The sequence below is a fragment of the Arsenicibacter rosenii genome, from assembly GCF_001870735.1.
Classification (GTDB): Bacteria; Bacteroidota; Bacteroidia; order Cytophagales; family Spirosomataceae; genus Arsenicibacter; species Arsenicibacter rosenii.
This window is the reverse complement of sequence record NZ_MORL01000011.1, coordinates 1-57,671: the sequence shown is the minus strand read 5'-3', so window position 1 is coordinate 57,671 and position 57,671 is coordinate 1. Positions and strand designations below refer to the sequence as shown.

The following is a 57,671-nucleotide window of genomic DNA, read 5'->3' as shown; positions in this document are numbered from 1 at the left end:
TCGGCCGCAAAGCTCAGTATCAGAACCACAACGTAAACGTGAACGGCGGAAACGCGAACACAAACTACAACCTCAGTTTAACGGCCAATAAGGAAGACGGCGTGTTGCTGGAGTCTGGTTTTGAACGGTACCTGGCTACGTTTAAAATGGACCACAAAGCCAATGACAAGCTGCGTCTGGGCTTCAACGTCCGTTATCTGAACCAAACTATCCGCGGGGCCGGAACAACCAACTCGGGCACAAAAAGCACCAACCGGCTGCGTCACTCGATTCAGTACCGTCCGTTGCTGACAGCGGCTCAGCCCGATGTCGACGACTTTGACGAAGACCTGTACATCTCGTCGGGGAACCTCGTGAACCCAATCCTGATGACGCAGGCTGAATACCGCCGCGCCTATACTAAAGCGCTGAACATGAGCGGATATGCCAGCTATAACATCACGAAGAACCTGACGTTTAAAACAACCGTCGGGCTCGATAATAACGATCAGCAGATCAATGCGTTCTGGAGCAAAATTACCTCAACGGCCCGTAACTATGCGTCGTTGCCGGTCGCGTCGATCAACCAGATCGGAACAGTGACGATCAATAACTCGAACGTACTGCAGTATTCGCAGAAATTCGGTAAGAAACACGACTTTACGGCCCTTGTCGGTCAGGAGATCTACGACAACAGCTCGAAAAGTACCGGTATCGAGACCCGTTATTTCCCGGCCGATATCTCGGCCGATCAGGCACTGGCCAATATGGGGCTTGGGTCACCGCCGAGCGGTGCCGCTCAGCCACGACCCACGTCGAACATTGTACCGCCAAACCGGCTGTTCTCGCTGTTTGGCCGTGTGACCTACGGCTACGACGACAAATACCTGGCAACGGTGTCGCTGCGTTCCGACCGTTCGTCGAAATTCAACTATGCGAATGGGGCGCTGGTGTTCCCGTCGGGAACGCTGGCGTGGCGCTTCTCCAAAGAAGAGTTCTTCAAGAAGCAGACCGTGCTCAGCGATGGTAAAATCCGCTTTGGCTACGGGGTGGCCGGTAACAACCGGATTGGCGACCTGCTGTATCAGCAACTCTATGGCGTAACGGGTGAATACGCGCTGAACCACGCCGTATTGCCGGGTTACGCACCGATTGCCCTGGCAAACCCTGACCTGAAATGGGAGTCGAACGTATCGCAGAACCTCGGCATTGACCTGTCATTCCTGAATAACCGGTTCCAGGTGTCGCTGGATGCCTATAAGAATCAGGGCCGTAACCTGTTGTTAGCCGTGGCGATTCCGCCAACGTCGGGCTACTCGTCACAAATCAAGAACCTGGGTTCGACGATGAACAAAGGGCTGGAGCTGCAAATGACCGCTTACGTCGTACAACGCAAAAACGTAAGCTGGACGTCGAACTTCAACATCTCAGCCAACCGCAATAAGGTCACCAGCCTCGGCACGGTATCTCAGCTGACCCGTAACTCCGGCTGGCAGGGGTCGGATGGCGCCGACGATTATCTGGTAAAAGTCGGTGAATCCGTTGGTCTGATGTATGGCTTCGTAACGGATGGCTTCTATACGGTAGACGATTTTACTTACAATGAGACAACGAAAGCCTACACGATCAAGCCGGGAATCGCCTACAACTCGGTGTATGGGGTACCACAGCCGGGTATGCTGAAATGGAAGGATATTGACGGCGACGGCCAGATTACGGCCGATAAAGACCGGACGGTCATCGGAAATGCCAACCCTAAATTCATCGGTGGCTGGAACAACCAGGTGACGTACAAAAACTTTGATTTCAGTGTGTTTGTAAACTGGGTGGTCGGCAACGACATTTACAACGCCAACAAAATCGAATTTACCGACGGCGCGTTCCCGAACCTGAACATGCTGTCGATGATGAAAAACCGCTGGACCAACCTCAACGATGCGGGTCAGATCGTAACGGATCCGGCGGAGCTGAAGGCACTGAATGCCAATGCTACCATCTGGACACCGGTGCGGGTACAACGCTACTGGCTGCACTCATGGGCGGTTGAAGACGGGTCGTTCCTGCGGTTGAACAACATCACACTGGGCTATACCCTGCCGGCAACTATTTCGAAAAAAGTGGGGATGTCACGCTTCCGGGCCTATGCTACGGTAAACAACCTGGCGACCCTGACCAAGTACTCGGGGTTCGATCCTGAGGTAAGTACACGTCGTTCGGATCCGCTGACACAAGGCGTTGATTACGCGGGTTATCCGCGTGCGAAAACATGGGTATTTGGTGTAAACGTGACTTTTTAATCAGACAATGAATTCGATCATAAAACGAGTGTCAAGTGTAGGCATCGCGCTGACTGTTACCCTGTTGTCGGTAGTGGGTTGTCGGGATTACCTGGAGGTGCAGCCTCAATCACAAATCAGTATTTCGGATGCCTTTTCGAACGTAGCCAACGCCACGAACGCGGTCATCGGGGTGTATGATGAGCTGATGGGCGATAACGGCTACGGTATCCGGATCAACATGTATTACCCCTATGACTCCGACGAAATAATTGTGTCGGGGAACATTGATAACGGTCGCCGGGGGATTGGCCGTTACCAGCTTTTGCTGACCAATACCGAAATCCGTAACCCGTTCCTGCAGTTATATCGCGGGGTGGAAAAGGCGAACCTCTGTATTGAACAGATTCCGCTGATGCCGCAGTACAGCAACGGGACCGATGCCGAGAAAAAAGAACTGCGCCGCCTGCACGGCGAGGTACTGACGCTGCGGGCGCAGTTCCTGTTCGAACTGATCCGGAACTGGGGCGATGTACCGGCACCGATGCAACCGGCCTATAAGCAGACCGATTTGTTTATTGCACAAGCTGACCGCGATGTCACATACGCAAAGCTGATCGAAGACCTGCGCCTCGCGACAGATCTGGTGCCGTGGCGTACCGAAGCCGGCACCCGGAACGAGCGGGTTACCAAAGGGGCCGTGAAGGCGCTTCGTGCTAAACTGGCCTTGTTCCGGGGCGGCTATGCCCTGCGCAGCAGCGGTAAAATGGAGCGCAACGCCGACTATCTGACCTATTACAAAATCGCCCGCGACGAGTGTGCCGATCTGCTGGCGAAACGGGGCGAACACACGCTGAACCCCAGCTTCGAAGATATCTGGCGTAAGCTGACCTCGTTCCAGTACGATCCGAATGGTGAGATTATTTTCGAAGCCGGTGCGGGCGGGTCTAACTCCACCTCCGATAGCCGGATGGGGAACTACAACGGTCCGTCGGTGAACGCGTCGTCGCGTTACGGAGTCGGTGGCGGTGGGTTGCTGGTACTGCCAAACTACTTCTATGCGTTTGACTCGACCGATACCCGCCGTGATGTGACAGTAACCATGTATGCCGTCGGCGCAACAAATATCAAAACACCGCGCCGTCTGGGAGAACTGACCGATGGTAAATTCCGGAAAGACTGGCGGAACCCGCTGTTGCCGGGCACGGCCCTGAACGTAGGCTATAACTGGCCGTTTATCCGCTTCGCTGATGTATTGCTGATGTTTGCCGAGGCCGAAAACGAACTGAACGGCGCTCCGACAGCCGCAGCGATCTCAGCGTTCGAAGAAGTCCGTAAGCGGGCTTATGCCGGTAATACGGCCCGGATCGGTACTACCCCGACTACGAAAGCTGCGTTCTTTGATGCCATCGTAAACGAGCGGTATCTGGAATTTGGCAGCGAAGGGATCCGGAAATTTGACCTGATCCGCTGGAACCTGCTGGCTCAGAAAATTCAGGAAACCCGCGATAAGATTCAGGCCATCCGCGACTCAAAAGCACCTTACAACATACCTCGCTATCTGTTCTGGCGCAACAACGGCGAAGAAATTCAGTGGCTGAACTCGTTCTATAAAACGACTGCCCTGACAACAGCGCCAACCGGCTGGAACCGGCTTGACTGGACCCAGCACCTGACCGGTAACCTGATCGATGGTCTGCCGCTGCATCAGGGTATTGCCCGCTTCTTCGTGACGGGCAAGAGTGAGCTGTTCCCGTATGATCAGGCAACGGTAGATGCCTATCAGGGTAAGCTGAAGCAAAATCCCGGCTATTAAGTCAATTACGCGATAATTCTGGTTGTTTGATTACAGCAAAAGTCCTCATTTTGGGGACTTTTGCGTTTTATGAAAAATTGACCCATGACCTTAGTAAAAACCTGCCTCAGTATACTCGCCGTCCTGTCGGGTATAGAGCTGGCCGTGGCCCAAAAGCCGGTAAATGGCCTGACGGGTGTCCGGGATACATCCTTTACAAATTACAGCGCCCTGAAAAATGCGCAGAAGAAACATCCTGATATCAGGCTGGTAACCCCGTTTACGTTGCCGGATGTACGGGAAAAACGGAACCTGACTTATGCGCAGTACGGCGACCGTGCGATGCAGCTGGATGTCTTTGCGCCGGCGAAACCGAAAAAAGGCGGCTACCCGGCCGTATTGGTCATTCACGGGGGGGGCTGGCGTTCCGGCGACCGGTCGCAGCACATTCCGCTGGCGCAGCAACTGGCCGCACATGGCTATGTGGCCGTAACGGTCGAATACCGGTTATCGACGGAGGCGCTGTATCCGGCGGCAGTTTATGATCTCAAGGCGGCTATCCGCTGGATGCGGGCCAACGCCAAGGGCGAACAGATTGACCCGAAGCGGATTGCGGTACTGGGCTTTTCGGCAGGCGGGCAACTGGCTACGCTGGTCGGGACGACCAATGGTGACCCGGCATTCGAAGGCAACGGCCCGAATCCGTCGGTGTCAAGCGCCGTACAGGCGATTGTCGATATTGACGGAACGCTGGCGTTCATTCACCCCGAATCCGGCGAAGGCGACGACAGCCGCTCGGTCTCGGCGGCGACCTATTGGTTTGGGGTCAACAAGGAAACCCGTCCGGAGTTGTGGCACGAAGCCGGGGCGCTGAATCACGTTGACAGCCAAACGCCCCCTGTTCTGTTTATCAATAGTTCGGTCGACCGGATGCATGCGGGCCGCGATGATATGCGCCGGAAACTGGATGCACTGGGTATTTACTCAGAAGTCAAATCGTTTCCGGACGCCCCGCATACCTTCTGCCTGTTTCATCCGTGGTTTGAGCCGACGGTTGAGGCAATTGTCGCCTTTCTGAAGAAGCAACTGTAACCACGAAGGCAGAAAGGCGGGAAGCGGCACGAAGTTTTTATTATTCTTTGTGCTCCTTCGATTCTTTCTGCCTTTGTGGTTTATTCCAGTACCTCGTAAACGAGCACAGTATTCGCCTTGTTCTTCAGACTGACCTCGCCAACCTCGCGGCAGTTGAACGATTCTTTTACCTCGTCGTAAGCTTTTTTGCTGATGATGATCTGGCCTGCTTTGGCGACTGATTGCAGCCGTTGGGCGGTGTTGACCACATCGCCGATAACCGTAAAGTCGAGGCGGCGCAGGGTTTCAGAGCCAATGTTTCCCGAAATCATTTCGCCCGTGTTGATACCAATCGATACCTGCGGCGAGAACGTTTCACCGTTGTTGACCGTCGGTTCCATATCGCCGATGCTGTGGCGTACGGCCAGGGCGGTTTCAATGGCGCGGTCGAGGTGATAGTCGCCACGGAAGACTGCCATGACGGCATCACCCATAAACTTGTCGACGTAACCACCCTGCGCAATAATCTCTTTCACCATAACGTCGAAGTACTTGTTGATCAGGTGAACCACCGTATCCGCAGGCTGCCGTTCGGTGATGGCTGTAAAGCCGCAGATGTCCATAAAGACAATGGTGCCTTCAACGGTTTCATTGGCCAGCAGCGTGCTTTCAAACTCCGACCGGTTCATAAACTTCAGTACCGATTCATCGACGTACATCCGCAGGATATTGTTCTCCTTGACCGCTTTCAGGGTTTCGTGGAGCTGGTGCACATGGTCAATCGTTTTCTGCATCGTCACCTCCAGATCGCTGAAATTGACCGGCTTACAGATAAAGTCAAAGGCCCCTCGGTTCATGGCGATACGGATGTTGTCCATATCGCCGTAAGCCGACACAATAATGGCTTTAACCAGCGGGCTTACTTCGTTTAATTTAACCAACAGCGTCAGCCCGTCCATTTCGGGCATGTTGATGTCGCTCAGGACAATGTCGATATCAGGATGCCGCTGCAGTTCCTGCAAGGCTTCAACGCCGTTGTGGGCAAAAACAAATTCGTATTTCTGTTCGCGAATCTGCCGTCTGAATTTCTGCTTGATCAGGAGTTCGAGGTCGGTTTCATCGTCTACGACGAGGATTTTGGCCTTCATAGCGTTTGTTTAAGTTTTTCTTTCAATAGGGAGAAGTCCAGCGGCTTCGTCAGGAAATCGTTGGCTCCGTATTGCATGGCCTGGTTATAGTTTTCGTCATCCCCGTAAGCGGTCAGCATCATCACTTTCGGCGGGGCAACGGGGTAGGTTGACCGAATACGCCGGAGAAGTTCGAGTCCGCTCATGCCGGGCATGTTAATATCGGATAAAATCAGGACAAATTCAGAAACATGGTCCTGTAAAACCTCCAGCGCAGCCTCTCCCGAGTGGGCAAAGGCAAACGAAATATCGCCGTTGCGGATCTCGCGCCGGAATCGTTGTTCGAATAGAGCTTTTACATCGGTTTCGTCGTCAACGACCAGAATTTTCATAGGAGTCAGGGGCGTACTAAAGAATGGCAAGTTACATATTTAAACGGGCAACCGGATAATAAACTGCGTAAAGCTGTTGTCTTCGGTTTCAACCAAAAGGGAACCTCCGTGGCCTTTACTGATAATTTCATAACTGAGCGACAAGCCTAAGCCCGTGCCCTGTCCGGTTGGTTTGGTCGTAAAAAACGGCTGAAAAATCTTGTCAATCACCTCATTCGGGATACCGGTGCCATTATCGCGGATACAGATTTCGATGTCATTCGGGCCAAGGCGTTTGGTGTGCACCCATACCGTCGGCCGGTATTGTTCGGGATTTGCCGTTTGCTTCTGTTTTTGCTGCGTGGCATAAAAGGCGTTGGTATAGAGGTTCAGCAGTACCCGGCCGATATCCTGCCCGAAGACGGTCACCTTGCCGACGGCCGCGTCGAAATCGGTCACCAGCTGCGCATTAAAGGTTTTGTCTTTTGCCCGTAGCCCGTGGTAGGCCAGGCGCAGGTATTCGTCGGCCAGTTCATTCAGGTCGGTGGGCTCTTTCTGCGTCACGTTTGTCCGCGAATGCTGCAACATGCTCTTGACAATCGAATCGGCCCGTTTGCCGTGGTAGACAATCTTTTCAAGATTAGTCGCCAGATCATCCAGAATGGCATTGGCTTCTTCCTGATCTCCTTCCGGCAGGTTAGGCACCGCAAATTCGCGGAGCTCGCCGACCAGCTCGGCCGAAACCTCTCCGAAGTTATTGACAAAGTTGAGCGGATTCTGAATCTCATGGGCGATGCCGGCGGTCAGCTCCCCGAGCGAGGCCATTTTTTCGCGGAGCAACAATTGCTCCTGCAGACCGGTCAGTTTTTCCTGCAACAGCTCAATATCAATCTGTTGCTGTTGAAGCTGATCGGCCTGACGGGCAATCAGCTCTTCCAACTGGTCATGCTGGGCCTTCAGTGCCGCTTCATCATGTGGTGGCATGGTCGCCATAATGTTAATTAAATCAAGGTTTACAGGATCGGTTCGGTAAAGAAATAAATATACGATTTTATCGTTTCCCGTCGTCAAGCGGGAGCTGAATGGTAAATTCTGTAAAATTTCCGGGCTCACTGATTACCGAAAGCTGTCCGCCGTGGCCTTTGGTAATGATGTCGTAGCTCAGCGAAAGGCCCATGCCGGTACCATGGCCGGTTGGTTTGGTCGTAAAAAACGGCTGAAATACCTTACCGATAATCTTGCTGTCAATACCGGTTCCGTTGTCGCGGATACGGATAAACAACCACTGATCAACGGCTTCGGTGCTGATCCTGATCTGTGGCTCATAGCCGGCCATCGGCCCGACAGTGGCGGCTTTTTCATGCATAGCATAAAAGGCATTGGTAAACAGGTTGACCAGCGTCCGGCTGATATCCTGCGCCACCAGCGTCAGACGCGGAAGCGACCGGTCGGTATTGGTCACCAGACGGGCCCGGAAGTGGCTGTCTTTGGTGCGAATGTCGTGATAGGCTTGTTTTAAACTTTCGCTGACCAGCTCATTGATATTGACTTCCGTTTTCGCCCCTGGCTGTGTCCGGCTGTGGTCGAGCATGCCGCTGACGATGGCCGCCGCCCGTTGCCCGTGCTGCTGAATTTTGGCAAGGATCTGCGCCAGATCATCGGAAACCGACAATACTCCATCATAATGGCCGTCCTGCAGATCGAGTTTCAGGTCGTCAATCAGCTCGACGCTTACCTCGGCAAAGTTATTGACGAAATTGAGCGGGTTCTGAATTTCGTGGGCAATACCGGCGGTCAGTTCTCCGAGCGAGGCCATTTTTTCGGCCTGAATCAGCTGCGCCTGGGTTGCCTTTAGTTCGGTCAGGGAAGCTTCCAGCTGAGCGGTCCGTTCTTTTACCTGCTGTTCCAGCCGTTCGTTCTGGCTGGCAATGATGCGGTTGCGCTCCATTTCGCGCTCCTTTTCCAGCTGCTCCCGTTCGAGCGCCTGTCTGGCAACCAGCTGCCGTGCCTGATTATACCGGTTGATCAGCGCCCCCGAAAACAGAATAATCAGCCAGGCGAAGCAAAAGCTTTCCAGATAATCAATCATTATTCTCAGGGACTGCGGAATGGTGATATTGGCATACTGTCCCAGAATCCGGGTGATAAGTGTATATACCCACAAGGTCAGCAGAGGCGTGGTCGCAATCAGGGCCAGCCGTGCGTCAACGGCTCGTTGATGCCGGTGTTTCCAGACCGTCAGCGCCCAGAGCAGCAGAATAACCCGTACCAGAATCTCCTCCAGCAGCAGAATCTCGTCGGCCGGTACACCCGGCATGCCGAACGAGAAAAAGAAAATAAGGTTAACGAATGCCGTGAAGGCCAGCAGGTAGGTTATGAGCCGGTTATTACGCGTCCTGTTCAGTAGTGAGCCGGTAAACCTGCGTAACGATTGCAGAAAGAACAGGAAAAAGGCGATAAAGAAAAAGTTGGCTGCGAGCCGGAACGAATACGGGTATTCCTCAAACAGGAATGCCTGAATGCGGTAGGTATTCCGGTCTAATGTGAAAAAAAACAGGGCAATGCCAAAATACAGGTAAGTTCTGTCGCGGATCGACAAAAACAGGAAAACATTATAGGCAATGGCCAGCATCAGAATACCCAGCATGATCCCGTCCACGAAAATATCTACCCAGCCGCGTTCGGCACGGTAATATGCAAACAACGTATCCTTGCGGTTGAACAGGGACTGGATCTGCGGCGACAGATAAACCAGCGGCGGTTGCCAGAATGGATTTTCGAGGCGCTGGTAGAAGACATAGGTTTGTCCGGCCGCCATTGTGACCAGAATGCGGTTGTTTTCGCGGTTCCCCTCGTGAGGAGGAATCTGGCTGATCGGCACCAGCGGCCCCGTTCGCTGATGTTGCCAGCGGCCCGGGCGGTTTTGCCAGTACAGGTCAAAATAGCTGCCGCTGAAGTGGCAGAGGTACAGGCTCAGCGGGTGATCGAGCGTATTCCGGAGTTGCAGCCGGATCCAGTAGACGTGCGACCGCCGGTTCCGGTTAAAGTAACTGTCATGATGAAACGCCGGATTGTTGACGACCTGCTCAATCCGCAACATGCCCTGACGGTCTTCTAAAATCTGAAACTGTGTGGTATCCAGTGCCTGGTTAACCGAATCGGACTGTATGTCTACGGTAGGGATCGCCGGCTGAGCCTTACCGGAAAACGCGCCTAAACAACAAACAAAACCCAGCAGGATAAACAAAAAAGACTTCATGTCACGTTTTCGGTAAACTAATCTCAAAGGTGGTGCCCATGCCTTCGACGCTTTCCACTTTGATATCGCCCCCGTGGCCTTTTGTAATGATGTCATAGCTCAGCGATAAACCAAGCCCGGTTCCCTGTCCGGTTGGCTTGGTAGTAAAAAAGGGTTGGTAGATCTTGTTGATAATTTCCTGCGGGATGCCGGTGCCGTTGTCTTTTATACGCAATACTACTTTCCCGTTTTCGAGTTGGGTGCTTACTTTCAGCGAGGGCTGAAATACCACCGGTCCATTGGCATTGCGCTGTTTTTCCTGAAGTGCATAGAACGCATTACTGAACAGGTTAATCAGTACCCGCCCGATTTCCTGCGGGGCCAGATAGATCTCGCCGATATTTTCTGCGTATTTGGTAAATAGCTGCGCATTAAACGATTTGTCTTTGGCCCGCAGCCCGTGATAGGCCAGTTTCATGTATTCGTCGGTGAGCGCGTTGAGGTCGGTCGGGCGTTTTTCCCCGTTTGAGGTGCGGGAGTGCTCCATCATGCCTCTGACAATCGAATCGGCACGGTGGCCGTGGTGGCTGATCTTTTCCAGATTCTGCCGCAGGTCCGACAGAATCTCGTCTTCCAGCCCTTCATCGCGCGATGAGGTATCTTTCCGGCGTTCTTCTTCCAGTTCGTCGAGTAGTTCAACGGATACCTCCGAAAAGTTATTGACAAAATTGAGCGGGTTCTGAATTTCGTGGGCAATACCGGCGGTCAGTTCCCCGAGTGAGGCCATTTTTTCGCGCTGAATCAGCTGCGCCTGGGTTGTTTTGAGTTCATTGAGCGCGCGCTCCAGTTCTTCCTTCTGTTTGGTCAGCTCGGCCGTCCGTTCCGAAACCAGGTACTCCAGTTCATCGCGCTGGGCCGAAATCAGGCGGTTATTTTCCTGTTCGGCTTCCCGTTTTTTCCGTTCTTCTTCCAGCGCCTTCTGCTGTTTCCGCATAGACGACCAGTTGGCCCAGCCCCAGACAAACGTGATGAGGATAAATCCCTCAACAAACATATCAATCGACTTATAAAAGTCGGGCGCAATAAATCGGATGAGCTGTGCCAGTAGGGAAACGCCCAGATAGGGTCCCGCGATACCGATGATATACCGGTATGGCTGAAACGCCGCCGTAGTATGAATCTGATACATCGCAGCAAACGAGATCAGCATCATACCAATGGTCGCGGCTTGCTCAATGTTAAAAATATAGCCTCCGGCAATCAGGCCGATGGTCGCATACCAGCCGATATGTAGATAAAGATCTACCTCCGGGAAGTCAGGATTATCTTTGGTGGTTTTCCGGAGTTGTTGAATCGTAAAAAAAGCAATCAGAAAATGCGTAGGAAGACCCATACGGAAACGTGTTAATGAGTAGGGGTGATAGTGCAATATACGCTAAAACCACCAGGAAATTCGGCTTAGCCAGGAAAATACCCCGTTTGGAGCGCTTTCCTGCCCGATGCGTTTCAGATTCCTGCCCGATTCTGTTTTCTTTGTAGTTATGATGAATACCGCGTCGGCCCAGCGCCTGAATCGCTCGCTGGGTGTACGGTCAGAAGAGGCACGCACAGTACGGCTGTTTTTTCTGCACCACTTCTTTTTAGGATTAGGGACCATTCTGGTATACGTGTCGGCCAACGTGATTTTGCTGGAAAATCACCCCGAAACGAGTCTTCCCGTTGCGTATGTGATGGCCGCCCTCGGCATGATGGGAGTCGGGAAACTATACGCCTATTTTGAGCACCGGCTCCCGCTCTCCAGTCTCGTTTTCAGGGTGGTGTGGTCGGTAATTATCCTGACGGCGTTAATCGTCGGCCTCGTGGCCATCGGGCATTCGGTGGCGATGGCGGTGGCTATTATGGTGGGTTATCGCGCTATTTACCTGCTTACCAACCTCGAATTCTGGGGCATTTCGGCCCTGGTATTTGATGTGCGGCAGGGTAAACGTCTTTTCAGTGTGATCAGCTCCGGCGATATGCCTGCCAAGGCCATGGGCGCTATCCTGGCCGCACTGGTGCACAACCATACCGAACTGATCTACCTGCTGCTGATTGCCTTCGTGTTTTTCGGATCGGCCCTCATTACGGTCTGGAAAACCATTCAGTCACACGAGGTACATGCGGCCCATGGCACAGCCCGCCCGGTTCGCCGGCCACAGGGTAAACTGGTGACGCAGCTCTTCGGAGGCAGTGAACTGATTTTTGCCATGTGCCTGAGTGTGCTGAGCATCGCGTCTATTGCCACGGGGATTGAATATGCCTTTTTTATCAATGTAAAATACCGGTTCCATGATCAGGCGCTGGTCATGCGGTCGCTGGGTATTGTGCTGGCCATTACGTATTTACTGGCCATGATTGTTAAGCTGCTGGCTTCCCGCCGCGCCCTCGACCGTTTCGGCATTCTGAATACGATGCGTCTGCTGCCGGTTGCTGCCCTGCTCTGGATTACCGGCTACCTGGTTGTTGAATGGCAAACGCCCGACGAAACCAGTCTGATGGTGTATTACTGCGGGCTGTATCTGGTGTTTGAGGTGGTGCGCCGGTCGCTGTTCGATCCGGTCTTTCTGGTTTTGTTTCAGCCGTTGCCCCCGCATCAGCGCCTCAAGGGCCACACGCTGGCCAAGGGCTTTTACGAACCGCTGGGCATGGGTCTGGCCGGTGGTATGATTTTCCTGCTGCGCAACGGCCACGAAAACCTGAATGCCATGCTGCTGACGGGGATGGCCGTTGTCGGTGTGATAACCATTGGCTTTATCCAGCGCACATACCGGCAATATCTGGCCACGCTGCACGACGCACTGGGGCGCCGGTTTATTGCCGCCGACGAGCTGCCGCTGACGGATGATGCAACGAAACTTGTATTGCAACACCTCCAGAGCGAACGCCCCGAAGAAGTGCTGACCGCTATTGACTGGCTGCGGGTAAATAAGCCCGATGTACTGGCGAAACAGGCATCGGTTCTGATGCGGCACCCGGCAGCGTCGATCCGCCTCCGCTTATTGACCGACTATAAAACGCTGGCGGTTTCGGACGATGAGTTGTTTCTGCTGACCCAGCAGGATGCCGACGCCGATGTGCGCCGGGAAGCGGCTGTCATCCTGTGTAGCCGCAGCCAACGTCCGCAGGATCTGGCGCTGCTGGAGTCGGCCGATGCGGCCGTACGGCAAGGAGCTATTCTTGGTTTTCTACAGGCTAATCCGACATTCGGACCGGCGCGAAAGAGCCTCGACGGATGGTGTGCCGATCCGGACGTAACCAACAGGCTGTTTGCCCTGACCTGTATCCGGACGCTGCGCCTGATGGATTATGTACCGTTTGTCGAAGGCTGTCTGACCGCCCGTGAGAGCTTATTGATGGCAGCACTCGACACCGCTGCCGAACTGGCTGATAAACGGCTGTTACCGGCGCAGCTTGACCTGCTGGCCGACAAACACGTTGGCCGTATTGCGGCCCGCAGCATTGCCGGGATGCATGGGGATGTGTTATCGGGTCTGCAAACGTATTACAGCCTGCAAACCGATACGGCCATTCTGACCCGCATCATTTCGGTAGCCGAACGGATGCGGACGTCGGAATCGCACCAATGGCTGATTACGCTCATGGACAGTCCGTTGGTGGCGGTTCGGACAGCCGTTCTGAAGGCGCTCAAAAACTTCCCGCACATTGAGCGCTACAATGTGGTTTTTCAACGCGCCCTCGACGGGGAGGTACAACTGGCGCAGCGGTTGCTGAATGCGGTTGCCGATGTAAAGGACGAAGCCCTGGTCAGTAGTCTGTTATATGAGCAGGAGCGGCTGACCCAGCGGATGTTGCTGACGCTTTCGCAGCTGTACGACAAGGAAATTATTGAAAATGTACGGGCCAATCTCGCCCATGAGTCGTCGGAGCGGCAGGCCAATTCACTGGAAGTGCTCGAAAACCTTGTGCCACGGCCTGTATATAACTGCCTGCAGATTCTGGCGGAAGACCTGCCGGTGTCCGAAAAAATCCGGCAATTTGATGAGCAGGTGGGTGTCTATCAGCAGGATGGCAGTATCCAGCTGTTTATTCTGGATCAGGGCGACAGGCTCTTTACCGACTGGACCATTGCCTGTGCGCTCCGTAACCTGCCAACCGCCGATCAGGAATATTTACTGACCGCCCCCGTTTATTTTCACCATGGTAATCCGGTTATCCGGGAAGGGGCGCTGGATGCCCTGACCCGTCTGGCCCGTCAGAAAAGTGCCGTTTATCAGGAATTAATTACCCAGTACCCCGAATTAACAAAAGCTATGAGCCACGACCTGGCAACCGCATCCACCGTTTCGGCCACCGAGCGCGTGTTTATCCTGAAGAATAATGCCTTGTTTGCGGGCACGCCGGATAATGTTTTGAGTAGTGTGGTGCCCATCATGAAAGAGGTGACACTCGGCGAAGGCGAAGAGATTGTCCGGAAAGGGGAGCTGGGTACCTGCATGTTCATTATCTACAGCGGGCAGGTAGGTATCTACGACGGCCCTAAGGAACTCGCCGTGCTGGAGCGTGGTAATTTCTTCGGTGAACTGGCCTTGCTGGATACCGAGCCACGTTCGGCAACAGCCCTCGCCCATACACCGGTTACGCTGTTCCGGATTGATCAGGACGATTTCTTTGACCTCATGACAGAGCGCGAAGAAGTATTGCGGAACATGATCCGGGTGCTTTGCCAGCGTATCCGCCAGCAGAATATCAAGCTGCGCGGCATGCCCGTTGACGCATAAAGAACCCACAAAGACAGGAGCACGAAGCCCCAAAAGTGGTGGCACGACTCATAGTCGTGCCACCACTAACCAGCATCTACAGTATCCAGCATCCGTAAACCACCCTACAGTGCAGGACGGTCAGGTAAGGCGATTGCCTTATTTTAGGATCAAATTAGGATTTACCAATTAACCTGTCCATTTCATGCACTACCGTTTCACACGCTATCGGTTCTGGATTGCCTGTTTCCTGACCGCTTCTTCTCTGATGGCGTCTGCTCAGAAACTCCCTGGTAAGAAAGAAATTCTCCGGCAAATGACCCTGGCCAATGCTTATTTTATGCAGGCATGGCCTGATCCCGGTAAAGAAATCGTTACTAACAAAACCCGTCCGGGCAATATCTGGACGCGTGCGGTGTATTACGAAGGGCTCATGGCGCTCTATGCGCTCGACAAGCAGAAAAAATACTACGACTACGCCGTTGAATGGGGCGAAAAACACAGGTGGGGGCTCCGCAGCGGCGTAAAAACCCGTAACGCCGATGACCAGTGCTGCGGTCAGACGTATATTGACCTGTACCTGATCGACAAAGCGGCCGGTCATGACCATCCGGAACGTATCCGCGACATCAAGGCCAGCATCGACAATATGGTGGCCAGCGATAAAATCGACGACTGGAACTGGATTGATGCCTTGCAGATGGCGATGCCGGTCTTTGCCCGTTTCGGGGTGATGTATAAGGACAACGCCTATTTCGAGAAAATGTATCAGATATATACTTACTCGAAAACCGTCCACGGTGGCAAAGGGCTGTATAATCCGGAAGACAAACTGTGGTGGCGCGATAAAGATTTTGTACCACCTTACAAAGAGCCCAACGGACAGGATTGTTACTGGTCGCGCGGAAACGGCTGGGTAGTGGCGGCGCTGGTACGGGTGCTCGACATTATGCCGGAAGACGCACCGCACCGTACGGAATACCAAAAAATGTATCTGGACATGATTCAGGCCCTGCCGGCCTTGCAGCGTGAGGATGGTTACTGGAACGTCAGTCTGCACGACCCGACCAATTTCGGGGGGAAAGAGCTGTCGGGCACGAGCCTGTTTATCTATGGCATGGCGTGGGGTATCAACCACGGCTTGCTCGATGCGAAAACATATAAGCCGGTGATTGCCAAAGCCTGGCAGGCAATGGCCAGAGAGTCGCTGCATCCGAACGGTTTTCTGGGCTTTGTGCAGGGTACGGGTAAGGAGCCGAAAGACGGGCAACCGGTAACCTACACCAGCAAGCCTGACTTTGAAGACTATGGCCTGGGGTGCTACCTGCTGGCCGGCTGCGAAATCAGTAAACTGAAATAACCGGATTTCCCGGCTTGTGAAAACGCCTTTTACCGGAGCGACTGCCTCAGAAACAGACTTCGGTAAAAGGCGTTCACCGTTTCGGATGTGGTAATAAGTTTAGAGAGTCCAGTCTGTAATATCTATACATTTTCATGTATCAAAAATATTTATCACACTAAAGGTTTATTTGGTTACAACCTTTGCTTAAATTGTGCGGTCTTTATTGAAATAATGCAACGAATGGGCAGATAAAATCGTAACTGACAGAAAGTCAACACACATTTGTTGGTAAACAACAGCATGCAAAAATTTATACCCTTCCTCTTACTGTGTTTTGTCATTAACCGGGGCATCGCTCAGTCGCTTCCGGCCGATTCGGTTTTCCGGGAACAGGCGCGTTCAGCCGTTGTCACACAGTACAACAAGGTCATGAACCAGCAATCGGCCATTTACAACGGCAACGAGTACATCCAGCACGACTTCCGGATCAAGGTTCATCCTTATTTTCAGGTAGACAGCCTGCAAAAAGGTTCGGTCACCTACTATTCTGTCGACTATAATGACATACCGATGGGGTACGACATTGTGCGGGATGAACTCTTTATCCGCCACCTGGACGGTGGTTACCGGATGCGGCTGAACAGCGAAAAAGTTGACCGCTTCACCATCAACGGTCATCAGTTCGTCCGGCTGACGGGCGATAGCCTGGTCGGCGTACGAACCGGTTTTTACGACCTGCTTTACAGCGGCCGGACCCAGTTGCTGTCCCGTCGGGTGAAGGTAGTTCTGGAAGATATCTCGACCGGTGTTTACAAAGCCGAGTATCTGTCTAAAGATGAGTACTGGATTCGCCGTGATCAGCGGTATTTTCCGGTTAAAACGCTGGGCGGCGCACTGAGCGTCTATGGCGACAAAAAGAAGGAACTCCGGAAACTTCTGCGTGCCGAACGTATTAAGTTTAAGGAGAATAAAGAAAAAACGCTGGTGCTGTTAGCCCGGGAATATGACGCCCTAACCCGTTAGTTATGAGCTATTTTTACCGTCTTACCCTGTTTTCTTTTTTTGTGTTTGCGTTGAGCCTGACAGGATTCGGTCAATCGGGACAGGATCTCGTCAGCGGGAATTTTACCAACGTGAAGTTTGAGCAGTTTGCCCGCACCGTTGAACAGGCAACCCCTTATCGGTTCTACTACCGGCCGGGGGAGCTGGACAGTGTGGTGGTAAACCTGAATGTCGACCGCAAGCCGCTGAGCAATGTACTGCAGCAGCTCTTTAACGGCACGCTGTTTCAGTACGCGATTGATGCCCGGAAACGTGTATACATTACCGTAAACCGGCCGATCCGAACCAATCTGCCAATCGACTTTTTTGACCGTGGCAATAACGCCGGTAAGGACGATTCGACGGCCAACGCCTATCTGACCGAAAGCCGGAAGCAGATCGTAGCCCCCGAAACCAAAATCTACGAGGTTGGCAAGCGGACCAATCCGATCCGGCCCGGCCGCGCCACGGTGGCAGGCTATATCCGGAACCAGGCATCGGGCGAACCGATTGTCGGGGCAGCGGTCTATATCGACAACCCGCGTATCGGGACCTCAACAGACCAGTTCGGCTATTACTCGTTTACGCTGCCCCGCGGGCGACATGCGCTGAAACTCCGCAGCGTCGGGATGAAAGATACCCAGCGGCAGATTATTCTGTACGGCGACGGGTCACTGGATGTGAACATGGAAGACGACGTAATTCCGCTGAAAGAGGTGGTGATCGCCGCCGAAAAAGACGTGAACGTGTCGGGGCTTCAGATGGGGCAGGAGCGGGTCGACATCCGGACGATGAAGCAGGTGCCGACGGCTCTGGGCGAAACCGATCTGTTGCGGGTGGTCATGACGCTGCCGGGTGTGAAATCGGTGGGCGAAAGTTCGACCGGCCTGAACGTACGGGGGGGCGCCACCGACCAGAACCTGATTCTGTACAACGATGCGACCATCTATAACTCATCGCACCTGTTCGGCTTTTTCTCGGCCTTCAACCCGGATGTGATCAAGAGCGTCGAACTCTACAAAAGCGGGATTCCGTCGCGCTACGGCGGCCGGTTGTCGTCGGTGCTGGAGGTGATGACGCGTGATGGCAACAAGAAGAAATTCGGCGGGTCGGGTGGTCTGGGGCTGCTGACAGGCCGTCTGACGCTCGAAGGACCGATTCTGAAAGACAAGACCTCGTTTATCATCGGCGGCCGGTCTTCGTATTCAAGCTGGTTGCTGAAGCAGGTGCCGGTCAGTACGTTCCGCAACAGCCGCGCCAACTTCTACGACGTCAACGTGCACATTACGCACGACTACAACAACAAAAATACGATTTATCTGACCGGTTACCTGAGTCAGGATTATTTCCGGCTCAACAGCGATACAGCCTATAACTACCGCAACCAGAACCTGACGCTGAAGTGGAAGCACCTGTTCAACAACAAGTTGTACAGTGTCTTTACGGGCGGAGTAAGCCAGTACAAATACAACGTGTCGGCTGACCGTAATCCGGTAAATGCCTATGACCTTGATTTCGGCATTAACCAGACGATGGCCAAAGCAGATTTCAACTATTTCCCGAATCCGAAGCATACGGTCGATTTCGGGATCAGCTCGACCTACTACAAACTGCAGCCGGGCACCTACCTGCCGCGAGGTACCGAATCGCTGGTGGCGTCGGACCGTGTGCCGGCCGAGCAGGGCATTGAAAGTGCCGTTTATGTCGGCGACCGTTACGATATCAACCAGCGGTTGTCGCTTAGTTTCGGACTCCGGTATTCGCTCTACAGCTACCTCGGGCCGAAAGACGTCTTTGCCTATGCGCCGGGCCTGCCGGTGACGACCAATAACATCGTTGATACCGTTTCGTATGCCGCCAATAAACCGATACAGACCTACCACGGACCTGAATACCGGTTCTCGGCGCGCTATGTACTGAGCGAAAACGCGTCGGTTAAGGCCAGCTTTAACCGGATGCGGCAGTACATTCAGATGCTGTCGAATACCACCGTTATTGCCCCGACCGACATCTGGAAGCTGAGCGACAGCCACATCCGCCCGCAGGTGGGCGATCAGTACTCACTGGGTATCTATAAAAACCTGAAAGCCAATACAGTCGAACTGTCGGTTGAGGGGTATTATAAAACCATGCAGAACCTGATTGATTACCGGAGCGGGGCCGTTCTGATTCTGAACCACCATATCGAAACCGATGTGGTAAATGCGGAAGGGAAAGCCTACGGGATCGAACTGATGGCGAAAAAACTGACGGGTAAACTGAACGGCTGGATCAGCTATACCTACGCCCGGACTTTCCTGCGGACAACGGGTACACAGGTCGGGGAAGTGATTAATCAGGGTAAATATTACCCGAGCAACTACGACAAACCGCACGACGTGACGATGATCGGCAACTACCGGTTCAGCCGCCGGTTCAGCGTATCGATCAACATGACCTACAGCACCGGGCGTCCGATTACGTTGCCGCTGGCCAAATATACCCTTGGTGAGGCGCAGCGCCTGCTCTACTCGGAGCGCAACCAGTACCGGATTCCGGACTATTTCCGGACCGACTTTGCGATGAACATCGAAGGCAACCACAAGGTGAAGAAACTGGCCCATAGCTCATGGACGATTTCGGTCTATAACCTGACCGGCCGCCGGAACGCATACTCTATTTATTTCAAGTCAGAAAACGGGGGGATCCGCGGATATAAGCTGTCGATCTTCGGCCAGCCCATTCCGTCATTGACCTACAACTTTAAATTCTAAGGCCAGTCCTGTTCGATATTATGAAACGTAAGCATACACAACAATTAATTGGCTGGCTGTTTATTCTCATCATGGGCGGGTGCGTTGATCCCTACCGTCCGCCCGAAATTACGGCTCCGGCCACCTATCTGGTTGTTGATGGGTTTCTGGACATTGCCCCCGGGGCAGTGACCACATTTAAGCTGTCACGGTCGCAGAACCTGACCGATGCCAAGGCTCCCACCATGGAGACGAAGGCAACCGTAACCATCGAAAGCAGCCGGAATCTGAAATACAGCCTCAAAGAGGTAACCAGCGGGGTTTACTCGTATACCAGTGTGCCAAGCCAGACAGGAGAAACCTTCCGGCTCCGGATCAAAACGAGCCGGGGGGTGGAGTACCTTTCGGATATGGTGGCGTTTAAAAACAGCCCTGTGATCGATCAGGTCAACTGGAAAGTAGAAAATGACGGGGTCCGGATCTACGCAGATGCTCACGATCCGACCGGCAATACCCGTTACTACCGCTGGGAATATGAAGAAACGTGGGAGTTTACCTCAGCGTTTTATTCGTCGTATGAGGTGAAAAATAAACAGATTGTGCAGCGGCAACAGGATATTTTTACCTGCTGGAACAGTGCAAAATCGAAAAATATTCTGATTAATTCATCCGCAAAACTTAACCAGGATGTGATCAGTCAGATGCCCATTACGTATGTGCCGGGCTATTCAACCAAAATCGGTGTTCGTTACAGTATTCTGGTGAAACAGTATGCGCTGACGCAGGATGCCTACCTGTACTGGGAACAGCTGAGTAAAACAACGGAAAACATTGGCTCACTTTTCGACCCGCAGCCAACCCAGGTAACCGGCAATATCCAGAACCTGACCAATCCGGCAGAGCCGGCACTCGGCTATTTCAGCGCCGGTACTGTAACTTCGAAACGGATGTTTATCCGGCGGATGGAACTGCCGTATTGGGTAACCAAAACCGGCTATGATGGCTGTGTAAAAGATACGCTGACCCCTAAGGAGTTGATTGACAATAAGTACCCGGGGCAGATTCCGATTACGGACCTGCCGGACGGGACATATGAGACCGGTCAGGAGGTATGTGTCGATTGCCGCCTGCAAGGCACTAATGTTAAACCATCGTTCTGGAATCAGTAGCCCATGAGATATTTATTCGTTATTCTGTCTACCGTTATTGGGTTACGGGCGTCGGCGCAACAGGACGGGCTGACCTCGATCAAGCAGCAGTTTGACCAGTATAACCGGCAACACATTCAGGAGAAACTGTTTGTCCACGTTGACCGGCCGGTTTACATGGTAGGAGAAACCATGTGGTTTAAACTGTATTATGTCGACGGTACGTTTCACCGGCCGTTTGACCTCAGCAAGGTCGCTTATTTTGAAGTTCTCGACGGTGAGCAACGCTCTGTGCTTCAGGCTAAAGTCGGGCTTACGTCGGGCAAAGGTGATGGCGCGCTGTTTCTGCCGGCCTCCCTGGCTTCAGGAAATTACGTGGTAAGGGCCTATACCAACTGGATGAAAAATGCCGGAGCCGGGTATTTCTTTGAAAAGCCGGTAACCATCATCAACCCGTTCCGTAAACTTGGTCTGCCTGTGCTGGCTAAAAACGCCGGATACGATGTCCAGCTGTTTCCGGAAGGCGGCAATCTGGTGCAGGGACTGCCCTCGCGGGTGGGGTTCCGGGTGACTGATGCATCCGGTCGGGGCATCGCGTTTCAGGGGGCTGTTGTAAACGGGTCAGATACCGTTGCCCGTTTTCAGCCCGATCGGTTTGGCATCGGCAGTTTCGGCTTTACACCGGCAGCGGGTAGCAGCTACCGGGTTGTGGTGAAAGATGCGCAGGGCCGGACAAGCAGCCATGCCTTTCCCGCCGTGTATCCGCAGGGATATGCGATGCAGGTAGAGGAAACGGGCTCCGGTCAGCTGACCGTGCGGGTCAGAACCAACGCGGCTGATGCTTCTGTGGTGTATCTGCTGGGCCATACGCGCCAGCAGGCCAAACTGGCTGAAATGCGTCCGATTCAGCAGGAGGCAACGTTTGTGATCAGTAAGGAGGCATTAGGTGAAGGGGTTTCGCACCTGACCATTTTTGATGCTGCGCGGAAACCGGTCTGCGAACGTCTGTATTTCCGTCGTCCGTCAACGGCACTCGCTATCCAGACCAAAACCGATAAGGAGCAGTATGCGGCCCGGACCAAAGTAGCTCTGAGTCTGGGAACGCCACAGGCCGCCGACTTATCGGTAGCCGTTTACCGTGTCGACTCCATTCCTGCCCTGTCGTCGGCCGATATGCAGGCCTACCTCGCGATGGTGTCGGACCTGCACGGAGCCGTTGAAGAACCATCGTATTACCTGCAACCCGAAAGCCCGGCTGTTAATAAAGCCGTTGATAACCTGATGCTGACACACGGTTGGCGGCGGTTTAAGTGGGAGGAGGTCTTGTCCGGCAAACAGACCGGTGCCTATTTACCGGAAATCCACGGACTGATTGTGGAAGGTAAACTAACCGACCCGCGCACAAACAAACCGGTCGCCGGCCACGGCGCTTTCCTGTCGACGCCGGGTAAGCCAATCCGGCTGTTTACGTCACGCAGCGATTCAACGGGCCGGTTAGTATTTGAAACAAAGGACTTTTACGGGCCGCGTACCATCATGGCACAACCGGCCGAAGCGGCAGACAGCCTGCTGAAAGTAACCATCGACAGTCCGTTTCCTGCCTGGCCTGCCCTGACCAGACTACCGGTGGCGGCGATTGACCAGTCGCATACGGGTGCGCTGGAAAACCGGAGTGTCGCCATGCAGGTGCAGGCAACTTACTGGAATGAGCGGATGATCCGCTACCGGTTACCGCAGGTCGATAGTACGGCGTTTTACGGAAAGCCGACGGAGAGTTATTTGCTCGATGCCTATACCCGCTTTCCGGCGATGGAAGAGGTGCTGCGGGAGTATGTGCCGGGCGTAGCGCCGCGCAAGCGGCAGGGTAAGTTCCGGCTTATGGTGCTGAACCTGCCCTATAAGGAATTTTTCGAGGAACCGTCGCTGGTGATGGTCGACGGGGTGCCGGTACAGGATATGGATAAGCTGATGGCGTATAGTCCACTGAAAGTAAAGCAGCTGGATGTGGTGACCAACCGCTATTTTCTGGGGCCGAATATGTTTTCGGGCATCGTGAGCTTTATTACCTACAAGGGCGATTTATCGGGTTATCCGCTGGATGAACGCCTGCTGAAACAGGAGTATGACGGGTTGCAGATTCCGCGCGAGTTTTATGCGCCGCGATACGAAACGCAGGCGCAGCAGACAACCCGCATGCCGGATGCCCGCACACTGCTTTACTGGAATCCGTCGGTAACGGTAAACCGCGAAGGGCAGATTGATTTCTTTACCTCTGACCAGGATGGCCGCTACCTGATCGAAGTCCATGGCCTGTCTGCCAACGGCCAGGCCGGTACGCAACGGGCGTGGTTTGAGGTGAAGGGGCTGGTAAAGTAACGAAAGGTCAGGATATAATTTCCTGCCACTCCATAGGGAGGCCAGGGGCAGGAACAGTAGAGTGAATGGCTACCTCCCCGAGGGTTCAAAACCTTCGGGGAGTTTTAGTTTACCGTCTTCCCTTCCCCAGCCACAGCAAACTATCCATAATCAGCTTATTCTGCGTCGGGTTGTCGAAGGTAAACGACAACTCCTTGTTTGTTTTTCCTTCGTAATCAATGTCGTTATGGCCCATGTTGACGTAGATCATCCGGTAGTTGCGGTTGGTCCAGACAACGGGATAATAGCCACTATGCCAGATTTCGTGCTGTTTCGGGCCGGTTCCCAGCGGAAAACTGGCCGGATCGATGGCCAGCAGAATGTCGATGTCCGGATTTTGGGTCAGGTCGTTCTCCCAGCGATACCATTCATTCGGCGATGATTTGAAGGTTTGGGGCAGCTTTTTTACTGCCGGATGTTTCGGGTCTTCCACGCGGAGGATGGCAGAGGTCGGCCGCCAGGTATTGCTTTTATACTGTCCTGAGCCCAGAAACCGGTTGTGGTACCAGTCCCAGTCCTGCGCATAGGCCGACGGTGTCAGCGCGAAGGCCGCAAAGTGGAAGCCCATCCATGCCCCGCCCTTGTCCATATACTCCTGAAAGGCCTGTCGCTGAGCCGGTGCTTCCGGACGTGTATCCAGAAACAGAACGACCTGATAAGTAGCCAGAAACTGCGGGTTCAGGTTGTTCCAGTTGCTGGTGGTATCATATTGGAAATGATATTTCTCCGCCATCTGCGGAAACCAGCGGTTGGCCTCCCGCACATAGCTGACATGTGCCCGGTCATTTTTACCCGTAAAAAAGGCAATCACCCGGAATTTGGGTTTGGGAGCAGCGGCGGCGAAAAGGGACAGACCCAGCAGGAGGGCGGTCAGGGTTAATCGTGGCATTATTCGGGATTGAGTGATTTGCGATTGGGTGAACCTGTCAGCTATGTAAAACGGAACGGCTTTCCGTTCTACTGTTCCTGCCGCAGACGCGCCACTACCTCCGTCACATGCTGAATTGCGGGCGTAATATCGGCCTCCGTCGTGAAACGACCCAGGCTGAACCGAACCGAACTGTAGGCCAGATCGTCGGAAAGATGCAGGGCTTTCAGGACATACGATGGCTCTGTCGAGGCTGAGTTGCAGGCCGAACCGTTGGATACGGCAATCCGGTTGAGGCTCATCAGCAACACCTCTCCATCGACTCCCGCGAAACTGATGTTCGTCGTATTCGCCAGCCGTTGCGTCCGGCTGCCGTTCACGTGGGTATCCGGTACCTGTTGCAGAATGCCCGTTTCAAGTTGATCGCGCAAACCGGCCAGCCGCTGTGCTTCGTCGGTCATCAGGTCATCGCACAGGGCAGCGGCCTTACCCAGACCGACAATCCCCGGCACGTTCAGCGTCCCTGACCGGCGGTTGCGCTCGTGGCGGCCACCGTCCTGCTGGGCCGTAAGCGGGATATTTTTGCGGATATACAGCGCACCAACGCCTTTGGGACCGTATAGCTTGTGTCCCGACAAGCTCAGCAGATCGACCGGCAGTTTCCGCAGGTTGACGGGTAGTTTGCCGATGGCCTGGGTCGCGTCGGTATGAAAGGCGATCCCGCGTTCCTGTGCCAGTGCGGCCAGTTCCTGAATGGGCTGGATGACCCCGATCTCGTTGTTCGCCAGCATGACCGAAATGAGAATCGTTGTGGGTTTAATGGCCGCTTCGAGCTGGTCACGGCTGATCAGGCCATCACCGTCGGGGAGGAGGTAGGTGACTTCCGCACCCAGTTGTTCGAGGTGATGGCAGGTATCCAGTACGGCTTTATGTTCGGTAACGACCGTTATCAGGTGATTGCCCCGATGCTGGGCCGCTTCGTAAAAACCCTTTATTGCCAGATTGATCGACTCAGTGGCCCCGCTCGTAAAAACGATTTCTTTTGGCATGGCTCCGATTAGCTCAGCCACTTGTTCGCGGGCAGCCTCTACGGCGTCTTCGGCTTTAAGGCCATAGACATGCGTACGGGAAGCCGCATTGCCGAAATGGGTGGTAAAATAAGGCAGCATCGTGTCGAGCACCTGCGGATCGACAGGGGTCGTTGCGTTGTAATCGAGATAAACCGGATAATCCATAGCACGAAAATATAGCTCTATAACAAAATAACCGTGCAGGGAAATCCCCGCACGGTTAAACACGTCTCTAGATTAGGAAATTTACAGGCCACATGCCTCCACAAGCGCCCGTTTCGCGTATACTTTCGCCAGATGTTTCCGGTAAGCCTGAGACGCAAAATGATCTTCGTTAATGTGTATGTCGCCCTCGGCAGCAGCGTTGGCCGCCGCTTCGATGGTTTCCGGAATAGCCGGCTGACCGATGAGTGCCGCCGCTACGGCTTCGTCCAGAAAGGCAGCATCCGACACACCGGTAAAGGCAACCTTGGCATCGGTGATTGTACCACCATCGGCAACAATGGCTACCGCACAGCCGACAATGGCAAAGCGCGAGGCGGGTTGCATAAATTTCTTGTACGCCGACTGGTGCGCCGCCGACGGAGCAGGCAACGTGATGGCTGTTACAATTTCACCTTCTTCCAGGGCCGTACTGAAAAAGCCCGTAAAGAACTCCGACGCGGGTATATCGTGTGCACCGGCTGGTCCTTCGACGTTGATCGTTGCCCCGAGTGCCAGCAACACCGCCGGCCAGTCGGCCGAGGGGTCGGCGTGGGCGATGCTGCCGCCGATGGTGCCCACGTTCCGCACCTGGGTGTCGCCGATCAGTTCACCGGCTTCGGCCATGGCCGGATACAGCTCGCGGATGGTCGCATTGCTCACGATGTCGTGGTGCGTACTGGCCGCCCCGATTTTGACGCCCCCGTCCTGTTCGTGAATAAACCGCAGTTCCGAAATGCGGGCAATATCGATCAGCAGCGAAGGACTGTTGAGGCGTAATTTCATGGCCGGAATCAGGCTATGGCCCCCCGCCAGAATTTTGGCGTCCGGATTGGCGCTCAGCAGACTTAATGCCTCCGCTACCGACCCCGCCCGTTTATAGTCAACTTTTTGAGGTATCATGAGGTATTGAGTGATTTCGTGATTGAGTGATTTCGTGGTTGTGTGGCTGCTGCGTGGTGCCTGAGCGAAGAAGCAGTACCTTCACTCAATCACACAATTGCCGCGCAGCGGCCGCTCAATCACAAATTAATTCATCGCTCTCCAGACGCGTTCGGAGGTGAGGGGCATTTTGATGTCCTTGACCTTGAAACCGCCTGACCAGAGGGCGTCGATAACGGCGTTGACCGCAGCCGGCGTTGAGCCGATACAGCCGGCCTCACCAGCCCCCTTGACCCCCAGCGGGTTGTGCGGACACGGCGTTTCCTGCCGATCCAGCTCAAACATCGGGAAATCGTCGGCGCGCGGCATGGTATAGTCCATGTAGCTACCGTTGATCAGCTGCCCGGTTTCGTCGTATTCAACGCCTTCCATCAGCGCCTGCCCGATCCCCTGGGCCAGGCCGCCGTGAATCTGTCCGTCAACAATCATCGGGTTAATCACCGTGCCGACGTCGTCCACCGCAATGAAGCGTTTCACTTTTGTTTCACCGGTTTCCTTGTCTACCTCAACCACGCAGATATGGCATCCGTATGGGTACGTAAAGTTTTTCGGATCGTAGAAGCTGCTGAAATCCAGACCAGGTTCGAGGTTTTGCGGGTATACGTGCGGTACATAGGCCGTCAGCGCAATATCGCCGAAGCCCAGGCTACGGTCGGTACCGGTCACGGTAAACTTGCCGTCGGCAAACACGATATCTTCTTCCGAGCATTCGAGTTTGTGGGCGGCAATTTTAGCGCCCTTCTCAATGATTTTGTCCAGCGACTTCATGATGGCACTACCACCGACGGCCAGCGAACGGGAACCGTAGGTACCCATACCAAACGCCACCGTATCGGAGTCGCCGTGGATAATGTCAACGTCTTCCATCGGAATGCCTAACCGGTCGGCCACCACCTGTGCAAAGGTCGTTTCGTGGCCCTGTCCGTGGGAATGCGCACCCGTAAAGACACTGACTTTACCGGTTGGCTGTACCCGAACCTGACCGACTTCATAAAGACCCGCGCGGGCCCCCAGCGACCCGACCACTGCCGACGGAGCAATGCCGCAGGCTTCGATGTAGGTTGAGAAACCGACGCCCAGCAGCTTACCGGTTTGGGCGGCTTCCTGCTGTGCCTTCCGGAAATCTTCGTAGCCCAGCATTTGCAGACCGCGTTCCAGTACACCATGGTAGTTGCCCGAGTCGTATTGCAGTGCCACGTTGGTCTGATAGCCGGGTTGCTCTACCCCGTCGAACGGCGGAATAAAGTTTTTCAGCCGCAGTTCGGCCGGATCCATGTCCATTTCGTGGGCTGCCAGGTCCATCAGCCGTTCCAGCAGATAGGTGGCTTCCGGACGACCGGCACCCCGATAGGCATCGACCGCCGTAGTATGCGTAAACGCACAGGTCATGTCGAGGTGAATTTTTGGTGTCGTATACAGACCCTGCAGGAGCGTACCATGCAGATAAGTCGGTACGGCCGTCGAGAATGTCGACAGGTAGGCACCGAGGTTGGCAAAGGTCTTGATGCGCAGGCCAACAATTTTACCCGCTGCATCGAAACCCATTTCGGCATGCGTCACGTGGTCGCGGCCGTGGGCGTCGGTCTGGAAGGCCTCCGACCGGGTTTCGGTCCACTTCACCGGCCGGTTGATTTTTTTAGCCGCTACCGTCACCAGCGCCTCCTCGGTATAGTGGTAGATTTTGCTGCCGAAACCACCGCCTACATCCGGTCCGACCACCCTGACCTTATGCTCAGGCAGGCCCAGTACGAAGGCGCACATCAGCAGCCGGATCAGGTGCGGGTTCTGCGTTGAGGTATACAGGGTATATTTATCGTAAACGCTGTCGTAATGCCCGATATAGCTGCGGGGCTCCATGGCATTCGGTGACAGGCGCTGATTCACAAACTCCAGGGATGTAATGTGGTGGGCTCCGTCCATCGCCTCGTCGACTTCGGCTTTCGGGTTCCCGATTTCCCAGTCGAAACAGATGTTGTTCGGCACATCGTCGTGCACAAGGGGGGCACCGTCCTTAACGGCTTCGGCAGCGTTGACAACCGCCGGCAGTACCTCATAATCGACAATAATGGCTTCGGCGGCATCCTGTGCCTGCTCGCGGGTTTCGGCAATGACCATCGCCACGGCGTCGCCCACGTGCCGTACCTTGTCCTTGACCAGCAGCGGGTGCGGCGGTTCCTTCATGGTATCGCCGTTTTTGAAGTTCACCTGCCAGCCGCAGGGTACGCTGTAATGGCTTACTTCCTCGCCTGTAATGATGGCGACCACCCCTTCCATCGTTTCGGCCTCCGAGGTGTCGATGCGGTTGATGCGGGCGTGCGCATAGGGGCTGCGAAGCATGTAGGCATGCGTCATGCCCGGCAGCACGATATCGTCTGTATAACGGCCTTTGCCGGTTGTAAAGCGCTTATCTTCAATGCGCTTTATGGATTTGCCAATGAATTTGTTGCTCATGGTTGACTGATTGAAGGCTTGAGGGTTTGAACAAGGGCGGGAAACCGCGCCTTATTCCTCAACAGGTTTAGGCAGGTACCCCGGCGGTGCGTTCGGCGGCCAGCTGAATGGCGCGTACGATGTTGTGGTAGCCCGTGCAGCGGCAGATGTTTCCTTCGAGCCCTTCGCGGATTTCGCGCTCGGTCGGATTCGGATTCTGGCTCAGTAAATCGGCAGCGGTCATGATCATGCCCGGCGTACAAAAACCACATTGCAAACCATGCTCGTCATTAAAAGCGACCTGAAGCGGATGCAGCTCACCCCCGGGCGCAAGGCCCTCAATGGTTGTCAGGATGCTGCCATCAGCCTGCGCCGCCAGCATGCTGCACGATTTTACGGCTCTTCCATCGAGGTGGATGGTGCAGGCCCCGCAACTGCTGGTGTCGCAGCCCACGTGGGTACCCGTCAGGCCGAGGGTATCACGCAGAAAGTGGACAAGCAGGGTACGGCCCTCAACCTCTTTCGTGTAGGATTTTCCGTTAACGGTTACTGTTATTGTTGACATAACTAGCTAAGGATTAGACGTGTTAGGATTATGGATGGAGGCAAAAACAAAACAGGGCGCCTGTATCCGGTCCGGATATCAGGCGCCCTGTGCGGCAAGTTCTTTCTCAAAGTTGCTGAAAAACTGTTTGGTAAGCGTGTTGGCAACCCCGCTCATCACGCGGTTGCCGGTGCGGGCCAGCAGCCCGGACATATCGGCTTTCCCGTCGAACGAAAGCTCGGTTTCGCTGTCGGAAACCGGTTTAAGATGCATCCGGATGTCGGCCGAAACGTTGCCGATCTTGCTGTTCTGCACCACCTTCAGCGTAAAGCTCTCCGGCGCTACCGGATCGGCAACTTCGGCACGACCCTCAAATTTGCCATTGACGGGGCCGATTTTGACTTCGGCAATGGCTTTATAAACACCTTCACGTTCGAGTTCAAGGCGGGAAATGCCCGGAGTCACTTTGGCCAGTGTATCCGGATTCATAAGCATAGCCCAAATATGGGTTGCGGAGGCAGGTAATGTATGGGTTCCTGATAAATCCATCGGTACGCGTCGATTAATGATCGAAATAGTCGTCCGATAAATTTAAACGAAAAGACCAGTATTTGTAATTATTTAAGGATTAAATTTTCTTATTCTGGTTTAAAATGATAGGATCGTTCAACTTTCCGATAGAATCGTTTAGTCCCGCTCGTGAATGGTTGACGGCCGCAGGCGTAAAAAGGTACCGTCCCTGCCTGACAAATCGGCCCGGATTTCGGCAATGATGGATAATGAAATTTCTTCCGGCGACACGGCTCCTATGTCGAGACCAACCGGCGCGTGGATGCGGTCGTTCAGCGCAACCGGCCGTCCTTCGGCAGCCAGCTCCTTCAGCATTTTTTCCGTCCGGACACGCGGCCCCAGGATACCGATAAACGACGCACGGGTGGCTAATGCCTTCGGTAGGTTGTTTTTATCGGTTTTGAAATCGTGAGCCATCAGAATAATGGCCGTATGGTCGTCAATAGTCAGCTGATCAAACTCGTCAGGGGCTACAATGGCATCGGCGGCGGCAAACAGGGTTTGGGTGACTTTCTGTTTGTTGGCGACAACGGTAGCCTGCCAGCCCAGTTCTTTAATGATCCGGACCATCGGGTATACATCATATTGCTGGCCCATCAGCACCACGTGCGTCAGGGGAGGCATGCTCTCAATAAACAGTTCCAGCTCACGGCCGTCAGGCAGGTCAAACGAGGCCGGACCGGATTTTTTCTTATCGATAGACGCCCGGATGCCCGTCTGAATGGCTTCCTGAACATCGGCATTCCCGAACACCGCCAGACTGTCAGCGCCTTGATATGGCACCATGGCACCCAGTTTCAGGCCGTTTACCGTCCCTTTCAGGCGGGTGATCGTCAGCAGAATATGGGCTTGCCGGGGCTGTTCTACACAGGTCCGCAGGAGGTCAACCGCATTGGGTGCATCAGCCTGGAGGGGCGTAATCAGTACGTCGATGATGCCGTTGCAGCCCAGCCCGACGCCAATCTGGTGGGCATCGTCTTCGGTGGTGTCATAAGTGACCAGGCTCGGGGCCGATTGCGCCATGGCCAGCCGCGCCCGTTTCAGGGCATCGCCTTCCAGACAGCCGCCACTGATGCCACCAACCCAGACACCATTGTCCAGGATGAGCATCCGGGCACCGGCACGCCGGTAAGAAGACCCTTCTACCCGCACAACGGTTGCCAGCGCCGATCGGGTGGTTGCATGATCAATCGCATCGTACGCGTCAATGATGGCTTTAATCTCTTTCATACAAGCAAAAGTATACTTTATCGTGATTTTGTTCAATGAGTTGGCGCACATGGTCATCCGGCCGTGAGCAAGGTCAGACCTGCGCCAGGATACCCTCCAGCTCCAGCAGGCTGTCTAAGCTGTGGGCCGACCGGAAGGTGGTGACCGATGGCAGGGCCGCTTTCATGCCCCGCGCCAGTGGCTGATAAACCGGTGACCCTTTAAGCGGGTTCAGCCAAATGACTTTGCGTGAACGCCGGCGGATTTTTTCCAGTTCCGTAGCCAGTAATTCGGGTGGGCCGGTATCGAGGCCGTCGCTCAGAATAACCACGGTCGGAGAGCCGTTGAGGGTACGTTTGCCGAACTGCTCGTTAAACGTTTGCAGACACTCCCCGATCTTTGTCCCGCCTGACCAGTTATCGACCTGTTGCGACAGGGTAACAAGCAACTGATCAAGGTACTGATGCTGAATCGCGGGGGTTATCCGCAGCAGGGTCGTACTGAAAATAAACGCTTCGAGCTGACGGAAGTTTTCGCGCAGTGCCACGATAAACCGCAGCAGAAAAAAACTGTATTTGTCCATGGAGCCGCTGACATCCAGCAACACAATCAGCCGTTGCCGGCGCGGTCTGGGCGATTTCCGGAACAGATTGATCATATCGCCGCCCGAACCAAGCCCTTTACGGATAATCCGGCGCAGGTGCAGCGGACCGGTGCGGCGGCCTTCCTTATACCGCCGGCGGAGGCGTAAGGTCATCTGGCTGAAGAGCTTACGGGCGAGTTCTTCCAGCAGAGCCGCTTCTACATCGGTTAGTCTGGCAAAGTCCATTTTCCGGAGCCGCTCCTCCGCATTGGCTCCCGATACATGTTGCCCATCTTCCTCTTCATCGGCGCCGGGCTGGCGGTTTCTGCCCATAAAAACAACAGAGCCGGTCCCTTTTTTCGTCACCTGTGCGGGTTCGGTAACCGGCTTTTTGTCTTCAATAGGCCGCGTGACACCCAATTGCCAGAACTGTGCATAGAGCTCATCGAACCGGCGGCGCTCTTCGGGCGACTGGCAGAACAGCAGGCGTAAGGCGTGCTGAAAGTCAATCCGCTCCGCCAGCAGCCCGATCCGGGCAGCGTGCAGGGCTTCCTGCGTTTCCTGAATACCGACATTCAGGCCGTTTTGCCGGGCAAACTGCGTAAAGCCGACAATCGCTTCGGTGATGTTGGCGGCATCTGATTTCATGGATTTCCGGCTTTTACCAGATTAATATCATCAATGGATTTGAGAATACAGCCCAGCGTCTGGTCAATGGCTTCGTCGGTAAGCTGGCTGAATCCCAGAGCGAGCAATGACTCCGCCCAGTCGATGGTTTCCGACACGCCGGGCATTTTCACCAGTTTCCGTTTCCGAAGCTTCTGCACAAAACCCACTACCTGACCCAGCAGGTCGATTTCAATGTCAGGAAGGCGTTTTTTGACGATCGTCATTTCCTTGACCAGATCCGGATAGTCGATCCAGTGGTAAAGGCAACGGCGTTTGAGGGCATCGCTCAGTTCGCGGGTCCGGTTCGAGGTCAGAATCACAAAGGGTTTGTGGGTGGCCCTGATGGTGCCCAGTTCCGGAATGCTGATCTGGAAAGCGGAAAGCAATTCGAGGAGGTAGGCTTCGAATTCTTCGTCGGCCCGGTCGATTTCATCAATCAGCAATACCGGTCGTTTAGGGTGAGTAATTGACTGAAGAAGCGGGCGCTTCAGCAGGTAGTCAGGTCCGAAAATATGTGCTTCCTTTTCGGAGAGCGACAACTGTTCGCTTTCCTGAAGTTTGATCCCAAGGAGTTGTTTCTGGTAGTTCCATTCGTAAACGGCAGCGTTCACATCCAGTCCTTCGTAGCATTGCAACCGGATGAGGTCAGTATCCAGCAGATGCGCCAGGGCGAGGGCTATTTCGGTTTTCCCGACGCCGGGCGGGCCTTCAAGCAGACAGGGTTTACCGAGTCTGATAAGCAGAAATAGGGCAGTAGCCAGTTCATCGTCAGTAATATAGCCTTGTTTTTCGAGGCTCGACACAATGTCTTTGGGTGAATCAGGCAGAAACGGTTGCACGTCAGAAACAGGGTTATGAAGTGAGTGTTGATATGCAAGTTACAATTTGAGCTGATTTCCGGACATGGTCACCGGATTTACAACAGGGGAGCAGAATTTCAGAAATAGGATAATTTGAATAATGACGATCATGTCTTCTCCGGTGCCTGACACAGGGAAATCCTGAAAATACGCTTATTCTGTCGCCCGAAACGCTCAAAATCCGTATGTTTACACTGTTGATTAAGCGACTTCTCCTCACATATGCCTTTTTGGGCTAAGCCGTTCGTCGGCGCTTAGCACCGGCAGTCATCCGGCTGCCCGGCTTTTTATTGCTCAATAAATACAGATCCTCTACCGCTGATCGATGATTGGTCGGCCAAAACCCGTGTGCCGGTACAGGTACACACAACCAGTATGTCTTCTATCGAAGCCAATAAATCGCTTGTCCGGGCTTTCTACCGGCGGGCTATCGGACAGGGCGATCTCGCTTTTGCCCGCGAAATTATCGCCGACACCTACCAACATCATCCCCGTTTGGGCGCCCCCACGTGGTCGCCCAAACGGGGCCAACCGCCGCGCTCCGGCAAAGAAACACTGCTGGCCATGATTGCCGCCATGCCGCGAATGCCTGAACCGGCCGCGCCGCCCACACCACCCTTTATGCGGTTGATTGCCGAAGGCGAATGGGTGGTGACCAACATGGCCTTTCAGTGGGGCGGGCAGCAACAGGTAGTGGTTGATCTGTTCCGGATCGCTGACGGGCAACTGGCGGAGCACCGCGACGTAACGGTCCGTCCACCGGCAACCTCCCTGAACGGCCGCATGCTGATGGATGGTCCTTTGCCCGTTACCGGTGATGACGCGCTGACCCGTCGCAACAAACAACGGGTGATGGATTTTTACACCCATGTCGTTCTGACTGGCCAGAATGATGTGCTTGATCGCTATGTTGCCGTTGATCTGACCCAGCATGCTCCCGACATCGCCGATGGCAGGGCAGGGCTGGCCGATTATCTGCGCCGGTTGCCGGCAACGCCGGTTATTAAAACCGTCGTTGCGGAAGGTGATTTTGTTGTTGTCTTTGCCACAATTGACGATCGGGAACTGGTTACGGTCTATCGTCTGGCGGGAGACAGGATTGTGGAGCAGTGGCAGGTGTAATGTAAACAAGCTTCCAGGAAGTTTTTCTACTTCCTGGAAGCTAAAAGGCAATTGCTTACAATTCAAATTTCCGCCGCGCAATGAGCCATTCGGCGAAAAGCAGGTTGGGAACCCAGCACAGCCAGGCAACGGTCTGGTAGGCTGTTGCAAACGAGAGATGGAAACCGGCCATTTCGAGCGGTAACCAGAGCCGTAGGGTGATGGCGGCCGCCGTACAGGCATAACTCCGGACCATCCATCGCTTGTGGGCCAGTACGTTTTTCGCCCGAATGGTCGTGTAGGCCCGGAGCGTGGTTATAAACCAGGCAATGGCCAGTCCGGCGAATCCAATCCGGGCAATCCAGCCTTCATTGGCGTATAAGGCGGCGTACAAAGCGCAGGGAGCCGCCAGCAAAATGGCCCCGACATATACCATGCCCAGCTGCCGGTGCAGGCGGAGGTTGCGTTTCCGGAGACGGCGTAAAAACTGAAATGGTCCGGTGGTCAGGGCAAGAATGCCGCCGAAAATATGGCCGTAAAACGCAAATTGCCACGCCGGTTGTGTAAAAACAGCCGGCGTTTTGGCCGAAATAACCGGAAAATCAGTCCGGAACGAGAAATAAATGCAAGCATACAGGGCGACCCCGAAGGCCAGCAGAAACAGGAGCGAACGGCGCAGAAACGTCAACAAGTGAGCCATGGCGGATCGCTTAGTTCCAGATGCCGTTCATTTCAGTCAGTATAATCGGAGCCCCGTCGGTGATGACGATGGTGTGCTCGTGCTGCGCGACAAAGCCGCCCCGGTCACCGGTTAGTGTCCAGCCGTCGGCTTCGGTGTTGGCTATGGTCGATGCGGTAGAAATAAACGTCTCTACGGCAACGACCGAGTTTTTCCGGAATCGTTCGCGGTTATACGGATCGTAGTAGTTGGCAATTTCGTGGGGTGTTTCGTGTAGCCCGCGCCCGATGCCGTGGCCGGTCAGGTTGCGGATCACGCGGTAGCCCGACCGTTTCGCTTCCTTCTCGATCAGCCGGCCGATGTCGGCAATGCGTACCCCGCCTCTGATCTGGCTGATGGCCCGTTGCAGAATCCGTTTCGACGTATCAACTAACTTCTGATGCTTGTGTACGTCGGCACCAAGCACAAATGAACCGCCGTTGTCTGACCAGAAACCGTTCAGCTCGGCCGAGACATCAATGTTAATCAGATCGCCTTCCTGTAACATTTTGTTGGCCGACGGAATACCGTGGGCGACTTCGTTGTTGACGCTGATGCAGGTCCAGCCGGGAAAGCCGTAGGTCAGGCGGGGGGCAGAGCGGGCGCCGAGATCCTGCAGTATTTGCCCGCCAAAGTCATCGAGTTCTTTGGTGCTCATGCCGGGGCTTGCGTGTTCCCGCATGGCTTTCAGGGTGGTGGCAACTACCTCGCTGATGATTTGCATCCCGATGAGTTCCGATTCCAGAGAGATTGACATAATGTTACGTAAGGCTGTGAACCGGCAAGTTTAGCATTTGCCGGAACGTTTGCAAGCCTGTTTTCGGTGTATGGCGGGTTTTCCGGGGTGTTTTACTGAGCGAGGTAGTTACTTGTAACGTTGACCTGATGACGATCCGGCGGATCCGGTACTACCGGTCGACGGTCAGTACAATCAGCTGGGTTGTCTGCCGGGCGCTGAAATTATCGTCGCTGATGACATACAGGGTCCGCTGCCCGTTTTCGTCCGGGCCCCAGGTCATGCCTTCCAGATTGTCGGGCCGGAGGTAATCGTTAAAATCAAAGAGCAGGCTTTTCGACAACGATTTAGTAGCGTCGCTGATGGTGGCCAGGAAAAGTTTGACACTCGTTCCGTTGCCCTTCCCGTCATAGCAGCGTTCCAGCACAAGCAGGGTATTCGTGTCGTAGTGCAGAATTTCAGAAATGCCATTGCCCAGGCTCCCGGTAAACGGACTCTCGTTGGGCAGGCAGGCGCAGGCGTCGAACGGGTAGGTGTAGCGCTCTTTCCGGGAAAAGTTATAGCGGTTGGTCTGGGTATCAAACGGCACTTTAAACAAATAGGTGGCTGTCGCTTTCCGGCAATCCGTTTCGCCGCCCGACTCCAGCGAAAACCATAGATTATTGCGCTGGTCGAACGTCAGGCCCTCTATGCCCCGGTTGTCGCTCGTACGTTTTTCGTCCGGCGATTCAGTATAGAGCGTTTCTGGTTTTCCCTGTTCGCCGATCACACCAATCAGGCTTTCCTGATCCCGTTCGGCTGCGAAAAAATATTGTTTGAGGGTGGGGTTATACCGGTACGATTCTACGTTTTCCACCCCGCTAATGCCCGAAACCGACGAAAATACCGCCGAAGCCAGTTTGCCGGCGTCGGTGGCCGTAAACAGATAGCTGGTCTGGTCGGTAACGGAATCTTTCTTTGGCTTCACGGCCCGGTCGTTGACTAGTATCCATGGGCCGCCCGGTACGTACTCAATGGCAGAGATGCCGCCAAAGTGGAGCCGGTCTGCTTCCGGAACCAGCCTGGCTGCTTCGAGAATACAGTACTGCTTTAACCGTACATTAAGGCGTTGCGCCAATAAGGCCGCTGGGAGCAAAAGAAAAACGCAAAATATAAGGAATCGTTTTATGGTATTTTCTGAATCCATTGGTGATAGAAATGAGCCCGTTTATGTACTTAAGAACCGTTCATGTAAGAATAGGTGATGAATATGTGATATCCTTGTAATATATCATATTTTGATTCGTCTGTATATTGGTGTCATCACTACTAAAATACAGAGAATAAAATGACGATGAAAAAAATGATCAGTTTGCTGTCAGCATGTCTGGTGCATGTAACGCTTTTTGCACAGCCCAAAACAGGAGATTCTGCTCCGGAAATTCACCTTGAAGGAATCTATAATAAGCCGGACGGAACAATACCAACGTTGCAGGCCCTGAAAGGCAAGGTCGTGATTCTGGATTTCTGGGCAACATGGTGTGGACCCTGCATTGCCTCTTTTCCCAAAAATAATAAGATCTACAATGAGAATAAAGACAAGGGGGTAGTGCTTTTGGCGATATCAGACGACAGTAAAACAAAGCTGGAAAACTTTCTGGGTAAAGTGAAATTCGATTTCTGGTTTGGCATGGACAGTGATAAAAGCGACTTGAAATCGTATGGGATTGAGTTTTGGCCTACGGTTTTTATCATTGACCGGAACGGCAACGTTGCTTACAGAGGAAATGAGTTAAGCCAGCAAATCCTGGATAAGGTACTGGCAAATCAGGGTACGGCTCTCGGTGAGCAACCGGAGAAGGGACAGGGAAAAACAGCCGTTACTGTCCGGTACGGTTCGTTTAACGGGGGCATTGATCCGCTTGTAACAGGATTTCAGGCGGGGCAGGGAAAAACAAGCCGCATGGTTTTTGACAAGAAAAACAATGTAACGTTTTCCCCTTATCAGTTTACGATCCGGCAGTCATTAGTAAGCAGTTTGTTTGGATGGGGTACTGATGAGCGCGATGGATTTGTAGGATTTACCGTTGTCGGTGCGACACTAAGCGAAGCCTTCTTTGCTTTGAAAGAATTAAAAAGTACGGCATGGATAAAAAATAACACCAGTGATACAACCCGTTATGATGTAATTTACCGAAAGCGGAGTGCAGGCTATCCTAAAATGATTGCTGATATACAGCAGGGTCTGGCCGAAAACCTGCTGGTTCGACTGGACTCAACAACGGCTGTGCAGGAGGTGAAGGTATTAATGGCCAAAACGGGTAATGAGAAAATAAAACCAATGAAAGAAATCAAGGGTTCCGGTCTTGACCAGCTATATGTTTCGGTCAAGAATCTGATTTACTTTCTCGAAACTACAACCGGTTCTATTTACGAAGCTGATGAAAGTCTAAAAGACATGTATATACATAAAGGCTTAACAACTATTTACGAAATGTCGGGCAATGAGCTTACTGACTGGTTGAAAACAGTGGATATACAAGTAAAACCTGTCCGGAAAAGTTTAACTACCTACCAGGTTAACAGTATTAACTAAGCTCCTGTTTTGTATACCGCTTAGGTGATTGTGTTAGCAGATATGGCCGTCCTGAAAGCCTTTCGCTTTTGGGGCTTCTTTCTTAAGCGCGTTTTACTTTGTGCCTTTCTTTAACGCGGCCTTTTCCTCGTTCTCCCGAACCCTGAACCGGACAATCTCCTGAATCAGGGACAGGGGCATGGGTTGGTTTAGCGGAAACTGCACCGAGCCTTTCGCGCGCTGGTACCCGGATAAAGCTTCTTCAAAGGCTTTGATACCACCCGCGCCCGGATAAAAGCCAATGTGGTTTTTAAAGGCGGCAAAATGAACCAGGTTGCCGTGCAGGTCGAATGTCGGAATGCCGTAGCTGATTTTTTCAGTAGCCGTCGGGGCCATCTCCCGTATGGCGGCCCGAACCTGATTCAACAGTTGCCGGGTGGCTTCCGGGTAGCCTTCAATATAGCTGTTAATATCAACTGGTTTGTTTGCGTTCATTTGCATAGGGCTTTGACTGACAGAATTCTCTTACGGCAAAGATAGGGGAATGCAAACGTAACAGGGAGGTAAATTGCGCCAAAGACAAGGGGTATTTGCGGCTGTTTCGCAAAGCGAAAAACATAACTCCCCGAAAGTTTTGAACTTTCGGGGAGTTATGTTTTTCGCTCCGTCGGAGTTTAATCTGACGTTATGTGATTCCGGATTTTAACTCCGGAATAGCCGTTAATCCGGAATGGGGTTTAGCCTTTAAATTCCCAGCCTTTTTCGTATTCGCGGCTCCAGAACTTCATGGCCTCCTTGTCGCGGATGTGGCCGGTTTTGGTATCCACCGCAAACGATTTGTTGGTCCGGTACGAAATGTTGGCCAGGTGGCACAGGTGCGTACTCTTCGCGCCTTCGTCGATCGGCGAGTTTTGTTTTTCCTTGCCGCGGATGGCTTCAAAGAAGTTCACCACGTGGCGGGTTGTCATATCGCCGCCGCCGCCTAGGGCTGTACCGGCTTCGTTACCGCTCGCTTTGCTTTCCTTGATCATTTTACCTTCACGGTTGTAGAGGCGATAGCCGTCACGGTCAACATATACGCTGCCGTTTGAACCGTAGATGACCGTACCACGGTCACTGCCATACGTCTTGTAGCCGTTGCGGCTCTGACCGTCCCACTTGATGATTTTGTTGCCCGGGAACCGGAAGCTGGCATCCATGGTGTCGTATACCATCCAGCCGTCGTTTTTGAAGTGACGCTTGTCGGCTTCAACCGAGACATACTCCGGATATTCGACCTGCAGGGCCCAGCGGGCAACGTCGAGCTCGTGCGTGGCGTTGTTGCCGCTTTCAGCCGTACCGTATGTCCAGCCATACCAGTGCCAGTTGTAATCCCAGGTATCGTGGGTGTATGCCGTGCGGGGAGCAGGGCCCTGGAACAGATCCCAGTCGAGGCCGTCCGGAACGGGGGCTTTTTTGGCAATCGGTACCTCGCCGCGCTGGGCTGCATAAAACGCAATGGCTTTGTAGGCTGTCCCGATGGCGCCGTTATGAATCTGGTTGACGATGTCGATGGTTTCGGCCGCCGAACGCTGCTGGTTACCCATCTGAATCACCTTGCCGTATTTTTTCTGGCATTCCATCAGTATTTCACCTTCGCGCGGGTTGTGGCTGCAAGGCTTTTCCACGTATACGTGCTTACCCGCCTGTACCGACATCCAGGTGCCGGGCGCGTGCCAGTGGTCAGGCGTGGCAATGAAGATGGCATCTACGTTTTTGTCGGCCAGTACAACGCGGATATCGTTTTCGAGCTTCGGCTTGTAGTCGATATGCTTCGAAAAACGTTGCATGCCCGACTCCCGCTGCTTCTTCATGACGTCGCAGAGGTAAACCAGTTCCACATTGCTGCTTTTCAGCTTAACCGGCTCGTAATAAGCACCCAGACGGCGACCCAAACCGGCAATGGCCAGGTTCAGGCGCTCGTTGGCCCCGATGATTTTGTTGTAGCTTTTTGCTGACATGCCGTTGGCCAGGCCACCGACAGTCAGACCGGCAGCGCCAAGGGCGGCCTTTTTTATAAATTCTCTTCTGGAGTTTTCCATGTGTTATATGTAGCTTAACCCCACCCCTGGCCCCTCCCCTCAATTGAGGGGAGGGGAACGAAAACTCCCCGAAGCACTGCGTAATAATTCCGTTTTCACGCCCCTCAATTGAGGGGAGGGGAACGAAAACGCGTAAACACGTCAGGGACGATCCCCTCTCCTGTTTTCAGGGGAGGGGGCAGGGGGTGGGGTAGGTTGTATGTTAGCTTTTGCGTTTTTTGGTTGAATCACAAACCCCTTTGAAATAACCGACCGATTCGGCGATGCCGGCCAGCGGGTCTTTCATGTCTTTTTCGTATTCGAGGCTGCAACTGCCGCTGTATTTGATTTTGCGCAGCATGTCAACAAATGCCGGTACGTCGATAATACCCCGGCCGAGTTCGCAGGTTTTGCCTTCTTTCGAGGCCGCCGATACGTTTTTGAGGTGAATATCGAAAATACGGTCGGCGTACTTTTTCAGATCGGCAATCGGATCGTCGCCGAAACGGGCATCGTGGCCCATGTCAAAGCACATCCCCATGCGCGGGTCGAGATTTTTTACGGCATCAATCACCGACGAGGCATTGGGCCACAGCTTAATGTCCGGGCCGTGAATATGAATGGCATAGCGCATGTCATATTCCTTTACTTTCTTTTCGACATACGGCAACAGGTCTTCGTTCGGAACGCCCACGATCAGTTTGACACCAACCCGCTTCGCGTAGGCAAACCCGTTATCGATTTCCTGAGTTGTTTTCATGTAAATCGGCCCGACCGCATAGCCTGTTACGTTGGAAGCCTTCAACTGCGCATGAAAGGCCGCAATCTGCTCGTCGGTACTGTTGAAGGGCAGGTGAAAGTCTTTGATACACAAATAACGCACGTCCACTTTGCGCATCATTTCAAGGGCCTGATCAAGTTTGAAGTGGACAAACGTGTAACCTGCCATGCCGAGTTTGAAAAGGTCTTCGGCCGGCGCGGCAGCGGTTGTTTCCGGCGCAACGGCTGTGGCCATTACGGGACTTGCTCCGGCAAGTGCCATCAGTCCGCCCGTGTGTTTCAGAAACGATCTGCGTGTTGTCATATAGTAAATCGTGAGTTGGTTGTATTACATTCCCCTATGGTAAGGCAGATAGGCCGTGTTTTCTACTTATTAAAAATGGCCTGCTTCTCTGGTGTACTGGTGAGAAACAGGCCATTCTGGTTTAAACGGTGGCAACCGGTTTGTCTTCGTCGATGAATAACTGCCGGGTTTCGGCGCTGTGGCCCCGGTTTTTTCGCGACAGGAACGTATACATTGCCGGAATCACAAATAGTGTCAGCACGAGTGAGAACAAGAGCCCGCCGATAATAACCGTTCCCATCGACATCCGGCTCTGACCGGCCGAACCCAGGGCCAGGGCAATCGGCAGGGCTCCGAGTACCGTGGCCAGACTGGTCATCAGGATGGGCCGCAGCCGGAGCGTGGCCGCTTCCAGCGCGGCTTCTTTGACCGACATGCCTTCTTCGCGCAGCTGGTTGGCAAATTCAACGATCAGGATCCCGTTTTTGGTAACCAGCCCGATCAGCATGATAATCCCGATCTGACTGAAAATATTGAAGGTCTGGTTGAAATACCACAGCGAGAAAACCGCGCCGCCGATGGCCAGCGGCACCGTCAGCATGATAATAAACGGGTCAATAAAGCTCTCAAACTGGGCGGCGAGGATAAAATAAACCAGCGCCAGCGCCAGCATAAACGAAAAGAGGGTATTCGACTGGCTTTCGGCATAGTCGCGCGAGGCACCGCTGAGGGCCGTCCGGATACTTTGATCGGCCAGTTTGTCGCGGACCTGATCCATGGCCTTGATGCCGTCGCCGATGGTTTTGCCGGGCGCGAGAGCGGCCTGTACCGTGGCACTCATATACCGGTTGAAGTGGAATAACTGCGGCGGGCTGCTTTGTTCATCCATTTTCACGATGTTATCCAGTTGAATAACGTCGCCGCTGGCCGTCTTTACGTACATTTTCGACACATCGAGCGGTTCATTACGGTTGGCGCGGTCGAACTGGCCAATTACCTGATATTGCCGGCCCGTCATCGTAAAATAACCAAAGCGCTGACCCGCCAGAGCCAACTGTACCGTCTGAGCCACGTCGGCCACGGAGACCCCGATTGACTTGGCCTTCTCGCGGTCAATCAGAATATTCACTTCCGGTTTGTTGAATTTCAGGTTGGCATCGACCGAGGTAAAGGTCGGGTCTTCCTGGGCCAGTTCCAGAAATTTCGGCAGATATTCGCGTAGTTTCTCAAAATCAGGCGCCTGCACCACATACTGTACCGGCAGGCCGCCCCGCGTATCCACCGAAATGGTCTGCTGCTGCACCACCACCGATTTGGCATCGGGCAGTTTTTTGAGCAGTTTGGTTGTTTTGTCGGCAATGGCCTGCTGGGTCATTTTACGGCTCATGCGGTCGGTCAGGAATACCCGCCCGCTGCCCGAATTAGGGCTGCCCGAGCCGGTCCGGCCGGGGGCTGTCACCAGCATAATGCCCTGTTTCTCGGGCATGGAGTCCTGGAGCATAACCTGTACCCGCTGCATGTAATCGTCCATGTATTCGAACGAGGTGCCTTCGGGGGCGGTCATGTTGAGCCGGAACCAGTTGCGGTCGTCGAGCGGGGCCAGCTCCGACTGAAGGTCGCGGCCGAAGAACCAGATCATGCCGATGGTGAGGGCAATGACCGGCAACGCTACCCAGCGGGCTTTGAAGAAACCGGCCAGCTGATCGTGATAGGCGTTGGTCATGGCCTCAAAATAAGGCTCGGTTTTTTCGTAGAACCAGCCTTTTTTGTGGGTCTTGCGGTTGAGGTAGGCATTCAGCATCGGCGTCAGCGTCAGCGACACGAAGGCCGAAATCAGGACCGCCACCGAAATAACCACCCCGAATTCGCGGAAGAGCTTACCGACAAAACCTTCCATGAAAATCACCGGCAGGAACACCGCCGCCAGCGTAATTGACGTCGACAAAACGGCAAAAATGATTTCATTCGAGCCTTTAATCGCGGCTTCGACAGGGTTCATGCCTTGCTCAATCTTCTTGAAAATATTCTCGGTAACCACAATTCCGTCATCGACCACCAGACCGGTTGCCATCACAATGGCCAGCAGGGTAAGCACGTTGATGGAGTAGCCCATGAGGTACATGACGAAGAACGTACCGATCAGCGAAACCGGAATATCGATCAGCGGCCGGAACGCTACCAGCCAGTCGCGGAAGAACAGGTAAATGATCAGGACCACGAGCGCAATGGCGATAAACAGCGTTTCGGCTACTTCCTCCACCGACCGCTTGACGAAAATTGTCGTGTCGAACATCACATCCAGCTTGTAGTCTTTGGGCAGATCCTTCCGGATTTCGGCCACCCGCTTCGTTACCTCTTCCGAGATGTCGAGGTGGTTAGAACCGGGCTGCGGCACAATTCCCAGACCGATCATCGGTACCCCGTTCAGGCGCAGCACACTCTCCTCATTTTCAGGGCCAAGCTCGGCCTGCCCGATGTCGCCAAGGTGAATGACGTTGTCGCCCAGTGTCTTCACAATCATGTTGTTAAAGTCGTCTTCGGTCTTAAACCGGCCGATGGTTTTGACCGTCAGTTCGGTGGAGTTACCAACAACCTTACCGCTGGGCAGTTCTACATTTTCCTTATCCAGAGCCGCTTTAACGTCCTGCGCCGTAATGTTAAAGGCTGCCATCTTATCGGGGTCCATCCAGATCCGCATGGCGTATTTTTTCTGTCCCATGATCGAGACCTCGCTGACACCGTTGATGGTTTGCAGGCGCTGGGCAATCACATTTTCGGCGTATTCGTTCACTTCCAGGTGCGACCGTGTATCGCTCTGAAGGGTCAGGATCATGATCTGATCGGAGTTGGCATCGGCCTTGCTCACAATCGGTGGCCCGTCGATGTCCTGCGGCAGGGTGCGGGCCGACGCCGATACTTTGTCGCGGACGTCGTTGGCGGCGCGTTCCATGTCCACGTCAATGCCAAACTCAACGGTGATTTCGCTGCGTCCCTGGCTGCTCGACGAGTTAATGGATTTAATGCCCTCAATGCTGTTCAACTGCTTTTCAAGGGGTTCGGTAATCTGCGATTCGATGATGTCGGCATTGGCCCCGGCATAGTTAGTCCGGATCGAAATTACGGGCGGGTCAATGGACGGGAATTCGCGGACGCCCAGGTACCGGAAGCCCAGAAACCCGAAAAACATGATGAGGGTATTCATCACGAGGGCCAGCACCGGGCGTTTTATCGATAGCGTTGAAATGCTCATAACTGGTTGATTAAATGAGTAATGGATAATGTAAAATGTACAATGGATTGATGCCTGCTATCAGATATTATCCATTACTCATTATTCATTTTACATTATTACTGAATCTTCGGCTTGACGCTGGTGCCGTTTTTGAGAGCCATGATGCTGCTGGTAATGACCGAGTCGCCGGGCGTCAGGCCGTCGGTAACCTGTACCTGCTGATCGTTCCGGATACCGGTTTTGATAAAGGTCTCCTGCGCTTTACCATTGCGGACCACGTATACTTTTTTGCCTTTCAGCACGGGTACAATGGCCTGGCTCGGAATCTGGATGGAGTTGTTATCGCCCTGCAACGGCAGATCAACCCGGACGAACATGCCCGGTACCAGATGGCCCGATGGGTTTGCGGCATAGGCCCTGATTTTCAGTGTCCGGAGTGCTTCGTCAATCAGCGGGCTGACGGCAGCTACGCGGGCATACATCGGGGCATTGACGCCTTCGGTGGTGAAGCGCACCATACTCCCTACACGCACCTGGCCGGCGTATTTTTCGGGGACGGCGAAATCGACTTTGACGGGGTTTGTCTGTACCAGGGTAGTGATAAGGGTTCCCGGCGAGAGATAAGCGCCCTGACTGATGGCCCGCAGGCCGAGCTTACCGCTGAACGGGGCCCGGATTTCGGTTTTGGCGAGCTGTGTGAGGAGGAGGTCCTTGTCGGCGCGGGCGGTGTTGACGTTGCTTTCGGCGATATCATATTCCTCGCGGCTGATCCCGTCGATGGCCAGGAGGCGTTTCTGGCGGGCTTCCAGGTCGCGGGCCCGTTTCTCGACATAGCCCAGTTTAACCAGTTGTGCTTTGAGCTCGTCGTCGTTGATTTTAGCAATCAATTCGCCTTTGTTGACGTAGGTGCCTTCTTTCCCGTTGAGTTGCATAAGCCGGCCGGAGACTTCGGCTTTCAGTTCGACGACTTCGTTGGGGAGTACAGTGCCGGAAACGGCGAGGGTATTGTCGAACTTTTCGGTTTTGGCCAGGTAAATGCTGACGGGAATTGTAGGGGATTTTTCGGCGCTTTTACCTTTGTCGCCCCCTTTGCCGGAGCCGCCGCCACCCGTGCCGTCCTTCGGTTTGCCTTCGGGTTTGGGGAAAAAGAAAATTTTGCCAAGTACTAACGCGCCAATTAAAAGAAACAGAATAACAAACGTACGCATGAGAAAATACGGTAACCGGACAATTGTGAAGAAGTGTAAAGTTACCGCTAAATAAACATTTTATCCATCAGGATAGCGTAGATTATTTGGTGTCGTGTTCAGACTCAGACCTTCTAGGAAGTTCAAAACGTCCCGGTAGATCTGAGTCTGAACACACATCTACCGCTACTTCATCGCCTGCTCCAGTTCCTGCAATAATGCCTGATCTGACGGAGCTGAAGCACCGAATTTAATCAGTTTGCCTTGCTTATCGAAAAGGGCATAAGTCGGGAACTGCCCGACTTCCATTTTGTCTTTTTTCAACTGTTCCATGAAGGAATGGTCGGCCAGAAAATGGGTTCCGGTAATCTTAAGCTTATCAATGGCCGATTTCCAGCGCTTCACGTGGGTTTCATCGATCCCGTTTTCGTAGGCGATGTACAGGAAATCAACCGGTTTACCTTTCATTTTTTCTTTGAGCATGGCCGCATGCGGCATTTCCTGTCGGCATGGCCCGCACCAGCTTCCCCAGAAATCAACGTAAACGACTTTGCCTTTATGGGCTTTCAAGAGGTCGGCCATTGTTTTAACGGGTGTATGCGTATCCGTAAACCGTGTCTCCGACGCTGCCGGTGATTTCTTTTCAAAGGCAAAAAACGGAGCCAGGTCCTTCTCAATCAACTGTTGATGTTTGCCTTGCGGGTTACGCTTCAGATAAAGATCATAGGCAGGGCGCAGGTACAGAAAATCATCTTTAAACGAGTGGATTAACAGCGCCATGGCTTTTTCCCGTGTAGCACCGGTCAGAAAATAATCGGCCTCGTGAATTTTAGAGAAAAGCTGACCAAACAGGCTATACTTTTCCTGAATTTCCTGGTCAGTTGTTGTATTATAAATTTCGCGCGTTAGTTTTTGGTAACAATTGGTATCAGCACCGCAACGGATATTTTGTGATAATTGCATGTGGATTGTACTAAAAAAGTACATATCGCTGTCGATAAACCGGTCGTCTGAGATTACTTCATCGCCAAATACATTTTTCACGCTTTCACTGACATCATAAACCGAAGCTCCCTGAATGCCAAAGATGCCTTTATTCGTGATATCGATTACAGGTTTGTAGCGGATTTCGCCTTCCAGAATATGGTAAAAAGCCCAGTTAAAGCGGTCCTGCTGCCGGCTGTCGCGACATCGGTCAAGCTGTTGCTTTTTTTCGCGGTTCAGCTGCGCTGCCAGTTCATGAAGCCCTGACAAAGACGAAGGCCGTTTGACCATCGGGTCCGGCATCATGTTATAGCTGGTATACCCCAACTGCTGCAACAGGGTGTTTTCCCGGGCGAGGGGTTCGGCAAACTGAGCTGGCTGGGCCGGGGCTTTTCCGTCAATCGTTATAGCCATACTTTTTCCGGGCTCGGCGTATAGTTTGAGCCACTGACCACGAAATTGAAGATAGACCAGCCGGGGGCGGTCAACGGCCAATACGGCGCTGAACTGACCGGGCGCGGTTTGAGTCAATGTTGTATGACTTTCCGGTAATATATACCAGAAAACCGGCACGCTGAGAACAGGCTGATCGTTTTCTTTGGGCGACTGGATAGTAACTGTCAGACGGGCAGGTGTCTGAGCGTAAAGGATTGAAAATGATACGCAAAGTAGCAGTATCAGGGTGGAATAGAACGATTTCATACGTATGGAAGTTAGTGGTGCTTAAAAGTAGGTAAAAAAAGAACACTCCCTTTTGTTTGTTACCGGGATGTTTCAGCAGCAAGCCGTTGCTTTGTTGCCTTTCAGGGGCAACGGATTGGAAGCCTATATAGCGATTTCTTAAATTAAAAGTATTTTACTTGTATATAAGAGTAACAAAAGGGTCTTTGCCATTCTGAAAAAATCAAAAAAAAAGACGGCCGGAGGTATTTATTTAACAAGTTAATAGTGAGGAATATCGGGCTGATTTTGTACGCCTCAGTGAGGTAGAAAATGCAAAATAAGGATACATACCTATTTGTTAAAAATCCGGTTTTAGGCTGAATGCGTAGGTTAATACGTGATCTGATCAATCCGTAACAACCCATTCAATGAGAATTCTTTTTTCTGTGATTACCGGGGGAACTGTCATTCTTGCACCGGTAATTGCCTTTGCTCAACAATCTGCAAATACAAAGCCAGCCAAACGCAGTATGGCTTATGAGCTGCCACTAAATGATACCCTGAGACTGGCGACGAACTATGAAGCCGTATCTCCGCCACTTAAAGACGGAGCAAGTACTGCCACCGTACAAACACCGGCAGCCGGCTTTCCTCCACCAGCCCTGATGCCTGTCTCAACCCAATCGGTTCCTGCCGGCGTCACCCCGGCTATGCGTTCGGATAGTAAGGCGACGGGTGCCGATGCCGGTCCGCGCATGATGGTGCGTCCTGCGGTTCGGCAGACCACAGCACCTGCTGTCGTCGCTGATTCGGCCGGGAGTGATCTGGAGCGCCTGCTGAACCGGAAAAAACGAATCCGTTAGTAACATCAATTCAATTCCTAAAGCAAGTAAATCAACTATTTCAGTACCATGAAGCAAGCGTTTTACCTATGCCTGCTGATGCTTTGTGCATCAGCCAATTCTGTTTTTGCCCAGGAGGCCCGTTCCGTCAATCAGGCCATTCATTTTATTAAGCTGGCCAATACGCTGCGGGCCGTCCGCAAGTCCGATGAGTCGATTAGCCTGCTCAAACGGGCTTTACCGGCCGTAGCGTCGAAAAACCCTTATTGGGAGGCCGTTACTAACGAAATGCTGGGTCTCTGCTACAACGAGACGGAGGACTATGCGGCGGCTATCCGGCATCTTGAACTGGCGCGGGCGCAGTTTGCCAAACTAAAGTATGTGGCCAGTGCCTGGGGGGTTAATGAGGTACTGCGGGATATTTCCGGTAAAAATATGTATGCCGGTATCCAGATTGGTGCCTCAGACGTGAAATTAGCCATCTTTAAAACCCAGTACGAGAGCGATTTCTACGAAAAAGACATCCGGTCGGTTATTAATGTGCCTGACCTTGATCTGACAGCCAACGCGAATGCCGGCTTGCAGAAAGGACAGATTGCCCTGCAAACCTGCCTGGATAGTATCCGTCAGTACAAAATACCCAACGAACGGGTATTTATTGTCTTCAGCAGCGAAGTGACGGGGTCGAAAAAACTGAGTCAGGAGGCAAAAAAGCGCTTGTATGAGCAGTTGGCGGCTGTGTTGCCGGAAGGCAGTCAGCTACAGATCGACAGTACGCTGACGCCGGCCCGCGAAGCCGAATTGTTTACAATCGGTGCGATTCCACGCAAAGTGTGGCCCACTACATCGGCCCTGAACATCGGCGCCAATTCTGTGACAATCGGGTATTTTGATAAGGCGGTTTCACCGTCATCAACGCCTTTTCACTACAACACCGCACCAGTGGGCGTGAATACGCTGGTAAGCCAGGTTGATGCGCGGGCTACCACCCATCCGGAGGCATTCGGGCGCGAGGTGCAGCAGGTGGTAAACAGCCTGAACGAGTCAGCACTGGTGCCGGTGCTGCCGGGACTCGCTCAGCGCCGGACTGTTGGCGTTGGCGGGGCCATTGTGGCCGCTCTGGTTGCCTATCTGTATCCGGAAAAGGCATTCACCACAGCGGTACCGGTGTCTATGGCCGACGTTACTACATTCAAAAACCTGGCGTTGACGCAATATGAATCGCTGATACAGCCCGGTTTGGCCGGTATTGAGGATTATGCCACGCGTGATAAAGCCAGTCAGGACATCAGACTGATGCAAAACAGACTGACCCGCAAGCAACTCATTGCCGGAGCTACCCTGCTGGAAGCTACTTTCAGGGCCTGTAACAAGACGGGGAACAAGCGTTTTGTTTTTATCCGTGACGCCGACATTGGCTGGGTAACCGGAAAATTCCTCGAAACCATCAATTTCGAATACGAATCGACCATCGCCAAAGGATCACTGTATACGCGGTAGGTTTAAAGAGCGAAAGGGTGAAAGAGTGAAAGAGCGATAGGGCGTTCCGCTCTTTCACTCTCTCGCTCTTTCACTCTTTATTTTATTCCGATCGTAACGACTTGACGGGGTTCATCAGGGCGGCTCTGACCGACTGAACGCTGACCGTCAGGACGGTAATGCCGATAGCGCCTGCACCGGCGAGGACGAAAATCCACCACGATAGGTCGGTGCGGTATTTATACTGCTGCAACCAGCTGTCGAGCAGATACCAGGCAATCGGGGTGGCTATGCCAAACGCAATGGTGACGAGTATCAGAAAGTCTTTTGATAGCAGTCCCCAAAGATTCAGGACGCTGGCCCCCAGTACTTTCCGGATCCCGATTTCCTTGGTCCGTTGTTCGGCCATGAACGAGGCGAGCCCGAACAGGCCCAGACACGAGATTAAAATAGCCAGCAGTGTAAAAACGGCAGCTAGTTTGCCAACCTGCTGCTCGGTAGCGAATTTGGCCGCAAAGTCCTGATCGACAAACGAATACTGGAAAAGTGCGGAAGGCACTGTTTTTCTGACAACCGCTTCGATTTTCGGCAATGCTTCCTGCGCGCTGGCGTGCGGACTCAGGCGGACAATGAGCCGTTGCGCGTCGTCGTGACCGGCATCCAGGTAATACATTCCCCGTTTGACCGGCTCGTAAGGCGACTGCATGAGCATGTCTTTGATCACGCCAATGATCCGGAGTTTCTTTTGCCCGTCGTCTATGGTGACAAACTCACCCACCGGATTTTTCAGGTTGAGGTATTTCGCTGCCGTTTCGTTCAGAATCACGGCGGCGGTGTCGGTCCCGAACGTACGCGAGAAGTCGCGGCCCGCCAGAAATTTCCAGCCAGCCAGCGATCCGAAATCGTGTGATACTTTGGTGACCGAAAAGTCGGACTCCGTTTTCGGGTCTTTACCGGTCCAGGTAAAGCCCCCTGTGTTGTTCCAGACATTGGTCAGCGGGCTCGACGAAAACGCCGTACCGGTCACCACACCAGTTGCCAGCAGTTCGCGTTGAATAGCTTCTTCCCGTCCGTGAAAGTTCGGGTCATTCATGATCACAGACAACAAGCCTTTGCGGTCATACCCCACCGGCCGGTTCTGTGCATGCTGAATCTGCCGGTACACTACAAAGACGCCGATGATCAGCACCACCGATACGGTAAACTGCAGCACAACGAGCACCTTACGAGGTATAGCGGCGGCCTTACCTACCCGAAATGACCCCTTGAGTGTTTTGACCGGCTGGAACGAGGAGAGGTAGAACGCCGGATAAAGGCCTGAAAGCAAAGCGGTCAGTACCATGAACGCCAGACAAGCCATCCAGACATACAGGTTATCTGCCGGAAACAGCATGTCCTTCCCGGCCAGGTCGTTGAAAAACGGCAGGAAGCCATAAACCAGCAGGAGCGTAAGCCCGAAGGCGAGGCAGACAACCAGAAATGATTCGCTCAGAAACTGCTGAACCAGTTGTTTTTTGAGCGAGCCGATGGCTTTGCGGATACCGACTTCTTTGGCCCGTTTTTCGGAGCGGGCGGTGCTCAGGTTCATGAAGTTAATACACGCCAGCAGCAGCACAAACCCGCCGACGATGCCAAACAGCCAGACAAACCGGATACGGCCCGGGGCGGGGCGGCCGTCTTTAAAGTCGGAGTACAGGTGCCATTGCTGCATAGGATACAGGTAAAGCACCATTTTGTAGTCATCGGCTTCATGAGCCAGGTCCTGCGGCAGGTTTTTGGCGTAAAAACCGGTCAGACCAGCATTGGCTGCCTCCAGGGAGGTATTGTCTGCCAGCTGGACATAGACCGAAAAGGAACTGTTGCTCCAGCTGTTGACAACGTCCTGTATCCAGCCGTTCGACGACACCCAGAGCGCCCACGGGGCAAAGAATTTGACATCGCCGAAATCGGCGTTTTGGGGCAGATCTTCATACACGCCGGTCACGGTCACATCCATGCGGTTGTCGATTTTAAGCGTTTTGCCAACCGGGTTTACGCTGCCAAATACCGATTCGGCCATGGATTTAGACAGGATAATTGAATGCGGATCGTTCAGGGCGGTTTTGTCGCCTTTGAGCATCGCCAGCGAAAGCATGTCAATCACGCCGCCTTCAATAAACTTACCCCGCCCCATAAGCTTTTTGTCGCTGGCAGTGATGGTATAGTCGCCAATCCAGTTACCCAGCAGTATGTGTTTGAAATAAGACCGGTAGCGCATTTTCAGGGCTGTTCCCAGCGGAATCTGGCAGGCCTGACTGCCCCGCGTGATACCGGTCGACGGTTCGGTGCCGTAGTGGCGTACCTCCGCAATGCGGGTATAGTTCGGATACTGCTTGTTGTAGGACAGCTCATCGTATACCCAAAGGCCGATGAGAATGGCCACGGCCATACCGATGGCAAGCCCCCCAATGTTGATAACCGAATACCCTTTTTGTTTGGTCAGCGTCCGGAACGCGATTTTCAGATAATTCAGGAACATGATGAAGCTGGTTTACGGTGGAGACGCAATATTTTGCGTCTCTACTCGGCACGTAACGATTTAACCGGATTGCTATAGGCCGCTTTAAGCGACTGATACAGCACCGTCAGCAACGCAATGCCGATGGCAACGGCACCCGCCCAGAAAAAGACCCACCCGTCGATGGTAATGTGATAGGCAAAGTCCTGCAACCACTGGTTCATGCCCCACCAGGCCAGTGGCGATGCCAGCACAAGGGCAATTACGACCAGCTTAATGAAATCACGCGAGAGCAGTACAACGATGCTGGTGGCTGATGCCCCCAGTACTTTGCGGACGCCGATTTCTTTCGTCCGTTGTTCGGCCGTGTAGGCGGCCAGCCCGAACAGACCGAGGCAGGCAATCAGAATGGCCATGGCCGAAGCCGCCGTAAAAATCCGGCCCTGCTGCTGTTCACTCTGGTATTGCTTCTGGTAGTGTTCGTCCACAAAGAAAAACTCAAACGGATTGCCCGGAAACAGTTGCTTGTATTGCTGTTCGAGGGTAGCGAGCTGCCGGGTCATATCCTGCGTGGCTAACCGGATGGTGTAATTAGTGGACGGATACGACGGAAAAATAATAAGCGGTTCAATGGCTTGTTGTAACGACTGATGGTGATAGTCTTTCACGATACCAACAACCTCATACTCTTCCCCGAACTTGATTTTCTGTCCGACTGCGTCCTGCGCAGTGCTGAACCCCAGTTTTTTTGCGGCTTTTTCATTCAGAATCACCCGGTGGGCCTGCATGCCCTTGTCGCACATGTCCGGTGTAAAATTCTGACCCGCAGCCAGGGCAATGCCGTATGTCTTCAGAAACCGGTCGTCGATGTAGGTAAAGGCGTAATTCTTTTTGTCATCACCCGGCGAGGCATTCAGGCGCGTAACTCCGTCGGAATTAAAATTGTACCAGCCCCCCGGTACGCTGCCCGAGTTACAATAGTCACTGACAAAGGGCAGTTGGGCAATCTGATGCCGGAACGCAGCTTTGCCCACATTCTTTGCCGAATCAGAACCCACTTCAGGGCCTTTGATGACCAGCAGCTGCTCAAGGTTCATGCCCAGGGTCTGATTCTGCATAAACGATAGCTGACGATACAGAACAACCGTGGCAATAATCAGCAGAATGGAAATCGAAAACTGAAAAACGACCAGCAACTGACGGGTCCGGATACCTTGCCCTGACCGTACAAAGGCGTTTTTGACAATACTGACTACCGGAAAACCTGAAAGCACGAAAGCGGCATAACTTCCGGACAACAACGCTCCGATGAGGAGGGCTCCAACACCCGCCAGCCACATCGGGCTTTGGCCGATGGTTGTCAGGCTGAGCGACCGGCCAACCAGATCATTGAACGGCTGTTGCAGGCCGCTGATCAGTACAAGGGCCAGCGACAGGCCAAGCACGTTCAGTAACAGCGACTCGCCCAGAAACTGACCAATGATCTGGCCGCGGTTGGCACCGACCACCTTCCGCACACCGACTTCTTTGGCCCGTTTCAGCGAACCCGCAGTCGAGAGGTTAATGTAGTTTAGCCACGCAATAACCAGAATCAGAAAAGCGATGGCACCGAGGGTATAAACAAAGCTGAGCTTGCCGGCGGTCGGGCGCTGGTCACTGAGGCTTTCGCCCAAATGCAGGTATGGCAGCGGCTGAAGCAGCATGGTTTCCTGCTCGTCGGGGCGGTGTTGTTTGAGCAAACCGGCTGATTTTTGCTCCAGAGCGGCAGCATTGGCCTGCGGGTTCAGCAATACCAGCGTTTGCGAAAAGGCCCCGAACCAATTGTCAAGGCGTGCCCAGTCGTTGTTGCTGCTTTTGGCCGCATTGTCCAGCGAGCTGAGTGCATACACGATGTCAAACCGGATGTCCGAATTCTCCGGTACATCAGCAAAAACAGCCACAACGGTATACGGTGTTTTGCCAAACTGACTGTTGAGGGTAATTACCTTACCGAGCGGGTTTTGCGAGCCAAAATAGGTCCGCGCCTTTGTGGCCGACAGGGCAACGGTATTAGGTTGATGCAGGGATGACGACCCCGCTATTACAGGAAACGAAAACATGTGGAAAAAATCACCGTCGGCCGAGATCGCATTGTCTTCGCGGAAGGAGCGGAGGCTGGCGCTTTTCATCGTATCCGGAACCGTAACAATGCCTTTCTGGACATAGGCCAGGCGGCAGGTTGCCTCTACTTCCGGAAACTGCTGTTTGAGGGCGCCGGCAAGGGCCGAGGGGACAAAATCGTCGGTAGGGCCGTTTTTATGCTGCAGCAATACACGGTAAATCTGATCGCCCTTCGCATGGAACCGGTTGACGTTCTTCTCAAAACTGACGTATTCCAGAATCAGCACAAAGGCGGTGATTCCGAGCGCCAGTCCGGCAATGTTAATCCCCGAGAACGTTTTGTTTTTCCAGAGGTTGCGCAAGGCGATTTTGATGTAGTTCTGAAGCATGGCCGTAGCAGTTGATTTAGTTAGTATAATCTTGTCAAAAGCTATACCATAATTTTAATATATTGTTTATCAGTGTTCTGTAGATTTATGGCGGCTGTCTTCTGTCCGCAAACGGACGATGGGCGGACAGGAATGTGTAGAGCCGCAAGATGTTGCGGCTTTACTCGGATCGTAACGATTTTACGGGATTGACCAGGGCGGCCCTGATCGCCTGCGAACTGACCGTAATCACTACAATAACGGTCGCGGCCAGCAGGGTAAGCAGGAAAATGCCCGGGCCGATCGTGATCCGGTAGGCGTAATCGGCCAGCCATTGATTCAGGACGTACCAGCCGATGGGGGCACCGATCAGAAAGGCTACCAGCATCAGTTTAAGAAACCCGCCTGACAACAATTGAATGATGCTGCTGACCGACGCACCGAGTACTTTGCGGATACCGATCTCCTTGGTACGCTGGCGGGCTGTATAGGCGGCCAGACCAAATAAACCCAGACAGGTAATGAAAATAGTTAGTCCCGAAAAAAGGCCGGTCAATACGCCGATCCGCTGTTCACTGGCAAACTTAGCCTTGTAGGATTCGTCGGCAAAAGCATATTCGAAGGGATAACCTGGCTCGTATTTTTTGAAAATGGCTTCGGCTGTTTCCAGATTCCGGGCAACAGAGTGGGTGGGGTTCAGCCGGATACTGACCCAGGTCAGCTCCACCGATTTGTTCGGGCCGGAAACAATAACAGGGTTGATGGCCTCGTATGGCGAAGAAAAAATAAAGTCCTTCACAACCCCGACAACATGCCAGTCCTGACTCAGAAAACGAACGGTTGTGCCCAGCGGCTGCTCTAACCGCATTGCTTTTACGGCGGTTTCGTTCAGCATGACCGCGTTCGAATCGGCAGGATACCGGTAAATGTCAATTTCACGGCCCGCTACCAGTTTTGTTCCGGTGGTTTGCAGAAAATGGGCGTCGGTGCCAAAGCGGTCAAACTCAATATCTTTGTCGGCCTTGGTGCTGCCCCGCCACGAGAGCCCCCACTGCCGCGTGTTGATGTCGGTCATCGGGCCCATCGACTGGCTGACCGAAACAGCCGCCCCGCTTTTGAGCAGTTCCTGCCGGAGAGCGGTACTGTGTGAGGACAGGGCACCGTTGAGGTAGCTAAACAACAGGTTATGCTGATTGTAACCGCTTTCCCGTTCGCGTGCGTAGGTGATCTGCTGTTTAATGACCAGCGTGCCGATAATCAGGATAATCGCGAACGTAAACTGCATCACAACCAGTCCTTTGCGGGGCGAAAAGGCTGCCTGAGCCGGCCGGAACGAGCCCTTCATGATCCGGATGGGCTGGAAACCGGCCAGGTATAGCGCGGGGTAGCTACCTGCCAGCAGGCCGGTAAATAAGACAAAGGCTATGGCCGCCAGCCAGAAACCGGCCGAGTCAAAGGCGAACGAAACCTGTTTGCCGGTAATGTCATTAAACAAGGGGACAGAAAGCATTAAAAAACCCAGCGCCAGTATTCCTGCCAGCATGGCCAGTATAACTGACTCGCAGAGAAACTGAAAAATAAGGGACGATTTACGGGCACCGGCAACTTTGCGAACGCCGATTTCTTTCGCCCTTTTTTCACTTCCGGCGGTACTCAGGTTAACAAAATTGACAGCTGCCACGAGCAGAATCAGTGCGGCAATGACAGCAAACAGCCGGACCGTAACGATTTGTCCGTCAACCAGCTGCCCGTTTTCCTGCCTGGCATACAGATGCCATTTGCTGGCCGGGTGCAGAAAAATCTCCCGGTGTGATACATCGTCCAGAACACCCTTCAGCTGTCGGGCCGTTACGCTTTTGATTTTTGCATTGACCGCATCGGCAGAGGCCTTTGGTTTCAGTAAGACAAACGAGTAGTCATTGTTTGAGCTCCATTCGTCAGATCCCCAGCCCTTTGCGATAAAATAAGCATAGGGCAGCAGATAGTCGACCTCGCTGAAACGGGAATTGTCGGGAAGGTCTTTCAACACGCCCGTAACGAGAAAGCTGTCTTCATGATTGAGCTGAACGGATTGGCCGGTAACCTCAGTGCGGCCGAAAAGCCGGATGGCCATCGATTCGGTAAGTACGATCCCCGTTGGCTCACGCAGCGCCGACTGAACCGTACCGGCCATGAGCGGGAAATCGAACAGGTTCAGAAAAGCCGGATCGGCGAAGGCACCGCTGGCATTGAGATGCCGGCCGTCTGCTGTCAGCAAAAAAGACGTTGGCCGGAACCGGGCGCTTGCTTCAATATCAGGGTAATGGGCCGTCAGATAAGGAGCCAGCGGGCGCGGTGTGGTTTCCCATGCCTTTGTTTCTCCGCTGAACGTATCCCGGTTATAGACCTGAAAAAGACGGTCTGTTTTTGTATAAAACCGGTCGTAGGTTTGCTCGCTCTGAATCCATAGATAGATAAGGGCCGAGGCAGCCATGCCAACTGCCAGACCGGCAATATTGATGAAAGCAAAACCTTTGGCACGGAGCAGGTTACGCAAGGCAATTTTCCAGTAGTTCAGTAGCATGATTGTCATTGTCGGGTTTGAATAGAGTTCTGTCTCATCACGTTGTAGAAGGCCGGGCCGCATCAGTGAAACCACATCGCGGACATACCGCCACTGTGCCTGCCGCAGGCCAGCCTCGCGGACGCGCTGCTGAAACAGTTCGTCGAGGTCGCCCTCCAGCTCCTCGGCGCGGTGGGGCGGGCAAAGCCAGTGCAGCAGGCGCGTAGCCAGGCGGGGTGGTTTGTTGGGCATAGTGCAGAGTGCATAGAACAGAGCGCATGGAGCCGGATTTACCCTGAGCTCCACG

General features: G+C 53.4%; 39 protein-coding genes (1 of these 39 running past the window's edge). 13 read left to right on the top strand and 26 right to left on the bottom strand.

Annotated elements, in window-relative coordinates:
- From BLX24_RS18905 to BLX24_RS18895, 3 genes are all read left to right on the top strand, one after another.
- A protein-coding gene (locus tag BLX24_RS18905; protein WP_071504756.1) for a SusC/RagA family TonB-linked outer membrane protein crosses the window boundary here: on the top strand, window positions 1–2,276 show its 3' portion. The gene continues 916 nt to the left of window position 1, outside the view; the window shows 2,276 of its 3,192 coding nt (coding positions 917–3,192); the start codon falls outside the window, past its left edge; its stop codon occupies window positions 2,274–2,276.
- Between the two features lie 7 nt (window positions 2,277–2,283).
- Complete coding sequence (locus BLX24_RS18900) at window positions 2,284–4,071, top strand: RagB/SusD family nutrient uptake outer membrane protein (RefSeq protein WP_071504755.1); 1,788 nt, start codon at window positions 2,284–2,286, stop codon at window positions 4,069–4,071.
- Window positions 4,072–4,155: 84 nt separating this feature from the next.
- Window positions 4,156–5,142, top strand: coding sequence for an alpha/beta hydrolase (locus tag BLX24_RS18895; protein WP_071504754.1), 987 nt, complete (start codon window positions 4,156–4,158; stop codon window positions 5,140–5,142).
- Window positions 5,143–5,222: 80 nt separating this feature from the next.
- Here BLX24_RS18895 and BLX24_RS18890 read toward each other — a convergent pair whose 3' ends face one another.
- The 5 genes from BLX24_RS18890 to BLX24_RS18870 form a co-directional block, all read right to left on the bottom strand.
- Window positions 5,223–6,269: an adenylate/guanylate cyclase domain-containing protein gene (locus BLX24_RS18890; protein WP_071504753.1), complete on the bottom strand. Its 1,047-nt coding sequence runs from the start codon at window positions 6,267–6,269 to the stop codon at window positions 5,223–5,225.
- Window positions 6,266–6,640: a response regulator gene (locus tag BLX24_RS18885; protein ID WP_071504752.1), complete on the bottom strand. Its 375-nt coding sequence runs from the start codon at window positions 6,638–6,640 to the stop codon at window positions 6,266–6,268. The genes BLX24_RS18890 and BLX24_RS18885 overlap by 4 nt, the downstream gene beginning before the upstream one ends.
- A gap of 39 nt (window positions 6,641–6,679) precedes the next feature.
- Window positions 6,680–7,603 carry a sensor histidine kinase gene (locus tag BLX24_RS18880; RefSeq protein ID WP_229201847.1) on the bottom strand — a complete coding sequence of 308 codons (924 nt, stop codon included), beginning with the start codon at window positions 7,601–7,603 and terminating at the stop codon, window positions 6,680–6,682.
- Between the two features lie 67 nt (window positions 7,604–7,670).
- Window positions 7,671–9,878: a sensor histidine kinase gene (locus tag BLX24_RS18875; RefSeq protein WP_071504750.1), complete on the bottom strand. Its 2,208-nt coding sequence runs from the start codon at window positions 9,876–9,878 to the stop codon at window positions 7,671–7,673.
- A 1-nt stretch (window position 9,879) separates the two neighbouring features.
- On the bottom strand, window positions 9,880–11,250 hold the full coding sequence (locus BLX24_RS18870; protein ID WP_071504749.1) for a sensor histidine kinase: 1,371 nt from the start codon (window positions 11,248–11,250) through the stop codon (window positions 9,880–9,882).
- Window positions 11,251–11,356: 106 nt separating this feature from the next.
- Between BLX24_RS18870 and BLX24_RS18865 the strand changes: the two genes are divergently transcribed.
- From BLX24_RS18865 to BLX24_RS18840, 6 genes are all read left to right on the top strand, one after another.
- Window positions 11,357–14,635, top strand: coding sequence for a cyclic nucleotide-binding domain-containing protein (locus BLX24_RS18865; protein ID WP_083422062.1), 3,279 nt, complete (start codon window positions 11,357–11,359; stop codon window positions 14,633–14,635).
- A 247-nt stretch (window positions 14,636–14,882) separates the two neighbouring features.
- Complete coding sequence (locus BLX24_RS18860) at window positions 14,883–15,974, top strand: glycoside hydrolase family 88/105 protein (RefSeq protein WP_071504841.1); 1,092 nt, start codon at window positions 14,883–14,885, stop codon at window positions 15,972–15,974.
- A 282-nt stretch (window positions 15,975–16,256) separates the two neighbouring features.
- Window positions 16,257–16,979 (top strand): hypothetical protein, encoded by a 723-nt coding sequence (locus BLX24_RS18855; protein WP_071504748.1) that lies wholly within the window; start codon window positions 16,257–16,259, stop codon window positions 16,977–16,979.
- 2 nt (window positions 16,980–16,981) lie between these two features.
- On the top strand, window positions 16,982–19,750 hold the full coding sequence (locus BLX24_RS18850; protein WP_071504747.1) for a TonB-dependent receptor: 2,769 nt from the start codon (window positions 16,982–16,984) through the stop codon (window positions 19,748–19,750).
- Between the two features lie 20 nt (window positions 19,751–19,770).
- Window positions 19,771–20,898, top strand: coding sequence for a DUF4249 domain-containing protein (locus tag BLX24_RS18845; RefSeq protein ID WP_071504746.1), 1,128 nt, complete (start codon window positions 19,771–19,773; stop codon window positions 20,896–20,898).
- A gap of 3 nt (window positions 20,899–20,901) precedes the next feature.
- Window positions 20,902–23,253, top strand: coding sequence for a hypothetical protein (locus tag BLX24_RS18840; protein WP_071504745.1), 2,352 nt, complete (start codon window positions 20,902–20,904; stop codon window positions 23,251–23,253).
- A gap of 109 nt (window positions 23,254–23,362) precedes the next feature.
- On the opposite strand, the gene BLX24_RS18835 is transcribed toward BLX24_RS18840, so the two are convergent.
- The 9 genes from BLX24_RS18835 to BLX24_RS18795 all read right to left on the bottom strand — a co-directional run bounded on the left by BLX24_RS18835 (window position 23,363) and on the right by BLX24_RS18795 (window position 33,217).
- Window positions 23,363–24,181: a ThuA domain-containing protein gene (locus tag BLX24_RS18835; protein WP_071504744.1), complete on the bottom strand. Its 819-nt coding sequence runs from the start codon at window positions 24,179–24,181 to the stop codon at window positions 23,363–23,365.
- A 68-nt stretch (window positions 24,182–24,249) separates the two neighbouring features.
- Window positions 24,250–25,395: a cysteine desulfurase family protein gene (locus BLX24_RS18830; protein WP_071504743.1), complete on the bottom strand. Its 1,146-nt coding sequence runs from the start codon at window positions 25,393–25,395 to the stop codon at window positions 24,250–24,252.
- 81 nt (window positions 25,396–25,476) lie between these two features.
- On the bottom strand, window positions 25,477–26,334 hold the full coding sequence (locus tag BLX24_RS18825; RefSeq protein ID WP_071504742.1) for an FAD binding domain-containing protein: 858 nt from the start codon (window positions 26,332–26,334) through the stop codon (window positions 25,477–25,479).
- 126 nt (window positions 26,335–26,460) lie between these two features.
- On the bottom strand, window positions 26,461–28,824 hold the full coding sequence (locus BLX24_RS18820) for a xanthine dehydrogenase family protein molybdopterin-binding subunit (RefSeq protein ID WP_071504741.1): 2,364 nt from the start codon (window positions 28,822–28,824) through the stop codon (window positions 26,461–26,463).
- 67 nt (window positions 28,825–28,891) lie between these two features.
- The gene (locus BLX24_RS18815; RefSeq protein ID WP_071504740.1) at window positions 28,892–29,368 is read right to left on the bottom strand and encodes a (2Fe-2S)-binding protein; all 477 of its coding nucleotides are present in this window, start codon (window positions 29,366–29,368) and stop codon (window positions 28,892–28,894) included.
- Window positions 29,369–29,446: 78 nt separating this feature from the next.
- Window positions 29,447–29,896, bottom strand: a complete 450-nt coding sequence (locus tag BLX24_RS18810) for an SRPBCC family protein (RefSeq protein ID WP_071504739.1) — start codon at window positions 29,894–29,896, stop codon at window positions 29,447–29,449.
- Between the two features lie 138 nt (window positions 29,897–30,034).
- Window positions 30,035–31,147 (bottom strand): XdhC family protein, encoded by a 1,113-nt coding sequence (locus BLX24_RS18805; RefSeq protein ID WP_071504738.1) that lies wholly within the window; start codon window positions 31,145–31,147, stop codon window positions 30,035–30,037.
- 73 nt (window positions 31,148–31,220) lie between these two features.
- Window positions 31,221–32,357, bottom strand: a complete 1,137-nt coding sequence (locus BLX24_RS18800) for a vWA domain-containing protein (RefSeq protein ID WP_071504737.1) — start codon at window positions 32,355–32,357, stop codon at window positions 31,221–31,223.
- On the bottom strand, window positions 32,354–33,217 hold the full coding sequence (locus BLX24_RS18795; protein ID WP_229201845.1) for an AAA family ATPase: 864 nt from the start codon (window positions 33,215–33,217) through the stop codon (window positions 32,354–32,356). The genes BLX24_RS18800 and BLX24_RS18795 overlap by 4 nt, the downstream gene beginning before the upstream one ends.
- Before the next feature lie 396 nt (window positions 33,218–33,613).
- Here BLX24_RS18795 and BLX24_RS18790 point away from each other — a divergent pair, with 396 nt between their 5' ends.
- Window positions 33,614–34,360 (top strand): nuclear transport factor 2 family protein, encoded by a 747-nt coding sequence (locus BLX24_RS18790; RefSeq protein ID WP_071504736.1) that lies wholly within the window; start codon window positions 33,614–33,616, stop codon window positions 34,358–34,360.
- A 55-nt stretch (window positions 34,361–34,415) separates the two neighbouring features.
- Here the strand turns inward: BLX24_RS18790 and BLX24_RS18785 are convergent, their stop codons facing one another.
- The 3 genes from BLX24_RS18785 to BLX24_RS18775 all read right to left on the bottom strand — a co-directional run bounded on the left by BLX24_RS18785 (window position 34,416) and on the right by BLX24_RS18775 (window position 36,910).
- Window positions 34,416–35,039 carry a DUF2306 domain-containing protein gene (locus BLX24_RS18785; RefSeq protein WP_071504735.1) on the bottom strand — a complete coding sequence of 208 codons (624 nt, stop codon included), beginning with the start codon at window positions 35,037–35,039 and terminating at the stop codon, window positions 34,416–34,418.
- A 10-nt stretch (window positions 35,040–35,049) separates the two neighbouring features.
- Complete coding sequence (map, locus tag BLX24_RS18780) at window positions 35,050–35,814, bottom strand: type I methionyl aminopeptidase (protein ID WP_071504734.1); 765 nt, start codon at window positions 35,812–35,814, stop codon at window positions 35,050–35,052.
- 151 nt (window positions 35,815–35,965) lie between these two features.
- Window positions 35,966–36,910: an esterase-like activity of phytase family protein gene (locus tag BLX24_RS18775; protein WP_177225871.1), complete on the bottom strand. Its 945-nt coding sequence runs from the start codon at window positions 36,908–36,910 to the stop codon at window positions 35,966–35,968.
- A gap of 216 nt (window positions 36,911–37,126) precedes the next feature.
- Between BLX24_RS18775 and BLX24_RS18770 the strand changes: the two genes are divergently transcribed.
- Window positions 37,127–38,368, top strand: a complete 1,242-nt coding sequence (locus BLX24_RS18770; RefSeq protein ID WP_177225870.1) for a TlpA family protein disulfide reductase — start codon at window positions 37,127–37,129, stop codon at window positions 38,366–38,368.
- 93 nt (window positions 38,369–38,461) lie between these two features.
- Here BLX24_RS18770 and BLX24_RS18765 read toward each other — a convergent pair whose 3' ends face one another.
- The 6 genes from BLX24_RS18765 to BLX24_RS18740 form a co-directional block, all read right to left on the bottom strand.
- Window positions 38,462–38,842 carry an iron chaperone gene (locus BLX24_RS18765; protein ID WP_071504839.1) on the bottom strand — a complete coding sequence of 127 codons (381 nt, stop codon included), beginning with the start codon at window positions 38,840–38,842 and terminating at the stop codon, window positions 38,462–38,464.
- 242 nt (window positions 38,843–39,084) lie between these two features.
- Entirely contained in the window at window positions 39,085–40,428 is a 1,344-nt protein-coding gene (locus BLX24_RS18760) for a Gfo/Idh/MocA family protein (RefSeq protein ID WP_071504731.1), read from the bottom strand.
- Window positions 40,429–40,630: 202 nt separating this feature from the next.
- Window positions 40,631–41,491, bottom strand: coding sequence for a sugar phosphate isomerase/epimerase family protein (locus BLX24_RS18755; RefSeq protein WP_071504730.1), 861 nt, complete (start codon window positions 41,489–41,491; stop codon window positions 40,631–40,633).
- A gap of 121 nt (window positions 41,492–41,612) precedes the next feature.
- A complete protein-coding gene (locus BLX24_RS18750; RefSeq protein ID WP_071504729.1) occupies window positions 41,613–44,720 on the bottom strand; it encodes an efflux RND transporter permease subunit in 3,108 nt (1,035 codons plus the stop codon).
- Window positions 44,721–44,818: 98 nt separating this feature from the next.
- Entirely contained in the window at window positions 44,819–45,910 is a 1,092-nt protein-coding gene (locus tag BLX24_RS18745; protein ID WP_071504728.1) for an efflux RND transporter periplasmic adaptor subunit, read from the bottom strand.
- A 165-nt stretch (window positions 45,911–46,075) separates the two neighbouring features.
- Window positions 46,076–47,575 (bottom strand): TlpA family protein disulfide reductase, encoded by a 1,500-nt coding sequence (locus BLX24_RS18740; protein WP_071504727.1) that lies wholly within the window; start codon window positions 47,573–47,575, stop codon window positions 46,076–46,078.
- A 389-nt stretch (window positions 47,576–47,964) separates the two neighbouring features.
- On the opposite strand from BLX24_RS18740, the gene BLX24_RS18735 reads away from it, so the two are divergent.
- Together BLX24_RS18735 and BLX24_RS18730 are read left to right on the top strand one after the other, a co-directional pair.
- Window positions 47,965–48,399: a hypothetical protein gene (locus tag BLX24_RS18735; RefSeq protein ID WP_071504726.1), complete on the top strand. Its 435-nt coding sequence runs from the start codon at window positions 47,965–47,967 to the stop codon at window positions 48,397–48,399.
- A gap of 48 nt (window positions 48,400–48,447) precedes the next feature.
- Entirely contained in the window at window positions 48,448–49,878 is a 1,431-nt protein-coding gene (locus BLX24_RS18730; protein WP_071504725.1) for a tetratricopeptide repeat protein, read from the top strand.
- 82 nt (window positions 49,879–49,960) lie between these two features.
- On the opposite strand, the gene BLX24_RS18725 is transcribed toward BLX24_RS18730, so the two are convergent.
- The 3 genes from BLX24_RS18725 to BLX24_RS18715 form a co-directional block, all read right to left on the bottom strand.
- Window positions 49,961–52,375 (bottom strand): ABC transporter permease, encoded by a 2,415-nt coding sequence (locus BLX24_RS18725; protein ID WP_071504724.1) that lies wholly within the window; start codon window positions 52,373–52,375, stop codon window positions 49,961–49,963.
- Window positions 52,376–52,416: 41 nt separating this feature from the next.
- A complete protein-coding gene (locus BLX24_RS18720; protein ID WP_071504723.1) occupies window positions 52,417–54,843 on the bottom strand; it encodes an ABC transporter permease in 2,427 nt (808 codons plus the stop codon).
- Window positions 54,844–55,003: 160 nt separating this feature from the next.
- A partial coding sequence (locus BLX24_RS18715; RefSeq protein ID WP_310590792.1) for an ABC transporter permease occupies window positions 55,004–57,671 on the bottom strand: 2,668 nt, incomplete at its 5' end.

What these genes read in the sequence shown, in the direction of transcription:
- BLX24_RS18900 (WP_071504755.1), top strand. Translation starts at nt 2,284, where the DNA reads ATGAATTCGATCATAAAACGAGTGTCAAGTGTAGGCATCGCGCTGACT.
- BLX24_RS18895 (WP_071504754.1), top strand. Translation starts at nt 4,156, where the DNA reads ATGACCTTAGTAAAAACCTGCCTCAGTATACTCGCCGTCCTGTCGGGT.
- BLX24_RS18890 (WP_071504753.1), bottom strand. Translation starts at nt 6,269, where the DNA reads ATGAAGGCCAAAATCCTCGTCGTAGACGATGAAACCGACCTCGAACTC.
- BLX24_RS18885 (WP_071504752.1), bottom strand. Translation starts at nt 6,640, where the DNA reads ATGAAAATTCTGGTCGTTGACGACGAAACCGATGTAAAAGCTCTATTC.
- BLX24_RS18880 (WP_229201847.1), bottom strand. Translation starts at nt 7,603, where the DNA reads ATGCCACCACATGATGAAGCGGCACTGAAGGCCCAGCATGACCAGTTG.
- BLX24_RS18875 (WP_071504750.1), bottom strand. Translation starts at nt 9,878, where the DNA reads ATGAAGTCTTTTTTGTTTATCCTGCTGGGTTTTGTTTGTTGTTTAGGC.
- BLX24_RS18870 (WP_071504749.1), bottom strand. Translation starts at nt 11,250, where the DNA reads ATGGGTCTTCCTACGCATTTTCTGATTGCTTTTTTTACGATTCAACAA.
- BLX24_RS18865 (WP_083422062.1), top strand. Translation starts at nt 11,357, where the DNA reads ATGCGTTTCAGATTCCTGCCCGATTCTGTTTTCTTTGTAGTTATGATG.
- BLX24_RS18860 (WP_071504841.1), top strand. Translation starts at nt 14,883, where the DNA reads ATGGCGTCTGCTCAGAAACTCCCTGGTAAGAAAGAAATTCTCCGGCAA.
- BLX24_RS18855 (WP_071504748.1), top strand. Translation starts at nt 16,257, where the DNA reads ATGCAAAAATTTATACCCTTCCTCTTACTGTGTTTTGTCATTAACCGG.
- BLX24_RS18850 (WP_071504747.1), top strand. Translation starts at nt 16,982, where the DNA reads ATGAGCTATTTTTACCGTCTTACCCTGTTTTCTTTTTTTGTGTTTGCG.
- BLX24_RS18845 (WP_071504746.1), top strand. Translation starts at nt 19,771, where the DNA reads ATGAAACGTAAGCATACACAACAATTAATTGGCTGGCTGTTTATTCTC.
- BLX24_RS18840 (WP_071504745.1), top strand. Translation starts at nt 20,902, where the DNA reads ATGAGATATTTATTCGTTATTCTGTCTACCGTTATTGGGTTACGGGCG.
- BLX24_RS18835 (WP_071504744.1), bottom strand. Translation starts at nt 24,181, where the DNA reads ATGCCACGATTAACCCTGACCGCCCTCCTGCTGGGTCTGTCCCTTTTC.
- BLX24_RS18830 (WP_071504743.1), bottom strand. Translation starts at nt 25,395, where the DNA reads ATGGATTATCCGGTTTATCTCGATTACAACGCAACGACCCCTGTCGAT.
- BLX24_RS18825 (WP_071504742.1), bottom strand. Translation starts at nt 26,334, where the DNA reads ATGATACCTCAAAAAGTTGACTATAAACGGGCGGGGTCGGTAGCGGAG.
- BLX24_RS18820 (WP_071504741.1), bottom strand. Translation starts at nt 28,824, where the DNA reads ATGAGCAACAAATTCATTGGCAAATCCATAAAGCGCATTGAAGATAAG.
- BLX24_RS18815 (WP_071504740.1), bottom strand. Translation starts at nt 29,368, where the DNA reads ATGTCAACAATAACAGTAACCGTTAACGGAAAATCCTACACGAAAGAG.
- BLX24_RS18810 (WP_071504739.1), bottom strand. Translation starts at nt 29,896, where the DNA reads ATGGATTTATCAGGAACCCATACATTACCTGCCTCCGCAACCCATATT.
- BLX24_RS18805 (WP_071504738.1), bottom strand. Translation starts at nt 31,147, where the DNA reads ATGAAAGAGATTAAAGCCATCATTGACGCGTACGATGCGATTGATCAT.
- BLX24_RS18800 (WP_071504737.1), bottom strand. Translation starts at nt 32,357, where the DNA reads ATGAAATCAGATGCCGCCAACATCACCGAAGCGATTGTCGGCTTTACG.
- BLX24_RS18790 (WP_071504736.1), top strand. Translation starts at nt 33,614, where the DNA reads ATGTCTTCTATCGAAGCCAATAAATCGCTTGTCCGGGCTTTCTACCGG.
- BLX24_RS18785 (WP_071504735.1), bottom strand. Translation starts at nt 35,039, where the DNA reads ATGGCTCACTTGTTGACGTTTCTGCGCCGTTCGCTCCTGTTTCTGCTG.
- map (WP_071504734.1), bottom strand. Translation starts at nt 35,814, where the DNA reads ATGTCAATCTCTCTGGAATCGGAACTCATCGGGATGCAAATCATCAGC.
- BLX24_RS18770 (WP_177225870.1), top strand. Translation starts at nt 37,127, where the DNA reads ATGAAAAAAATGATCAGTTTGCTGTCAGCATGTCTGGTGCATGTAACG.
- BLX24_RS18765 (WP_071504839.1), bottom strand. Translation starts at nt 38,842, where the DNA reads ATGAACGCAAACAAACCAGTTGATATTAACAGCTATATTGAAGGCTAC.
- BLX24_RS18760 (WP_071504731.1), bottom strand. Translation starts at nt 40,428, where the DNA reads ATGGAAAACTCCAGAAGAGAATTTATAAAAAAGGCCGCCCTTGGCGCT.
- BLX24_RS18755 (WP_071504730.1), bottom strand. Translation starts at nt 41,491, where the DNA reads ATGACAACACGCAGATCGTTTCTGAAACACACGGGCGGACTGATGGCA.
- BLX24_RS18750 (WP_071504729.1), bottom strand. Translation starts at nt 44,720, where the DNA reads ATGAGCATTTCAACGCTATCGATAAAACGCCCGGTGCTGGCCCTCGTG.
- BLX24_RS18745 (WP_071504728.1), bottom strand. Translation starts at nt 45,910, where the DNA reads ATGCGTACGTTTGTTATTCTGTTTCTTTTAATTGGCGCGTTAGTACTT.
- BLX24_RS18740 (WP_071504727.1), bottom strand. Translation starts at nt 47,575, where the DNA reads ATGAAATCGTTCTATTCCACCCTGATACTGCTACTTTGCGTATCATTT.
- BLX24_RS18735 (WP_071504726.1), top strand. Translation starts at nt 47,965, where the DNA reads ATGAGAATTCTTTTTTCTGTGATTACCGGGGGAACTGTCATTCTTGCA.
- BLX24_RS18730 (WP_071504725.1), top strand. Translation starts at nt 48,448, where the DNA reads ATGAAGCAAGCGTTTTACCTATGCCTGCTGATGCTTTGTGCATCAGCC.
- BLX24_RS18725 (WP_071504724.1), bottom strand. Translation starts at nt 52,375, where the DNA reads ATGTTCCTGAATTATCTGAAAATCGCGTTCCGGACGCTGACCAAACAA.
- BLX24_RS18720 (WP_071504723.1), bottom strand. Translation starts at nt 54,843, where the DNA reads ATGCTTCAGAACTACATCAAAATCGCCTTGCGCAACCTCTGGAAAAAC.